44 protein-coding genes (1 of these 44 running past the window's edge) are annotated in these 57,671 nt (G+C 72.4%); 22 read left to right on the plus strand and 22 right to left on the minus strand.

Annotation, left to right across the window (positions count from 1 at the left end; genetic code table 11):
- Positions 1-25: 25 nt before the first annotated feature.
- Positions 26-2,191, minus strand: a complete 2,166-nt coding sequence (locus tag ACFW22_RS09165) for a phage holin family protein (protein ID WP_386400874.1) — start codon at positions 2,189-2,191, stop codon at positions 26-28.
- A 124-nt stretch (positions 2,192-2,315) separates the two neighbouring features.
- Positions 2,316-2,720 (minus strand): hypothetical protein, encoded by a 405-nt coding sequence (locus ACFW22_RS09170; RefSeq protein WP_384881026.1) that lies wholly within the window; start codon positions 2,718-2,720, stop codon positions 2,316-2,318.
- Positions 2,721-2,857: 137 nt separating this feature from the next.
- Between ACFW22_RS09170 and ACFW22_RS09175 the strand changes: the two genes are divergently transcribed.
- Complete coding sequence (locus tag ACFW22_RS09175; protein WP_386400876.1) at positions 2,858-3,637, plus strand: MBL fold metallo-hydrolase; 780 nt, start codon at positions 2,858-2,860, stop codon at positions 3,635-3,637.
- Entirely contained in the window at positions 3,634-4,296 is a 663-nt protein-coding gene (locus tag ACFW22_RS09180) for a DedA family protein (protein ID WP_386400879.1), read from the plus strand. Before ACFW22_RS09175 ends, ACFW22_RS09180 begins: the two co-directional genes overlap by 4 nt.
- On the opposite strand, the gene ACFW22_RS09185 is transcribed toward ACFW22_RS09180, so the two are convergent.
- Both ACFW22_RS09185 and ACFW22_RS09190 read right to left on the minus strand, forming a co-directional pair.
- Positions 4,276-5,307 (minus strand): MBL fold metallo-hydrolase, encoded by a 1,032-nt coding sequence (locus ACFW22_RS09185; protein ID WP_386400882.1) that lies wholly within the window; start codon positions 5,305-5,307, stop codon positions 4,276-4,278. The genes ACFW22_RS09180 and ACFW22_RS09185 overlap by 21 nt on opposite strands.
- Positions 5,308-5,419: 112 nt before the next feature.
- Entirely contained in the window at positions 5,420-6,652 is a 1,233-nt protein-coding gene (locus ACFW22_RS09190; RefSeq protein ID WP_386400884.1) for an aminotransferase class I/II-fold pyridoxal phosphate-dependent enzyme, read from the minus strand.
- A 550-nt stretch (positions 6,653-7,202) separates the two neighbouring features.
- On the opposite strand from ACFW22_RS09190, the gene ACFW22_RS09195 reads away from it, so the two are divergent.
- Positions 7,203-8,039 carry a class I SAM-dependent methyltransferase gene (locus ACFW22_RS09195; protein WP_386400886.1) on the plus strand — a complete coding sequence of 279 codons (837 nt, stop codon included), beginning with the start codon at positions 7,203-7,205 and terminating at the stop codon, positions 8,037-8,039.
- 244 nt (positions 8,040-8,283) lie between these two features.
- A complete protein-coding gene (locus ACFW22_RS09200) occupies positions 8,284-8,616 on the plus strand; it encodes a DUF6204 family protein (protein ID WP_386400888.1) in 333 nt (110 codons plus the stop codon).
- Between the two features lie 216 nt (positions 8,617-8,832).
- Here the strand turns inward: ACFW22_RS09200 and ACFW22_RS09205 are convergent, their stop codons facing one another.
- On the minus strand, positions 8,833-9,183 hold the full coding sequence (locus tag ACFW22_RS09205) for a hypothetical protein (protein ID WP_386400890.1): 351 nt from the start codon (positions 9,181-9,183) through the stop codon (positions 8,833-8,835).
- Positions 9,180-9,431 carry a DUF1049 domain-containing protein gene (locus ACFW22_RS09210; protein ID WP_386400892.1) on the minus strand — a complete coding sequence of 84 codons (252 nt, stop codon included), beginning with the start codon at positions 9,429-9,431 and terminating at the stop codon, positions 9,180-9,182. Before ACFW22_RS09210 ends, ACFW22_RS09205 begins: the two co-directional genes overlap by 4 nt.
- A 212-nt stretch (positions 9,432-9,643) precedes the next feature.
- Here ACFW22_RS09210 and ACFW22_RS09215 point away from each other — a divergent pair, with 212 nt between their 5' ends.
- Together ACFW22_RS09215 and ACFW22_RS09220 are read left to right on the plus strand one after the other, a co-directional pair.
- A complete protein-coding gene (locus tag ACFW22_RS09215; protein WP_386400894.1) occupies positions 9,644-10,411 on the plus strand; it encodes a GntR family transcriptional regulator in 768 nt (255 codons plus the stop codon).
- Positions 10,412-10,598: 187 nt separating this feature from the next.
- Positions 10,599-11,687 carry an adenosine deaminase gene (locus ACFW22_RS09220; protein ID WP_386400896.1) on the plus strand — a complete coding sequence of 363 codons (1,089 nt, stop codon included), beginning with the start codon at positions 10,599-10,601 and terminating at the stop codon, positions 11,685-11,687.
- Positions 11,688-11,788: 101 nt separating this feature from the next.
- Here the strand turns inward: ACFW22_RS09220 and ACFW22_RS09225 are convergent, their stop codons facing one another.
- From ACFW22_RS09225 to ACFW22_RS09240, 4 genes are read right to left on the minus strand one after another with little or no spacing between them, the layout of a single operon-like run.
- Positions 11,789-12,724 (minus strand): LD-carboxypeptidase, encoded by a 936-nt coding sequence (locus tag ACFW22_RS09225; protein ID WP_386400898.1) that lies wholly within the window; start codon positions 12,722-12,724, stop codon positions 11,789-11,791.
- On the minus strand, positions 12,721-14,718 hold the full coding sequence (locus ACFW22_RS09230; protein WP_386401130.1) for a prolyl oligopeptidase family serine peptidase: 1,998 nt from the start codon (positions 14,716-14,718) through the stop codon (positions 12,721-12,723). Before ACFW22_RS09230 ends, ACFW22_RS09225 begins: the two co-directional genes overlap by 4 nt.
- Positions 14,719-14,746: 28 nt before the next feature.
- Positions 14,747-16,081 (minus strand): M20/M25/M40 family metallo-hydrolase, encoded by a 1,335-nt coding sequence (locus ACFW22_RS09235; RefSeq protein ID WP_386400900.1) that lies wholly within the window; start codon positions 16,079-16,081, stop codon positions 14,747-14,749.
- Positions 16,074-16,907, minus strand: a complete 834-nt coding sequence (locus tag ACFW22_RS09240; RefSeq protein WP_386400902.1) for a M55 family metallopeptidase — start codon at positions 16,905-16,907, stop codon at positions 16,074-16,076. Before ACFW22_RS09240 ends, ACFW22_RS09235 begins: the two co-directional genes overlap by 8 nt.
- 215 nt (positions 16,908-17,122) lie before the next feature.
- Between ACFW22_RS09240 and ACFW22_RS09245 the strand changes: the two genes are divergently transcribed.
- Positions 17,123-18,337, plus strand: a complete 1,215-nt coding sequence (locus ACFW22_RS09245) for a hypothetical protein (RefSeq protein WP_386400904.1) — start codon at positions 17,123-17,125, stop codon at positions 18,335-18,337.
- Between the two features lie 337 nt (positions 18,338-18,674).
- On the opposite strand, the gene ACFW22_RS09250 is transcribed toward ACFW22_RS09245, so the two are convergent.
- Complete coding sequence (locus tag ACFW22_RS09250; RefSeq protein WP_351190252.1) at positions 18,675-19,118, minus strand: SRPBCC family protein; 444 nt, start codon at positions 19,116-19,118, stop codon at positions 18,675-18,677.
- A 145-nt stretch (positions 19,119-19,263) separates the two neighbouring features.
- On the opposite strand from ACFW22_RS09250, the gene ACFW22_RS09255 reads away from it, so the two are divergent.
- Positions 19,264-20,337, plus strand: a complete 1,074-nt coding sequence (locus ACFW22_RS09255; protein ID WP_386400907.1) for an Rv2578c family radical SAM protein — start codon at positions 19,264-19,266, stop codon at positions 20,335-20,337.
- A gap of 82 nt (positions 20,338-20,419) precedes the next feature.
- Positions 20,420-22,042, plus strand: coding sequence for an alpha/beta hydrolase (locus tag ACFW22_RS09260; protein WP_386400909.1), 1,623 nt, complete (start codon positions 20,420-20,422; stop codon positions 22,040-22,042).
- A gap of 50 nt (positions 22,043-22,092) precedes the next feature.
- Here the strand turns inward: ACFW22_RS09260 and ACFW22_RS09265 are convergent, their stop codons facing one another.
- The gene (locus ACFW22_RS09265) at positions 22,093-22,695 is read right to left on the minus strand and encodes a HEAT repeat domain-containing protein (protein ID WP_386400911.1); all 603 of its coding nucleotides are present in this window, start codon (positions 22,693-22,695) and stop codon (positions 22,093-22,095) included.
- A gap of 298 nt (positions 22,696-22,993) precedes the next feature.
- Between ACFW22_RS09265 and ACFW22_RS09270 the strand changes: the two genes are divergently transcribed.
- From ACFW22_RS09270 to pssA, 9 genes are all read left to right on the plus strand, one after another.
- Positions 22,994-24,775, plus strand: coding sequence for a 3-hydroxyacyl-CoA dehydrogenase family protein (locus ACFW22_RS09270; protein ID WP_386400913.1), 1,782 nt, complete (start codon positions 22,994-22,996; stop codon positions 24,773-24,775).
- A gap of 115 nt (positions 24,776-24,890) precedes the next feature.
- Entirely contained in the window at positions 24,891-25,757 is an 867-nt protein-coding gene (locus ACFW22_RS09275; protein ID WP_386400915.1) for a TetR family transcriptional regulator, read from the plus strand.
- Between the two features lie 430 nt (positions 25,758-26,187).
- Positions 26,188-27,525: a crotonyl-CoA carboxylase/reductase gene (ccrA, locus tag ACFW22_RS09280; protein ID WP_386400917.1), complete on the plus strand. Its 1,338-nt coding sequence runs from the start codon at positions 26,188-26,190 to the stop codon at positions 27,523-27,525.
- 10 nt (positions 27,526-27,535) lie between these two features.
- Entirely contained in the window at positions 27,536-29,572 is a 2,037-nt protein-coding gene (locus tag ACFW22_RS09285; protein WP_386400919.1) for a protein meaA, read from the plus strand.
- Complete coding sequence (locus ACFW22_RS09290; protein WP_386400921.1) at positions 29,569-30,534, plus strand: HpcH/HpaI aldolase/citrate lyase family protein; 966 nt, start codon at positions 29,569-29,571, stop codon at positions 30,532-30,534. The genes ACFW22_RS09285 and ACFW22_RS09290 overlap by 4 nt, the downstream gene beginning before the upstream one ends.
- Positions 30,535-30,539: 5 nt before the next feature.
- Entirely contained in the window at positions 30,540-31,052 is a 513-nt protein-coding gene (locus ACFW22_RS09295) for a MaoC family dehydratase (protein ID WP_384886638.1), read from the plus strand.
- 3 nt (positions 31,053-31,055) lie between these two features.
- Entirely contained in the window at positions 31,056-32,261 is a 1,206-nt protein-coding gene (locus ACFW22_RS09300; RefSeq protein ID WP_384886640.1) for an acyl-CoA dehydrogenase family protein, read from the plus strand.
- Between the two features lie 168 nt (positions 32,262-32,429).
- Positions 32,430-33,086, plus strand: a complete 657-nt coding sequence (locus ACFW22_RS09305; protein ID WP_386400924.1) for a phosphatidylserine decarboxylase — start codon at positions 32,430-32,432, stop codon at positions 33,084-33,086.
- Positions 33,079-33,945 carry a CDP-diacylglycerol--serine O-phosphatidyltransferase gene (pssA, locus tag ACFW22_RS09310; protein ID WP_386401132.1) on the plus strand — a complete coding sequence of 289 codons (867 nt, stop codon included), beginning with the start codon at positions 33,079-33,081 and terminating at the stop codon, positions 33,943-33,945. The genes ACFW22_RS09305 and pssA overlap by 8 nt, the downstream gene beginning before the upstream one ends.
- Before the next feature lie 59 nt (positions 33,946-34,004).
- Here pssA and ACFW22_RS09315 read toward each other — a convergent pair whose 3' ends face one another.
- The 3 genes from ACFW22_RS09315 to ACFW22_RS09325 are packed head-to-tail and all read right to left on the minus strand — an operon-like array spanning position 34,005 to position 46,053.
- Positions 34,005-41,411 carry a MupA/Atu3671 family FMN-dependent luciferase-like monooxygenase gene (locus tag ACFW22_RS09315; protein ID WP_386400926.1) on the minus strand — a complete coding sequence of 2,469 codons (7,407 nt, stop codon included), beginning with the start codon at positions 41,409-41,411 and terminating at the stop codon, positions 34,005-34,007.
- Positions 41,408-44,767, minus strand: coding sequence for a type I polyketide synthase (locus ACFW22_RS09320; RefSeq protein WP_386400928.1), 3,360 nt, complete (start codon positions 44,765-44,767; stop codon positions 41,408-41,410). The genes ACFW22_RS09315 and ACFW22_RS09320 overlap by 4 nt, the downstream gene beginning before the upstream one ends.
- The gene (locus ACFW22_RS09325; RefSeq protein WP_386400930.1) at positions 44,764-46,053 is read right to left on the minus strand and encodes an MFS transporter; all 1,290 of its coding nucleotides are present in this window, start codon (positions 46,051-46,053) and stop codon (positions 44,764-44,766) included. Before ACFW22_RS09325 ends, ACFW22_RS09320 begins: the two co-directional genes overlap by 4 nt.
- 296 nt (positions 46,054-46,349) lie before the next feature.
- Here ACFW22_RS09325 and ACFW22_RS09330 point away from each other — a divergent pair, with 296 nt between their 5' ends.
- A complete protein-coding gene (locus tag ACFW22_RS09330; RefSeq protein WP_386400932.1) occupies positions 46,350-46,571 on the plus strand; it encodes a LuxR C-terminal-related transcriptional regulator in 222 nt (73 codons plus the stop codon).
- Positions 46,572-46,647: 76 nt separating this feature from the next.
- Here ACFW22_RS09330 and ACFW22_RS09335 read toward each other — a convergent pair whose 3' ends face one another.
- The 6 genes from ACFW22_RS09335 to ACFW22_RS09360 form a co-directional block, all read right to left on the minus strand.
- On the minus strand, positions 46,648-47,649 hold the full coding sequence (locus ACFW22_RS09335; protein WP_386400934.1) for a GNAT family N-acetyltransferase: 1,002 nt from the start codon (positions 47,647-47,649) through the stop codon (positions 46,648-46,650).
- 132 nt (positions 47,650-47,781) lie between these two features.
- A complete protein-coding gene (locus tag ACFW22_RS09340) occupies positions 47,782-49,047 on the minus strand; it encodes an ABC transporter substrate-binding protein (RefSeq protein WP_386400936.1) in 1,266 nt (421 codons plus the stop codon).
- Positions 49,044-50,141 (minus strand): branched-chain amino acid ABC transporter permease, encoded by a 1,098-nt coding sequence (locus ACFW22_RS09345; protein ID WP_386400938.1) that lies wholly within the window; start codon positions 50,139-50,141, stop codon positions 49,044-49,046. Before ACFW22_RS09345 ends, ACFW22_RS09340 begins: the two co-directional genes overlap by 4 nt.
- A complete protein-coding gene (locus ACFW22_RS09350) occupies positions 50,134-51,024 on the minus strand; it encodes a branched-chain amino acid ABC transporter permease (protein ID WP_386400940.1) in 891 nt (296 codons plus the stop codon). Before ACFW22_RS09350 ends, ACFW22_RS09345 begins: the two co-directional genes overlap by 8 nt.
- Entirely contained in the window at positions 51,021-51,863 is an 843-nt protein-coding gene (locus ACFW22_RS09355; protein ID WP_386400942.1) for an ABC transporter ATP-binding protein, read from the minus strand. Before ACFW22_RS09355 ends, ACFW22_RS09350 begins: the two co-directional genes overlap by 4 nt.
- Positions 51,860-52,678 carry an ABC transporter ATP-binding protein gene (locus ACFW22_RS09360; protein ID WP_386400945.1) on the minus strand — a complete coding sequence of 273 codons (819 nt, stop codon included), beginning with the start codon at positions 52,676-52,678 and terminating at the stop codon, positions 51,860-51,862. The genes ACFW22_RS09355 and ACFW22_RS09360 overlap by 4 nt, the downstream gene beginning before the upstream one ends.
- Before the next feature lie 195 nt (positions 52,679-52,873).
- Here ACFW22_RS09360 and ACFW22_RS09365 point away from each other — a divergent pair, with 195 nt between their 5' ends.
- Positions 52,874-54,073, plus strand: coding sequence for a PucR family transcriptional regulator (locus ACFW22_RS09365; RefSeq protein WP_386400947.1), 1,200 nt, complete (start codon positions 52,874-52,876; stop codon positions 54,071-54,073).
- Between the two features lie 214 nt (positions 54,074-54,287).
- Here ACFW22_RS09365 and ACFW22_RS09370 read toward each other — a convergent pair whose 3' ends face one another.
- Positions 54,288-55,439: a glycerate kinase gene (locus tag ACFW22_RS09370; protein WP_386400949.1), complete on the minus strand. Its 1,152-nt coding sequence runs from the start codon at positions 55,437-55,439 to the stop codon at positions 54,288-54,290.
- A gap of 112 nt (positions 55,440-55,551) precedes the next feature.
- Between ACFW22_RS09370 and ACFW22_RS09375 the strand changes: the two genes are divergently transcribed.
- Together ACFW22_RS09375 and ACFW22_RS09380 are read left to right on the plus strand one after the other, a co-directional pair.
- On the plus strand, positions 55,552-57,210 hold the full coding sequence (locus ACFW22_RS09375; RefSeq protein ID WP_386400951.1) for a BCCT family transporter: 1,659 nt from the start codon (positions 55,552-55,554) through the stop codon (positions 57,208-57,210).
- A 54-nt stretch (positions 57,211-57,264) separates the two neighbouring features.
- Positions 57,265-57,671: the beginning of an ADP-ribosylglycohydrolase family protein gene (locus ACFW22_RS09380; RefSeq protein WP_386400953.1), read on the plus strand. 661 nt of this gene lie beyond the right edge of the window; 407 of the gene's 1,068 nt are visible here — the first part of the coding sequence; its start codon is at positions 57,265-57,267; the stop codon falls past the right edge of the window.

A 57,671-nucleotide genomic window follows, 5' to 3' on the forward strand; every position in this document is an offset into this window, starting at 1 on the left:
GCCCCGTGGCGGGCGGAGGTCGGGTTCAGTGGCTGTCGTCCCGCGCGAACCGTTCGTCGGCCGGAAGGACCGACGGCGGGTCCGTGGCGGGTGGCGCCTCCGCCGGGCCCCGCGGGGGCGTCGGGTCGAGCGGCACCTGTGGCCCCGAGGACTCGCGCAGCCACCGCCGCAGCACCCGGTGCACCTGCTCGGCCCCCACCAGCTCCTCTCCCGACTCCACCGGCGGCGAAAGGTCCGGCGGCGAGAGCAGGAAGGCGTGCGACTGCTCCCCGCCGAGGCCACCGTGCGAGCCGATCTGCTCCTCGAAGGCGTGCACGCTTCCGGTCTCCGGGTCGCACATCGAATTGACCATGATGTCCGCGACGTGCGGAAAGCCGTCCGTGCGTCGCACCGCCCGGGCCGCTCCCGGTCCGAAGGCGGCGAGCGGCCCGTCGTCCGCGAGGGCGGCGACCGGTACCTCCGCCCCGCCGCGGGCGAGCACCACCGAGCCGTGCTCGGCACTCGCCACGAGCACGAAGCCGATGCCCGGATGGTTCGCGAGGGTGCGAAGCAGCGCGGGATGGCGGCGGTCGATCTCCTCGCGGGTCATCCGGTGCGGCACGTCGGGGAAGGAGACGAGCCCCAGGTTGCCCGAGGCGAGGACGACGGGTTCGGAGGACCGGGCGGGCAGCTCCCCCGCCGCTTCCCCGCCCTCGTCCACGGGTCGGTGGAGGGCGCTGCGCAGTGCGTCCCTGGCCGCGTCCCGCGCCTCCGAGCCGCTGCGGGTGCGTCGTACGCGGCGTGACACGGGGAGCCCGCACCCGGCCCGGACGAGGTCCTTGAGCGTCAGTCCGTACGCCGACTCGAAGGTCTCGCCGGGGCTCTGCCCGTGGTCGGAGAGGAGCACGATCCGGTAGGGGCGGGGGGCGTGCTCGGCGACCGTGGCGATGAGCCCGATCGCACGGTCGAGGCGCTTCAGCACCTGGTCGACGTCCCGGCCGTGCGGGCCCGAATGATGGGCCACTTCGTCGTACGCGACCAGGTCGGCGTACACGGCGGTGCGGCCGGCCAGCACGTCTCCCATCACGGCGGAGACCACGACGTCCCGCTCGACCACCGTCGCGAAGGCGCGGACGAAGGGGTACGTGCCCCCGCGGGAGACCCTCGGGGTCTCCCTGCGCAGCAGCGCCCGCGTGGACTGTCCCATCTCGCGCAGGCATTCGGCGACGAGCGATCCGGCGGTGCGGACGGCATTGGCCGGATCGGAGAAGTAGGCGAAGTAGCCGGCCCGGGAGCGGTTGCGGCGACCGCGACGGGCGGCCATGGAGAGGACGAGGGCGAGCTGGTCGGCGCCGCCGCTGAAGAGGTTGCCCCGGGACGCCCCGTCGAACGTGAGGAGGCCGCCGTCCCCGGTGCGCTGCACGGCGCGGCGCTGGAGTTCCACGGCGCTCGCCGGGCGGTTCGACACCATGAGCCGACCGGTGTCCTTCTCGTACCAACGGAAGGCGGGCACGTCCTCGTTGGATCCGTGCAGGATGCCGAGTTGGCTCGCGCCGGTCTGGCTGGACCAGTCGGTGCGCCAGGGAGTGAGCAGGTGGCCGCTGCCGAGCCATCCGGCGACGGTCGGCATGAGGTCGTTGTCGACGGCGGTGCGGAGCACGTGGTGGCCGACGCCGTCGAGCTGGAGGAAGACCGTGCCGGGCACGGCATGGGCCGTGTCGCCCGGATCGCGCGGGCGGGTGCGGCCGGTGAGCCGGTAGAGCCGGCGCCGGTAGGCGTCGTCGTCGCGGACGGCGAGGGCGGTGGCGGTGGCGGAGGCGACGGCGGACATGACCGCGGCGACCACGACGGCGGTCTCGGGGTCGGCGGCACCGCGCCCGTCGGGGATCAGCCGGAGCGCGACGAGCAGCAGGGAACCGTTGAGGAAGAAGACGAGCAGACCGAGCACGAGGGCCGGAACGAGGAGGAGGGCCCGGACGATCAGCGGCCACACGAGTGCGCCGAGCAGGCCGAACGCACCGGCGGCCCAGGCGGCGGTGAGCGCCGTGCGGGTGAGGCTGTCGCCGTCGGGGGACTGGAGCTGGACGTCGGGCAGCAGCCCGGCGAGGAGGAGCAGGGTGAGCGTGGACGCCGCCCAGACCACGACCACCCGTGCCAGTGCCCTGCCCGCGGACCGCCAACGGTCGGCGCCACCCCATCGCCCGTCACCCACGCCCGCGTCACCTTTCGCCCGTTTCCTTCCTCAAGCGTGGCACAACGCCCGTGGCGGGGGCAGGAAACGGGCGACCGCGAACGGCCCGAGCGTGTCAGGACGGCGCGCTCCGGCGGGGCCGGCTTCAGGAGCCGTCGTACCCGGCGGTCGGCATCGAGAGGCGCCGGTGCACCCCGGCCTTGGCCGCCGCGTCGTACGTCGGCTCGACCCGGCAGGCGGTCTCGACGCGGATTCCGCGCCGCTCGCACTCGGCGCGGAATCCGGACACGGACGTCACCGCACGGGCGAGGACCCTCTCGTTGGCGGCGACGAAGAGGTCGACCGCCCCGGCCTCGACGTCCGCCCACAGCGCCTCGTGGTCGGGCCGGATGCCGTAGCACAGCAACTGACGGGTGAGCACGTACCCCTTGTCGTCGGCCCAGCGGGCGCACGCTGCGTGCTGACCGCGGGTGTCGACGAGGAAGGGGTCGCTGTCCAGCTCTTCGAGCGGGGTGAGGCTGGCGATCGCCGCCACCCGAACGTCGTCCATGGACCGACCCTACTGGGGATCCGCACGGCCGAACATCCTCCGGAGCACGCTCCGGACATTTACCCTCGTTACGGAGGTGCGGAACGGTCGTGGACGTCGGGCACCACGGTCCGGAGCACCCGAGAGCGGAAGGCGGCATGCCGGTGGAGGTCACCTGGTGGGGCCATGCGACCTGCACGGTCGAGGACTCCGGGGTCCGCTTCCTGACCGACCCGTTGTTCGCGCGGCGGCTCGCCCATCTGCGCCGGCGGCGCGGTGCGGTGCCGCCCCCCGAGGCCGCCCGCGCCGAGGCCGTCCTCGTCTCGCACCTGCACGCCGACCACCTCCACCTCCCCTCGCTGGCCCGGCTCGCACCGGGCACGCAGGTCCTCGTGCCGCACGGTGCACGGGCCGCCGTACCGGGCCTGCGCCGGCTCGACGGGTACGGGCTGCGGCTGACCGAGATGGGGCCCGGTGACGAGGTGACGGTCGAGGGCGTGACGGTGCGGGCCGTCCCGGCGCTCCACGACGGGCGGCGCCTGCCGGTGGGGCCGCACCGTGCCCCCGCGCTCGGATACGTCGTGGCGGGCGAGGCGCGCACGTACTTCGCCGGGGACACCGGGCTCTTCGACGACATGGCCGAAGCGGTGGGCCCGGTGGACGTGGCGCTGCTGCCGGTCGGCGGTTGGGGGCCCTATCTCGGGCAGGGGCACCTGGACGCGGGGCGGGCGGCCGAGGCGCTCGCCGCGCTCTCCCCGGCGGCGGCGGTGCCCGTGCACTACGGCACGTACTGGCCGATCGGGCTCGACGGGGTCCGGCCGCACGAGTTCCACGCGCCGGGCGACGAGTTCGTCCGCCACGCGGCCCAGCTCGCGCCGAAGGTGGCGGTTCACCTCCTGGACCACGGCGGCCGGGCGCGCCCGGAGGTCGCACGGTGATCGGTGGGCTCGCCGGGGTGGCGGCGGCGGTGCGCGAGCTGCCGCCGGAGTCGACGCAGCAGGCGGTCGGGTACCCCTCGTTGTTCCTGCTGGTGGCGCTCGGGGCGCTGGTGCCGGTGGTGCCGACGGGCGCGATCGTCAGTTCGGCGGCGGTCGTCGCCTTCCACCAGTCGTCGCCGTTCTCGCTCCTCTTCGTCTTCCTGGTCTCGGCGCTCGCCGCGCTGCTCGGCGACACCGGGCTGTACTGGCTGGGGCAGCGCGGCGTCCGTTCCCGAAATGGCTCGCGGTGGCTGTCCGGGCTGCGGTCCCGGGCGACGCCCGATCGGCTCGTACACGCGCAGGAGAGGCTCGACACGCACCAGGTGTCGGTGCTCGTGCTGTCCCGTCTCGTGCCGGCGGGGCGGATCCCGGTGATGTTGGCGTGCCTCCTTGCGGAGATGCCCCTGCGCCGTTTCGTCCGGGGCGACGCGGCGGCGTGCCTGGCGTGGGCGGCGACGTACCAGCTGATCGGGATCCTGGGCGGTTCGCTCTTCCCGGAGCCCTGGCAGGGGGTCGTCGCGGCGGTGGGGCTGACGGTCCTGATCAGCGCGGCGCCCGCGCTGTGGCGGCGGGTCCACGGCACGCCGCGCGGGGCGGCGTCAGGGCACGAGCACCCGTGAGCCGCCGACCGGCAGGTCCCACAGGTCCTCGCGGGCAAGCCCCGCCTCCTCCCAGGCGGTCCTGACCCGGGTGAGGGGTTCGAGGACCGGCTCGGAGGAGAGGACGAAGGTGGCCCAGTGCATGGGCGCCATCCGTCGTGCGCCCAGGTCCCGGTGGGCGCGGACCGCTTCCTCGGGGTCGGTGTGGACGTCGCTGAGCCACCACCGCGGGTCGTAGGCGCCGATGGGGAGCAGCGCCAGGTCGATGCCCGGGTGGCGGCGGCCGATCTCGGCGAACCAGTGGCCGTACCCGGTGTCCCCGGCGAAGTGGATCCGCCGTCCGGACCGGTCGGACAACACCCAACCGCCCCACAGGGAGCGACAGGTGTCCAGGAGGGTGCGCTTGGACCAGTGGTGTGCGGGCACGAAGTCGAAGCGCACCCCGTCGAGTTCGGCGGCCTCCCACCAGTCGAGCTCGGTCACGCGGTCGAACCGGCGGCGGGTGAACCAACGACCGAGTCCGGCCGGCACGAAGACCGGGGTGTGCCGGGGCAGCCGCTTCACGGTGGGGCCGTCGAGGTGGTCGAAGTGGTTGTGGCTGATGACGACGGCGTCCACGGGCGGCAGGTCCTCCCAGCGGACTCCGACGGGGGTCAGTCGGGCGGGCGTACCGAAGATGCGGCGGGACCAGACCGGATCGGTGAGGACGGTGAGACCACCGATCCGGATGACCCAGCTGGCGTGTCCCACCCAGGTGACGGCGAGGGTGTCGGGCCCGGCGGGCGGCAGCGGTCCGGGTTCGAAGGGCAGCAGGGGGATGTCGCGGAGTCCCTCGGGGCGAGGGCGGACGGCTCCCTCGCGGGCGAGGCGGGCGAGGGCCCGAACCCCGGGGAGCGGTGCGGTCAGCCGGTCGGCGAAGCTCCTGGGCCAGTCCCTCCGGAGCCGACCGACGGGCTGGAGGGCGGGAGCCGCCCGATCGGGGTGGTGCGGGGGCTGCCCGGTCCGGGCGGGGGGCGCGGTCCGTTCGGTCATCTGCGGACTCCGTTCCGCTCGTGTCGTGCTCGGTGCTGCCCGGGACGGTGGTGGGTCATCGGCGCCCGGCCGCGGCCGTGCCCACCGGGCCGGTGGGCCCCGGCCTCCACGGTCATCGGAGTTCCTCCAGGGCCGCCCCGAAGGCCTCCAATGCGCGCGCCACATGGGGGAGTTCCACGGGGTCCCGCGCCGCGAGGGTCTGGGCCCGCTCCTCGCCGGTGGCACCCAGGAACATGCCGGTGCCGAACCTGACGCGCAGCGCGCCCAGTTCGTCGCCGAACCGGTAACCGCCGGTTGCCGGGGCACCGAGCCGTTCGCCGAGGTACCCCTCCAGTTCCAGGGAGTCGGTGACGCCGCGGGCCGCGAGACCGGTGCGCAGCGGGCCGAGGTCGGCGTAGAGGTGGCGACCGGCCTGTGGGGGTCGGGCGAGGGCTCCGGCGGCCAGGACGGCCCGGTGGGCGGCACCGGCGAGGCGCCCGTGGGTGGCGGCGGCACGCCGGGCCCGCACGGTGACCTCCTCGGGTTCGTCGAGCGCGTGGGCCACCGCGGGGGCCACGGGGCCGGGGACGACGGCGCCGAGGGCGGTGAGCACGTCGAGGACACGGGCCCTGGGGTCGGTCCAGCGGTCGGCGCGGGACGGGTCGGTGGGCGGGAAGCGCGCCACGGCGCAGGGCCAGGCGGCAGGGGTGAGGGCACCGCCGAGGTCGGCGAGGACGGTGACCTCGGCGGGGCGCATCTCCGCGGGACTGAGCAGCACGGTGTCGTGCGGATGGTGGAGGGTGTCGCGCCAGGTCTCGTCGCTGACGACGTGGAGGCCTTCGGAAACGGCCGCCTCGCAGGCCTCGCGGACGAGTTCGGGCGGGGCGACGGTGGCGGTGGGGTCGTCGGCGATGGAGAGCAGCAGCACTCGGGGGTCGCCGCCCTCGGCCCGGACGCGCCGCACGGTCTCCAGGAGGGCGTAGGGGTCGGGTACGCCGCCGGCTTCGGCGGGGGTGGGCACGTGGTACGCCGGACGCCCGAGGAGGCGGGCCTGGGGGGTCCACCAGGCGGGGCAGGGACGGGGCAGGAGGAGGTCACCGCCGTGGGCGGCGAGCAGGGCGAGGAGCAGGGCGGGAGCACCGGGGGCGGCGACCACGTCCTCGGGGTGGGTGCGCAGGCCGCGACGCCACCAGTAGCCGGCCGCGGACTCGCGGAGGACGGGGCCGCCGCCGGGCGGCTCGGGGGCGGACCGTTCCGCGGCGGCGGCGAGGAGGCCGGCGAGTCCGGGCAGTACGGGGAGGCCGGTGTCGGGTGCGGGAGGTCCGTAGCGCACGGGACCGCGGCCTTCTTGAGCCGTCTGCCGCATGACCCGTACCTCCTGAGCGCAGGGGGGCGCCGGACGGACACCCCCGTGCCCTTTATACGAAGTTTCGCCCCTTTCCGCGCTTCCAGGCGACGGCGACCGGGTGAGGCGGTCGAGCGGACCCGGCTTCCGCGCCCCGGCACGGGGCGCGCTGAGCAGCGACGGAGCCCCGCGCCGGGGAGCGCGACGGAGGACCGGCGACGGCTCCGCTCGGCTCGACCAGGGCCGTCCGGGTGAGGGCCCCGTCGGGGGCTCACCCCCTCGGGGGACGGCCCGCAAAGGCGCCTTCGAGGATGCCTACGAGAACGACGACGCGCCGACGCCGGCCCGGGGTTGCTCCGGACCGCGGCGCCATGGGTACTGGCGGGCAACGCCCGGGGCGCGACCGGACGGGATGGTGGCGCAGGAGGAGACGGGCGGCAGGCTGCTGGACGAGTTGCGCTACCGATACCAGCCCCCCCTCACCCAGTGACCACATGGCAAGACGCTCGTCTCAACATGCAGTCAACGTGCGTACCCTGGAAGAACGCACCGATTCAAGGGAGTTGCTTCCATGACGCACGCCTCCGAACCGTCCGCGCCCCACCGGACCGCCCTCTACACCCACGGCCATCACGAGTCGGTGCTGCGTTCGCACCGCTGGCGGACCGCAAGCAATTCCGCCGCCTACCTCCTGCCCTCGCTGCGTCCCGGCATGGACCTGCTGGACGTGGGCTGCGGGCCGGGAACCATCACGGCGGACCTGGCCGCGCTGGTCGCGCCCGGTCGGGTGACCGCCGTCGACGCGGCCACGGGGGTGCTGGAGCAGGCCCGCGCGGTGGCCACCGAACGCGGCGCGGAGAACATCGAGTTCGCCGTGGCGGACGTCCATTCCCTGGATTTCCCCGACGACTCCTTCGACGTCGTCCACGCCCACCAGGTGCTGCAACACGTCGGCGATCCGGTCCGGGCGCTCCGCGAGATGCGACGGGTGTGCAGGCCCGGCGGGATCGTGGCGGCCCGCGACAGCGACTACGGGGCCTTCGCCTGGTTCCCCGAGCACCCCTCGTTGGACGAGTGGTTGGACTTGTACCACCGGGTGGCCGGCGCCAACGGCGGCGAACCGGACGCGGGACGGCGACTGCTCTCCTGGGCCCGGCGGGCCGGCTTCGACGACATCACGACCACGGCCGCCGCCTGGTGCTTCGCCACCCCCGAGGAGCGGGAGTGGTGGAGCGGCCTGTGGGCGGACCGGACCACCTCCTCCGACTACGCCGCCCAGGCCGTCTCCGGGGGGCACGCGACGGCAGCCGAGTTGGCCTCGCTCGCGGAGGCCTGGCGGGAGTGGGGCCGTCAGGACGACGCCTGGTTCATGGTCCCGCACGGCGAGATCCTCTGCCGGGTGCCCTGAGCCGCATCACCACGGGGCCGCCCGGCCTCCCGGTCGGGCCCGCGCAGCACCGCCGGTCCGGCCCGGGCGGGCGGGCCGGACGAGACGGGGCGGGGCGGGGCGGGGCGGGGCGGGGCGGGCAGGACGAGACGGGGCAGCCGGGGGCGCCCGGATATTCCCTACGGCGGCGGTGCCCACCGCCGTAGGGTGGAGGGCCGGCCCGTCGCCCTGGCGGCCGGGAACGACAGCACGGGGAGTACGAAGCATGGGCACGCAGCACACCTACCGGGTCATCGTGCGCGGCACGTTCGACGGCCTGTCGGAGGAGAGCCGGTCCCGGCTGCTCGCCGAAGTGGACGCGCACGGACTGACCGCGATGCAGTTCACGGAAGAGGGCTCGCTCGCCTACGACCGGACGTTGAAGCACTTCTCGTACCGGCTGGTCGTCGTCTCGGACGCCGAGGACGGTGACGAGATGGCGGGGGCGATCGCGGAAGACCGGGTGGAAACGGCGCTCAAGGAATTGGGCCACGGCCACAAGGGGCTGCGATCGACCGTGACGGACCTCGACACCATGAAGATCAACTACAAGCACTGACCGGTCCGCCCGGGCCTTCCGTTCGCCGGGCGTGCGGCGGCACCGCCCCGTACGGGCCACGACGGCACGGCTCGACGGACGGCTCCGAACCGCGCACGACGGACCCGCGAAAGCGCGGCGCGCCCGCGCCCCGGCCCCGGCCCCGGCCCCGGGTGCCGTAGGAGCCGCCGCCCCTCCCCGTTCCGCGTCGCCGCCCTCCGTCGCCGCGGCCCTCCCTCAACGGCGGGCCGTGCGGACCCTGGGCGGGCAGCTCTCGCCCCGGCGCACGACGCCGATCATGACGGTGGTGCGCCGGTCGAGGGCCGTCCCCGGCTCCGGGTACTGCGTGCAGACCTGCCAGCGCGGCGGCCAGAGCACCCGCCGGTCACGCCCGCTCACGTCGTGGACGTCAAGCCGGGTCCGCCGGTCCAGGCCGGTGAGGACCCGCCACAGCCCCCGGTCGAGGAAGTCCGGCATCGGTCGGGTCCCGCTCCCGTCATCGGGCGCAGCGGGCTCCTCCGTAGAGGTGGCGGCAACGGCCGCGAGCGCCAGGAGCGCACCGACGCCCACGACGGCGCCCCGCCTCACTTCCGCCTCCGAGCGGCGAAGTAGTAGCCACAGGCGGCGCCGAGGAGGGCGGTCGCGAGCAGCGCCACGTAGAGCGGCAGGGTCACTTCGGGGATCAGCAGCCGGATCTTGACCTCCCGGGTGTTCTCGAAGATGAAGACCAGGGTGATGATCGCGACCACCAGCATGGCGATCCGTCCGGGGGTGAAGGCCCCGCCGAACCGGGACGTACCCCCGTCCGATGCCCGCGGCTTCTCCTTGGGACTCATGCCCGACCCCTCTCCTCGGTGGTGCCGTCGGTCGCAGCCGTGGGACCAGAATGGGACGGGTGGGCCCTCACCGTGACGGTGAGGAGAGCCGTACGGGTGACTTGTCAGACAACATAGCTCGATACCGTGGTGCGAACACCGACGGAACGGAGTCGGGGCGAGACTCCGGAGAAGCCCCGGGCGGGAGCCCGGGAACGAGACGAGGAGGGGCCGTGGCGGTCAGCGGGCAGCGACGACGGCCGGTCGTGGCGCTCTACGAGCGGATCGCGGACGCCGTCCACGACGGCACGTACCCACCGGGTTCCACGCTCCCCTCCGAACCGAAGCTCGCCGCCGAACTCGGCGTCAGCCGACCGGCCCTGCGCGAGGCACTGCTGCTGCTGCAGGAGGACGGCCTACTCACGGTGCGGCGCGGGGTGGGCAGGACCGTGAACGACCGCCCCCCGCGGCGGGGCTTCGAGCAGGTCCAGCCCTTGGAGGCCCTGATCGGCACGGGCACCCCACTGCGGGTCCGGGCGCTCCTCAGGACCGTCGAGGAGCCGACCGACTTCACCACCCAGCACCTCCTCGCCCCCGCCCGCGCCGAGCTGAGGTTCTGGGAGTCCGTACTGACCGGAGAAGGAGCGGTGGCCGCGCTGAGCCACGAGTGGGCGGCACCGGACGCACTGCTCCAGCGGGCGCACCCGGAGTTCGCCCGGGCGCTGCGGGAGGCGGAGGCACGGACGGAGCGGGACTCCGGCAGCGCGGTCTCGATGCTCGCGGTCCTGGTCGGCGCTTCCCGCGAAACGGCCCTGAGCGCACACAGCGGCATCACGGCGACGCTGCTCGGCCGCCGGCGCGGGGAACAACTGGGCCGCCCCGCGGACACCCCCGCCGTCCTGGCCACCCAGGTCGTGCGCGTCGGGGAGGTCCCGGTACTGGCCGCGAAGCACATGCTGCCCACCGGCACTCCGGCGCTGCCGGTCCTCCAGTCGCACTGAGCACCGGGGCGCGCGCCTCGTCCACCGGCCCGGCCGCCCGGCCCGCCGGTATGGCGGTTCACCGGTCTGGCCGCCCCGCGTTCCGGTGGCCCACCGGACTGGCGGTCCCGCGGGACGGATACCCCGCCCGGCGCCCTGTTGGAGCCGTCACAGCGGCCCGCGCTGCCGTGGCGTACACTTCCCCGCCATGCACTTGTCTGACAACCTCGCCACGCCGGCCGCCACCTCCGTCTCCGACTGGATCCGCCGGGCCCCCAAGGCCGTCCTCCACGATCACCTCGACGGCGGGCTGCGCCCCGCGACCATCGTCGAGCTGGCACGGGAGTGCGGCTACACCGCGCTGCCGACCGAGGACCCGGCCGAGCTCGCGGTCTGGTTCAGGGACGCCGCCGACTCCGGCTCGCTGGAGCGGTACCTGGAGACCTTCGCCCACACCTGCGCGGTCATGCAGACCCGCGAGGCGCTGATGCGCATCGCGGCCGAGTGCGCCGAGGACCTCGCAGCGGACGGCGTCGTCTACGCCGAGATCCGCTACGCCCCCGAGCAGCACCTGGAGGGCGGGCTGACCCTCGACGAGGTCGTCGACGCGGTCAACGAGGGCTTCCGCGAGGGAGAGCGTCGCGCCGGCGGTCACATCACCGTGCGCACCCTGCTCACCGGCATGCGCCACACCGACCGCTCCCTGGAGATCGCGCGGCTCACCGTTGCCCACCGGGACAACGGCGTGGCCGGCTTCGACATCGCGGGAGGCGAGATAGGCAACCCGCCGGCCCGTCACCTCGCCGCCTTCCAGCACCTCAAGCAGGAGAACTGCCACTTCACGATCCACGCCGGCGAGGCCGTCGGCGCGGAGTCGATCCACGAGGCCGTGCAGGTCTGCGGCACCGAGCGGATCGGCCACGGCGTGCGGATCACGGACGACATCGCCGAGGACGGCACGCTGGGCCGGCTCGCCTCGTACGTCCGGGACAACCGCATCGCGCTGGAGGTCTGCCCGACCTCGAACCTGCAGACGGGCGCCGCGAAGGACTACGCCTCGCACCCGATCGACGAACTGCGCCGGCTCGGCTTCCGGATCACCCTCAACACGGACAACCGGCTGGTGTCCGGCACCACCATGAGCGAGGAGTTCCAGCACATGGTGGACGCCTTCGGGTACGGCCCGGAGGTCTTCGAAGAGTTCACCGTCGCCGCCCTGGAGGCCGCCTTCCTGCCTCTGCCCGAGCGGCAGCGGCTCGTCGAGGAGGTTGTCCGCCCGGGCTACGCGGCGCTGTAGGCCCCGGACCGGACGCCCTGGCCCGGTCGCGCGGACCGGGTGGCACGGGCCGGGCGGGGCGCGTCCCGGTCGGTGTCGCCCGCCCGGTGTCACCCGGTCCGTCAGCGCAGGCCAGGCACCTCCAGGGTGAGCCTGCCCGTGCTCGCGTCGAGTGCGGCGGGCACGCCGAGCGGCACGGTGAGCGCGGCCGTGCCGTGTCCGAAGCCGAACTCCTCCACGACCGGCACCCCCAGGTCGCCGAGGCGGTCGACGAGCACCGCCCTCACCTCCTCGTAGGGGCCGCACTCCGCCCAGGAACCGAGGGCGATGCCCGCCACCCCGTCGAACCATCCGGAGCGCAGCAACTGGGTGAGGATGCGGTCGAGGCGGTACGGCTCCTCCCCCACGTCCTCGAGGAGCAACAGCCCGCCCCGTGCCGAGCGCCGCCCGTGCGGGGTGGCGAGGTCAGAGGCGAGGAGGCTGGTGCAGCCGCCGAGCGTCACCCCCCGGGCGCGGCCCGGCACCAGGGCCCGTGCCGTCTCCAGGCCGAGCGTCCGGACCGCATCGGGCTCGAAGAGGGTGGCCCGCAACGACTCCTGGGCCCGCGCGTCCGACGGGAACCCGGCAGCGGCGACCATCGGTCCGTGCAGAGTGGAGAAGCCCGCACGGAGGGCGAAGGCCTCGTGCAGGACGGTCGCGTCGCTGTAGCCGACGAAGGCTTTGGGCCCGGTCGTCCGCACCGCCGCCCAGTCCACCAGGTCCACCATCCGCTGGGCCCCGAATCCGCCGCGGGCGCAGAACACGGCGGAGATCGAGGGGTCGCACCAGGCCTCGGTCAGGTCGCGGGCGCGCAACCGGTCGGCCCCCGCGAGGTGGCCGAGTGCGGGATGTGCCGCCAGGACGTGCGGGGCGACGACCGGCTCCAGGTCCCACCCGCGCAGGACGTCGAGTCCGGCCGTGAGGCGCTCCTCGGACACGGGCCCGCTGGGAGCGACGACCGCGACCCGTGCCCCGGGGCTGAGCCGCTCGGCCCGGGCCAGGGGCTCCGTCCGGGTCACGTGCGGTACTCCAGGTCGACGGTGTCGGCGCGCACGATGCCGAAGGCCCTGGTGTACAGCGCGAGCTCCGCCTCCAGGCACCGGGTCATCGTGTCGGCCCGGCGGAATCCGTGCCCCTCCCCCTCGAAGGCGATGTAGGCGTGCGGGACGCCCGTGCCGGCGGTCCGGGCGAGGAAGCGCTCCGCCTGTGCGGGTGGGCAGATGACGTCGTCGAGGCCTTGGAGCAACAGGAACGGGGCCGTGATGCGGTCGACGTGCTCGATCGGAGAACGTTCCTTGTAACGGGCGGGCACCTGGTCGAGCGGTCCGACCAGTCCGTGGAGGTACTGGGACTCGAAGTCGTGGGTCTCGTCGGTGGCCCAGCCCCGCAGGTCCAGGATGGGGTAGATGATCGTGCCGCAGGCGTACGCGTCGGTGCGGGTGAGGGAGGAGGCGGCCGTCCAACCGCCCGCGCTGCCACCGCGCACCGCGATGCGTGCGGGGTCGGCGGTGCCTTCGGCCGCGAGCGTCGCCGCGACGGCCGCACAGTCCTCGACGTCGACGACCCCCCACTGTCCGCACAGGCGCTCCCGGTACTCCCGGCCGTATCCGGTCGAGCCGCCGTAGTTGACCTCGGCGACGCCGATGCCCCGGGAGGTGAAGTACGCGATCTCCAGGTCGAGAACGAGCGGGGCGCGGCCGGTGGGACCTCCGTGCGCCCAGATGACGTACGGAGGCAGCTCTCCCCGGGGCCCGGTGCGCTCCGGGTGCCGGGGCGGGTACAGCTGTGCGTGGACCTCCCGGCCGTCGGGCCCGGTGAAGGTCCGGATCCTGGGCTCCGGGAGGTACGCGGGGTCGACCGCATCGGTGTGCACGGCGCCGACCACGCGGCTGCGACCGGTGCGGGTGTCGAGTTCGACGAGTTCATAGGAACTCTGCGGTCCGGCGGCGACGCCGACCACGCGGGTGCCGTGTACCGCGAGGGTGGCCGCCCATTCGGTCTTGGAACCGGGGGCGTCCACGAGGGCGCGGCGCTCCGGGTCGAGGATGCCCAGACGAGTGCTCCCCCGGCCGTGCACGACGGCGATCAAACCGTTCTCCAGGGGCGCGAACCAGCGGAGGCCGATCTTCCAGAGCGGTCCCCCGAACTCCTCGGCGCGGGGGCAGAGCGCTTGTGGTTCGGCGGAGCTGCCCTCGTCATCGAGGTCTGCGCGGTAGAGGTTCCACCATCCGGTGCGGTCGCTGACGAACAGCAACCGACCGGCGGCGTCCCAGTCGACCTGAGCGATCGACTCGGTGGGTCCGCCGACGACGGTGCGGGCTCCGCGGAAGGTGCCGTCGGAGGTCACTTCGGCGAGCTGCACCTCGGTGCCGTCCCAGGGCATGCGGGGGTGGTCCCAAGCGATCCAGGCCGCTCGTCGCCCGTCCGGTGAGGGCCGGGGGCCCGTCACGAACCGGTGGCGTCCGTCCGAGAGTTCACGGACGGCACCGCGGTCCCCGGCCGCCGACCCGTCGAGCGGCACCGCGGCGAGGACCCGACGCACGTCGGTCGGGGCGGGACCGGTGAACTCCTCCAGGACGCACCACACCTCGTCCCGGTCCGGGCTGATCACCGGGTCCACCCAGCGCGATCCGCCGCCGACCGCGGAGACCGGGGTGAGCGGACGCGGCCCGGCGCAGGGAACGGCATCGGGTTCGTACGCGTAGAGCCGCTGGTCGGGGAAGTGGCTGAACACCACGAGCGGCCCGCCCGTGGGACGGGTGACCGCGGCCCAGGGCTGCCCGCCGTACTCGATCACCCGGCTGCGGACGTTCCAGGGGGCGGCGAGGACGCTCTCCTCGGTTCCGTCGGCACGCCGCCGGAGGAGGGCGCGCCGGCCGCCTTCGGCGGAGCGGGGGGCGGTCCACCACAGCTCGTCGCCGACGGCACCGAGGTACTCGGGACGCCCGTCGTGGGCGGCAACGAGCTCGGCATCGACGGGTGACGGCCAACTGCCGTACGCGCCCGAGGTCATGGTCATGTGGACTCCCCCTGTCATGGGTCTAGGCGGACTTCAGGTAGTGGTCGAGGACCCGGACGCCGAAGTGCAGGGCATCGACGGGGACCCGCTCGTCGACGCCGTGGAAGAGCGCCCCGTAGTCGAGGTCGGGAGGAAGCCTCAGCGGCGAGAAGCCGTAACCGGTGATGCCGAGCCGGGAGAACTGCTTGGCGTCGGTGCCGCCGGACATGGTGAACGGCACGACGTGCCCCGTGGGGTCGAAGCGCTCGACGGCAGCCCTGAGCTTCGCGAAGGTCGGCGAGTCGACCGGTGCCTCGAGGGGCACCTCTCGGTGGTGGAACTCCCATTCCACGTCGGGTCCGGTGAGCAGGTCCATGGTGGTGGCGAACTCCTCCTCGCCGCCCGGCACCACACGTCCGTCGACATGGGCGACGGCTTGTCCCGGAATGACGTTCACCTTGTAACCGGCCTTCAGCATCGTCGGGTTGGCGCTGTTGCGGACGGTCGACTCGACGAGCGCGGCGGCGGGCCCCAGCCGGTCGAGGAGGAAGTCGACGTCGAGGTCGGGGGCGCTCGTGTCGACGTCGATGCCGTACAGGGCGGCGAGTTCGGTGAGGGAGGCGCGGACCGTGGTGGTGAGGCGGACCGGCCAGGTGTGTGCGCCGATCCGGGCGACGGCGGCGGCCAGGCGGGTGACGGCGTTGGACGTGTTCGCCTTGGAGCCGTGGCCGGCCCGGCCGTGGGCGGTGAGGGTGAGCCAGGCGGTGCCCCGCTCGCCCGCCGCGATCGGGTAGAGCGTGGTGCCGGCCTGTGGGTGGAAGCTGAACGCCCCCGACTCGCTGATGCCCTCCGTGCACCCTTCGAAGAGGGCCGGGTGCCGGTCGGCGAGGAAGCCGGAACCGTCCTCGGCACTGGCTTCCTCGTCGGCGGTGTAGGCGAGGACGATGTCGCGGCGCGGGCGGATGCCCTGCCGGGCCCAGGAGCGGACCACCGCCAGGACCATCGCGTCCATGTTCTTCATGTCGACGGCGCCGCGCCCCCACACGACCCCGTCACGGACCTCGCCGGAGAAGGGCGGCACCGTCCACTCGGCAGGATCGGCGGGCACCACGTCCAGGTGGCCGTGGACCAGGAGCGCTTCGGCCGAGGGGTCGGTGCCGGGAATGCGCGCCACGACGTTGGTGCGGCCCGGAGTCCGCTCCAGGAGCAGGGGCTCGATGCCGGCGCCGGCGAGGCGTTCGGCCACGTACTCGGCCGCCGGTCGTTCCCGGCAGTCACCACCGCCCCGGTTGGTGGTGTCGATGCGGATCAGCTCGGAGGTGAAGGTGACCACCTCGTCGAGCGCCGTCGCGTCCGGTTCCCGGACCTCCTCAACCATACTGTTCCTCCACCGCGGCCGAGACGATGGTCGTGACCGCCTTGAACGTGCGGATTGCCTCGTACATCGTCCCGCTGTCGTACGCGACGCGACGTTCACCGCTCCGCGCCACGCCGGGAACCACCGTGGCGGCGGCACCCAGGTGCTCGGCGTCGAACTCCAGCTCCACGGTGAACGGACCGCCCCTGACCGGCTCGTGCCGTACCGCGAGCGCGGTGGCGGTCTTCGCCGCGGCACGGATGTCCGCGGCCGTTCTCGCCGGGGTGCGACAGACCGCGGCGTACCGCGAGACGTGGTCCTTGACCGCGACCTTCAGCGCCTCCGGTGCATAGCCGAGGGCGTCCTCGCAGGTGAGGTCGTCCCCGGTGACGAGCACCACGGGCACGCCGTACTCGGCGACCACACGGGCGTTGAGGAGCCCCTCGCTCGCCCGCTCGCCGTCGAGCCAGACCCCGGTGATGGAGTTGGCGAGGTACGTGTGTGCGAGGACGCCCTCGGTCCCGGCGCCGGTGTGGTAGCCGACGAACGCGATGCCGTCGACGTCCCCGTGCTGCACGCCCTCGACCATCGAGAGGGACTTGTGCCGCCCGGTGAGCATCTGGGCGCGCTCGTCGAGCTGCTCCAGGAGCAGGTTCCGCATGGACCAGTGCGCCTCGTTGATGAGGACCTCGTCGGCGCCACCGTCGAGGAAGCCGAGCACCGCGGCGTTCACGTCGGACGTGAACATCGCGCGACACCGCTCCCACTGGGGCGTGCCGGGCAGCACGTCGGCGGGCCAGGTCACACCAGTGGCGCCCTCCATGTCGGCGCTGATGAGGATCTTCATGCTTGGCACCGTACGCGCCGTCGAGTCGCCCTACCAGCCCTGTGGATAACCGTCGTTGGCATGGACCGCCGATGCCCTCCGGACGGCGGTACGGATCGCCCTGCTGGTTCCGGATGCCCGGGCCCGCCGATCTTCGAATCGGGCGAAAATTCCCCAAGAGGTGCGTATAGGCTGTCGGCCGCAGTCGTCGTACCCCAGCATCCGGAGAGCCCTCGGTGACCACCGCCTTCCCCCCTTCCTCACCCATCCCCGCCGAGGCCCCTCCGGTCACCGGCCCCGGGCACGCCGGGCCCGTGATGACGGAGGAGCCGGAGTTCTGGGTGCCGGCGGCACCCGGGTCCGAGGGGGCACCGGGGGCTTCCGCGCCCCCGAGCGAGCCCGGCGTCCCGGGGAACGCGGACCGGACCGAGGGCACGGGCGACCCCGGTCCGGAACACGACCCCGTCGTCGTCCGTGACGCCCGGGACTTCGGCACGTACGCGCGCACCGGCGGCTGGAGCTTCGCGCTGAAGGTGGCCCGGAGCGTCCGGCCCGGCGGACAGCCCGCCGAGGGGACGGCCCGGACGAAGGTCTCGGCGAAGGCCTTCGCCGAGCTCGCCGGCTGCTCCCCGGAGCGGGTGATGCGGTACTACCGGGCCTGGGACGCGGCGGCCGACGACGGTCTCGTCCCGCAGTTCGAAGTACTGCTCCCGGGCGAGGAGGTCGAACTGCCCGACGCGGACGTCTGGCTCTCCTACTACGCCTCCCGCAACGGTGCGGCTTCCGTACGCGGCCGGGCGATCAGCGCCGCCGCAGAAGCGGAGGGCATCCGACCGACGAAGGCCCTGGAGGTCGCGGAGAACCCGACGGCGCTGCGGGCGGCGATCCTCGCCGACCCCGGCACGGCGGAGGCCGCCCGCGGGGCACTGCTCGACCGGATGAAGGAGGATCCGTCCCTCCAGACCGAGATGGCCCGGGCCTTCGCCCGCACCGACGGCCTGAAGAAGGCGGTGGCGAGCGAGGCCAGGGCCGCCGACCGCATCGGGTACGTCCGGCAGATCGTGGAGAACGGCCAGATCAAGACGCCCGCCGGGCACACCGTGGCGGCGCCGGCCGAGCTGCGGGCCGAGGCCGAGCGACACCTGTCCCTCCTCGACGAACTGGACGACTCGGAGGAGACGGGCGAGTGGGCCGGCGAGGCCTACGACGCGGTGAAGGAGCTGGTGGCCAAGGCGGTCGAAGAAGACCCGGCACTGCGCGTCCAGGAGCGGCGGACCAGGTTCTACAACAGCCTGCAGAAGGCGACGAAGGTGTTCGAGGAACTGACCTTGGACGAGGTGCTGGAAGAGGACACCTACGAGGACGACATGCTCCAGCGCCTCGAAGCCCTCCGGGAAGCGATCGGCAGCTGCATCAGCGCGCTGCGGAAGGCCACGAACGCCTCCTCTTGAGGTCGCCCGGCGTCGGCCCTGGCGGCCGGGCCGGGGCCTCCACGCCCCCTCGGCGCGCTCCGGGCTCGCGATCGCATCCGCGTACCGCCCCGCCGCGCCGGCCGCGCCGGCCTCCGCCTTGCACACGAAGGGGGAGCAAGTCGGGCGGCAGGGGGCCGGTTGTGCAGCAGTTGCCGAACGGCCCGACGGGGCAGCGCGCTCGGGTCGCCCCTCAGCCCGTCCGCGAAAGGGCCGTACCCCCGGTACGCAGGAACTCCGGTAGCCAGGAACTCCGGTGCCCGGGAAATCCGGTACGGGGGCGCGGGCGATCCACTCGAATCGGTGAACGCTCCGGGCGTTACTTCTCGACCTCGTCCGCCAGCTTGGCGAGGAGGGCGTCGTAGATGCGCCCCAGCCCCTTGGGCGCGAAGGTCTTCTCGAAGAAGCCCCCGATGCCGCCGGCCCCGTTCCACACGGTGGTGACGACGGCCCGGGACTTGCCCTCGCCGGCGGGGGTCACGGTCCAGGTGGTGACCATGGAGGAGTTGCGGTCCTTCTCGACGAGCTGCCCGTCGGTGGGCTCAGTGACCTCCAGGAGGCAGTCGCGGACGCGCTTGCTGGTGGCCTGGAGCTTCCAGTGGACGAGCGTGCCCTCGCCGTCACCGCCCTCGCGGACCTCGTACTCGCTGAAGTGCTCGGGGAGCACCTTCGCGCGCGTGCCGCTGTAGTCGGCCAGCGCGTCGAACACCGTCTCCGCGTCCGCGGCGATGATCCGTTCCGTGGTGGCCTCGACCTGCGCCATTGACTTCCTCCAGCTTGTGGTTCCTCGGGGTGTGGCCCAAGCGAACCACGTGCGCCCCGGGGGGCGAAATCCGGGTTGCAGCGATCAATGGAACAGATGTTCTATTCTGCATGACGGGCAGAGGCGAACCACGAGGAGGGCGTCCATGCACCGGGACCACCTGGGCGACGCCCCCATCCCCGCCGACGTGGCCCCGTTCGCCGCGGAAGCGGTCACCACCCGTACCTTCGACGCCCAGGAGTTCCGGGGGATCACCTTCCACGAGGTCCGGGCCCGCTCGATCCTCAGCCGGGTGCCGGGCGCTTCCCGCATGCCGTTCGAATGGACGGCGAACCCGTACCAGGGCTGCACGCACGCCTGCGTGTACTGCTTCGCGCGCGGGACACACGGCCGCATGGACCTCGACACCGGACGCGGCTTCGATTCCCAGATCCTCGTCAAGACCAACGCCCCGGAGGTGCTCGCCCGCCAGCTCGCCTCCGCCCGCTGGGAGGGCGCACACATCGCCGTGGGCACCAACGTCGACTGCTACCAGCGGGCCGAGGAACGGTACCGGCTGATGCCCGGCATCCTCACCGCCCTGCGCGACCGGGCCAATCCGTTCTCGATCCTCACGAAGGGCACGCTGGTCCTGCGCGACCTTGAGCTTTTGGTCCAGGCCTCTCGGGTCACCGAGGTCGGCATCTCCGTGTCGATCGGATTCACCGACCGGGACCTCTGGCGGACGGTCGAACCGGGCGCCCCCTCGCCGCAGCTGCGCCTCGACGTCGTCCGCGCCCTCGGCGAACACGGGATCGCCTGCGGGGTCCTGATGGCTCCCGTGGTGCCCTTCCTCGGCGACCGGCCGGAGCAGCTGCGGGCGACGGTCCGCGCGATCGCCGAGGCCGGGGCGAGCTCGGTCACCCCGCTCGTGCTGCACCTTCGGCCGGGTGCCCGCGAGTGGTTCACGGCCTGGCTGCGGAACCACCATCCGGACCTGGTGCCGCAGTACGAGCAGATGTACGCCGAGGGGGCGTACGCGCCGATCCGGTACCAGCGCCGGATCACGCGTCAGGTGCACGACCTCGCGGCCGAGTTCGGCATCGGACCCGGTCGACGGAGCGACGCACACCGGATCTCCCTGCCCGAACCCCCTTCCCGCGCGGCCGCAGCCGAACGGCTCGGCCCGCCCCGACGCCCTCTCCCTCCATTCCGCCGATCATCGGATCGGAGCATCTGACACGCCGTCGACTCCCCCTCCGTTCGGGTCAACTCTCGCCGAAACGGGTCCCCTCCGCCCCGGTTCGGGACACAAAGGCCCCATGACCCCACGCGCAGGAATGCTGATCGCCGCAGGAGCGCTGGTCGCCGGGACGGTCACCGTCCTGCCCGCCGCCCCCGCCGACGCAGGTGAACCGACCCCCCGACCGCTCCCCCGGCTCACCTGGACCGACTGCGGCACCAAGACCTACCCCCGGCTCCAGTGCGGCACGCTGAAGGTGCCGCTCAACCACGACGACCCGGCCGGGCGGCTGATCACGCTCGCCCTCACCCGGGTTCCGCACACCTCGAAGACCTTCCAGGGGCCGCTGCTCGTGAACCCGGGCGGGCCCGGCGGGAGCGGCCGGAGCATGGCCGGCTACGTGGCGGCTTCGCTGCCCCCGAAGGTGGCGGCCACGTACGACGTGATCGGCTTCGATCCCCGTGGGGTCGGAAAGAGCGAACCCGCCCTGGACTGCGCACCCGACCACTTCGCCCCCGTACGGGCGGACTCGGTGCCGACCGGAGCGGCGGCGGAGCGCGCGGCGGTCGCACGGGCGCAGGCCTTCGCGAAGGCCTGCGGCGACAAGTACGGGGACGTGCTGCCGTACATCGACACCGTGAGCACCGCCCGGGACCTGGACGCGATCCGCGACGCGCTCGACGCCCCGAAGATCAACTACCTCGGCTACTCGTACGGCACGTACCTCGGCTCCGTGTACGCACGCCTGTATCCGGACCGGGTCCGACGGATGGCACTCGACTCCGTCGTCAATCCGCACGGCGTCTGGTACGAGGACAACATCGCGCAGGACTTCGCCTTCGACGACCGCCACAAGGACTTCATGGCCTGGGTGGCCCGACAGGACGCCGTCTACGGCCTGGGCACCGACCCGGCGGCCGTCGAGGCCGCCTGGTACCGGATGCGCGACGCGCTGCGCACGACGCCGGCCGGCGGGAAGGTCGGCCCCGGCGAGCTGGAGGACACCTTCCTCCCGGGCGGTTACTACGACGGCTACTGGCCCCGCCTCGCGACCGCCTTCGCCGCGTACGTCAACGACGACGACCCGGCACCGCTGACGGAGGCCTACGAGCGGTACGGAGAGGCCGACTCCGCCACCGACAACGGCTACTCGGTGTACACCAGCGTGCTGTGCCGGGACGCGGCCTGGCCCCGCGACTGGAACGTGTGGCGCAAGGACAACTGGGACGTGCACGCGAAGGCACCGTTCTCCACCTGGAACAACGCCTGGTACAACGCGCCCTGCGCCTTCTGGCCGGTCGACCCCCTGAGCCCGCCGGACGTCACCAACGACCAGCTGCCCCCCGTCCTCATCCTCCAGGCGACGAACGACGCGGCGACGCCGTACGAGGGCGGGGTCGCCCTGCACCGGCTGATGCGCGGTTCCAGCCTGGTCGTCGAGGAGGGCGGCGGGAACCACGGGGTCACCCTGGCCGGGAACGACTGCCTGGACGACCACCTGGCCGCCTACCTCGCCACCGGCGAGGTCCCGCGCGGCGGGGGCGCGACCGAGGTGGACGCGGTGTGCGCCGCACTGCCGGAGCCGGAGCCCGTGCCCCCGGTGCGGGCGGTGGTGCCGGAGGCCACGGTCGACCGGGCCGGCTCCTCGCGGTCGGAGGCGTTCGGCACGGCCCTCCACGGCCTCCTCGGTCACGTGCGCTGACCCCACCCCTCGCCCCCGGCGCCCGACCCGTGCGAACGGGGCGGGCGCCGTCAGCGGTCGGGGACCAGGCGCGCGAGTGAACGTCGGGCGGCGACACCGAGCCGGGGGTGCGGCAGTGCGGCCTCCAAGGCGGTGCGGGCACGGGCGTCGCCGAGCGAGCCGAGGCCCTCGACACAGGCGAGACCGACCCGCCAGTGGGGGTCGGCGACCGGAAGTCGCCTGTTCAGGACGGTGATCAGCGCGGGCACGGACTCGGGGGCGCGGAGTTCGACGAGCAGCCGGACCGGCAGCAGGGCGTAGGCGACCCGGAGTTCGTTGGTGGCGAGGGCGGCAGCGGCGCGGGCGGTGCGGGGGTCACCGAGTCGCACCAGGGCGTGGGCGGCGGTGACGCAGCGCTCCGGGTCGCGGTGGTTGAGCAGCAGGACCAGGGGTTCGAAGGCACGGGGGTCGCCGGCGACCCCAAGGGAGTAGGCGGCGATCTCCCGGGCCCAGAGCGGCTGTCCGGCGGCGGTGAGTGCGCGGTGCAGTTCTTCCGGATCGCTCGTTCCCACGAGCTCTTCGAATGCCGTCGGAACTTCTCCGACACCCTTCTCGATCTCGTCCCGCAATCGATCGATCATCGAGCAGAATTCTGGATCCGCGGCGTTATCCATGAATCCGAGCCTATCCGCGATCCAGATCACACTTTCCCAACTTCCCGGGACTGGCGCGCTCGTTACCGGCCGGTTAGTCTCAGGTGAGCGGGCACCACCCGCACTTCTCACAACGGCCTGGTGACGCAGCCGTTGTGTTTGCTCGTCGGTTCGGCAGTTTCGACGTGGCTCCGGGACAGGGTCCGTCTTCTTCATTTCAGGGCACGGCCCTCTTTTCTCCGGGCATCGCCCTCGTGCCTTCCCGCGCCTTTCGTGCGCGCACTGCCCTCAGTCGTCACTCTTCCTCTGGAGTCCCCTGATGGACACCCCTCTCTCCACCATCGCCGTCGTCGGTCTCGGCACGATGGGCACCGGCATCGCCGACGTCCTCGCCCGGGCCGGCCGCGAGGTCATCGGCATCGACACCAGCGACATCGCCGCGACCCGGGCCGTCGCCGCCCTGGAGGCCTCCACCGCCCGCGCGGTGGCCCGCGAGCGGATCACCGAGGAGGAGCGGCAGGACACGCTGGCCCGGTTCCGCACCTTCTCCGACCTGCAGGCGGCGGCCGAGGCCGACCTCGTGATCGAGGTCGTGCCCGAGTCCTACGAGGCGAAGCAGGAGGTCTTCCGCGCGCTCGACGGGATCGTCCGGCCGGACGCGATCCTGGCCACCGGCACCAACGCGCTCTCCGTGACCCGACTCGCCGCCGACTCGGCGCACCCCGAGCGGGTGCTCGGTCTGCACTTCTTCGCCCCGGTGCAGGCCATGAAGCTGGTCGAGGTGGTCTCGTCGGTGCTGACCGACCCGCGGGCCGTCGACGCCGTGACCCGGCTCGCCCAGGAGCTCGGCAAGGAGCCGGTGGCGGTCGGTGACCGGGCGGGCTTCATCGCCGACGGGCTGCTCTTCGGTTACCTGAACCAGGCCGCCGCCATGTACGAGGCCAAGTACGCCTCCCGCGAGGACATCGACGCGGCGATGAAGCTGGGCTGCGGTCTGCCGATGGGCCCGCTGGCGCTGCTGGACCTGATCGGCATCGACACCGCCCGTACGGTCCTGGAGGCCATGTACGCGGCCTCGCACGACCGGCTGCACGCCCCGGCCCCGATCCTCAAGCAGCTCAGCGAGGCCGGACTGACGGGCCGCAAGACGGGCCGCGGCTTCTACACGTACGAGGCGCCGGGCTCCGCCGAGGTGGTGCGCGACGCGCTGACCCCGCTCGCCTCGGCCGGGGCCGGAGCGGGCCGCGAGGTCCGCTCGGTGGGCGTCGCCGGCTCGGGCACCATGGCGTCCGGGATCGCCGAGGTCTTCGCCAAGGCCGGGTACGCGGTCGTGCTCGCCGCGCGCTCCCAGGAGAAGGCGGACACCGCCAAGGCCCGGATCGCCAAGTCCCTGGCCCGCTCGGTCGACAAGGGCCGGATGACGGGCGAGGCCCGCGACGAGACGCTGGCCCTGATCACTCCTGCGGGGTCGCTCGACGCGTTCGCCGAGGTGGACCTGGCCGTCGAGGCCGTCGCCGAGGACCTGGAGGTCAAGCAGGAACTGTTCGCCCGGCTCGACAAGATCTGCAAGCCGGGCGCGGTGCTGGCCACCACGACCTCCTCGCTGCCGGTGATCGCCTGCGCCCGTGCCACCACGCGCCCGCAGGACGTCATCGGCATGCACTTCTTCAACCCGGCGCCGGCCATGAAGCTGGTCGAGATCGTCCGGACGGTCCTGACCGGGGACGACGTCCACGCCACCGTCCGCGAGGTCACCGCGAAGATCCGCAAGCACCCGGTGGACTGCGGCGACCGGGCCGGCTTCATCGTGAACGCGCTGCTCTTCCCGTACCTGAACAACGCCGTCAAGATGGTCCAGGAGCACTACGCGACCCTGGACGACATCGACGCGGCCATGAAGCTCGGCGGCGGCTACCCGATGGGGCCGTTCGAACTGCTCGACGTGGTCGGCCTGGACGTGTCGCTCGCGATCGAGCAGGTGCTGCACCGCGAGTTCCGTGACCCGGGCCTCGCCCCGGCACCGCTCCTGGAACACCTGGTGGCGGCGGGGTGCCTGGGGCGCAAGACGGGGCGCGGCTTCCGCGAATATGCCCGACGCTGAGTCCCGCAACGCCGGCTGGGGCGGTCTGCTGAGTCCCCCGGGCACCACCGGTGCCCCGGGGGCCTCCCCGCCCCCACCTGGGCACACTCCTGCTCCGATGCAGTACGTTCGGACCATGCCCAAGGCCGCGAAGACACCCCGTGCCACGTCCCCGTCCGACGCTCCGGAGAGCGCGGCGGGCACTCGTGCCGCCGCTCAGCGGCTCAAGATGCGCCGGGAACTCGCCTCCGCCGCGATGGAGCTCTTCGCGACCAAGGGGTACGAAGCCACGACCGTGGACGAGATCGCGGCCACGGCCGGGGTCGCCCGGCGGACCTTCTTCCGTCACTTCCGCTCCAAGGAAGAGGCGATCTTCCCCGATCACGACGACACCCTCGTGCGGGCGGAGGCCGTGCTGAACGCCGCGCCGCCGCACGAGCACCCGCTCGACACGGTGTGCCGGGGCATCAAGGAAGTCATGAAGATGTACGCGGGGTCCCCCGCGGTCTCCGTGGAGCGCTACCGGCTCACCCGCGAGGTCCCCACCCTGCGGGAGCGGGAGATCGCCTCGGTGGCCCGCTACGAGCGGCTCTTCACCCGCTATCTCCTCGGGCACTTCGACGAGCGGGACCACCACGACGGCAACGACGATCCGCTGCTCGCCGAGGTGGCGGCCTCGGCCGTCGTCACCGCGCACAACCACGTGCTGCGCCGTTGGCTGCGGGCGGGCGGCCAGGGCGACGTGGAGGCGCAGCTCGACCACGCCTTCGCCATCGTCCGGGAGACCTTCGGCACGGGCATAGGGGCGGGGCGCCCCTCCCCCGCCCCTTCCGCACCGGGCGTCCCCAGCGCCCCGAGCGGGTCGCAGACCCCTTCCCCGGCCGGAGCGGAGCCCGCCGTCCGCGCTTCCGCGACGGGTGACGTGATGGTCGCCGTGGCGCGCACGGACGCTCCGCTGGACGAGGTCATGCGCACGATCCAAGAGGCCCTGAAGCAGGCCTGAGGACCTCTCCCGCCAGAGGGCCGCCCCCGGTTTCCGGGGGCGGCCCTCTGGCGTTCCCGCAGCTCACGGGCCATTTCGATCGATCATCGCTCATCCGTGAGGGGGAGATGGCATCTGAGTGAAATTGTTGGCACGCAGTGCCTTGCCAGGTGACACGGCGTGCCATACGTTGATGTTGTCCGGGCGGCCGACGCGTGGGGATCACCCCTCGCACGCCGGCTGTCCCCACCGACCGCCCCGGCTCTTCGAGCAGCGGGATCCCCGGTCAGTGCGCCCGGACGCCTGCGTCACAGGCAACCCCGCGCTCCACCACACAGCGCCGCCACCGCACCACCGAGCCGAACCGACGGCACACCTCCACAGCAGCAGCACTTTCCGCCGTAACCCCCAGGCGTCCCTCCCCCGGGACGCTCACCGCCGGAGGCAACCCGTGAAGGAAATCCTGGACGCGATCCAGTCGCCGGACTCCACGTCCGCCGACTTCGCGAACATCAAGCTCCCCGAGTCGTACCGGGCCGTCACCGTCCACAAGGACGAGGCGGAGATGTTCGCCGGGCTCGCCAGCCGCGACAAGGACCCGCGCAAGTCGCTCCACCTCGACCAGGTCCCGCTCCCCGAGCTCGGCCCGGGCGAGGCCCTGGTGGCCGTCATGGCGAGCTCCGTCAACTACAACTCGGTCTGGACCTCGATCTTCGAGCCGGTCTCGACCTTCGGCTTCCTGGAGCGGTACGGCCGGCTCTCCGAGCTCACCAAGCGCCACGACCTGCCGTACCACGTGATCGGTTCCGACCTCGCGGGCGTGGTCCTGCGCACCGGCCCCGGCGTCAACGCCTGGAACCCCGGCGACGAGGTCGTCGCCCACTGCCTCTCGGTCGAGCTGGAGTCCTCGGACGGCCACAACGACACGATGCTCGACCCCGAGCAGCGGATCTGGGGCTTCGAGACCAACTTCGGCGGCCTCGCCGAGGTCGCCCTCGTCAAGTCCAACCAGCTGATGCCGAAGCCCGAGCACCTGAGCTGGGAGGAGGCGGCGGCCCCCGGGCTGGTGAACTCCACCGCCTACCGCCAGCTGGTCTCCCGCAACGGCGCCGGCATGAAGCAGGGCGACAACGTCCTCATCTGGGGCGCCTCCGGCGGACTCGGTTCCTACGCCACCCAGTTCGCCCTGGCCGGCGGCGCGAACCCGATCTGCGTCGTCTCCTCCCCCGAGAAGGCCGCCATCTGCCGGTCCATGGGCGCCGAGGCGGTCATCGACCGCAACGCCGAGGGCTACAAGTTCTGGAAGGACGAGCAGACCCAGGACCCGCGCGAGTGGAAGCGCTTCGGCTCCAAGATCCGCGAGCTGACCGGCGGCGAGGACATCGACATCGTCTTCGAGCACCCGGGCCGCGAGACCTTCGGCGCCTCCGTGTACGTCACCCGCAAGGGCGGCACCATCACCACCTGCGCCTCGACCTCGGGCTACATGCACCAGTACGACAACCGCTACCTGTGGATGTCGCTGAAGCGCATCATCGGCTCGCACTTCGCCAACTACCGCGAGGCGTGGGAGGCCAACCGCCTGATCGCCAAGGGCAAGATCCACCCCACCCTCTCCAAGACGTACACCCTGGAAGAGACCGGCCAGGCCGCCTACGACGTCCACCGCAACCTCCACCAGGGCAAGGTCGGCGTCCTCGCGCTCGCGCCGCAGGAGGGCCTGGGCGTCAAGAACCCCGAGCTCCGGGCCCAGCACATCGACGCCATCAACCGCTTCCGGAACGTCTGAGGTCCCGAAGATGACTGAGCGCCAGAAGGACCGGCCGTGGCTCATGCGGACGTACGCCGGTCACTCGACCGCCGAAGCGTCCAACGAGCTGTACCGGCGCAACCTCGCCAAGGGTCAGACCGGCCTCTCGGTCGCGTTCGACCTGCCGACGCAGACCGGGTACGACCCCGACCACATCCTCGCCCGCGGCGAGGTCGGCCGGGTCGGCGTCCCCGTCTCGCACCTCGGTGACATGCGCCGGCTGTTCCAGGACATCCCCCTGGAGCAGATGAACACCTCGATGACCATCAATGCCACGGCCATGTGGCTTCTGGCGCTCTACCAGGTGGCCGCCGAGGAGCAGGGCGCGGACATCACCAAGCTCCAGGGCACCACCCAGAACGACATCGTGAAGGAGTACCTGTCGCGCGGGACGCACGTCTTCCCGCCCGGCCCCTCGCTCCGCCTCACGACGGACATGATCGCGTACACGGTCAACCACATCCCGAAGTGGAACCCGATCAACATCTGCAGCTACCACCTGCAGGAGGCCGGGGCCACTCCGGTCCAGGAGATCGCGTACGCCATGGCCACCGCCATCGCGGTCCTCGACTCGGTCCGCGACTCCGGCCAGGTGCCCGAGGACCGCTTCGGAGAGGTCGTCGCCCGCATCTCCTTCTTCGTGAACGCGGGCGTCCGCTTCATCGAGGAGATGTGCAAGATGCGCGCCTTCGGCCGCATCTGGGAGAAGATCACGCTGGAGCGGTACGGCATCGAGAACCCCAAGCAGCGCCGGTTCCGCTACGGCGTGCAGGTCAACTCGCTCGGCCTGACCGAGGCACAGCCGGAGAACAACGTCCAGCGGATCGTCCTGGAGATGCTGGCCGTCACCCTCTCCAAGGACGCCCGGGCGCGCGCCGTGCAGCTGCCCGCCTGGAACGAGGCACTCGGCCTCCCCCGGCCCTGGGACCAGCAGTGGTCGCTCCGCATCCAGCAGGTGCTCGCCCACGAGTCCGACCTGCTGGAGTACGAGGACATCTTCGCCGGCTCGCACGTCGTCGAGGCCAAGGTGGACGCCCTGGTCGAGGAGTGCCTGGCCGAGATCGACCGGATCCAGGAGATGGGCGGCGCGATGGCCGCCGTCGAGTCCGGCTACCTGAAGTCGCAGCTGGTCTCCTCGCACGCCGAGCGACGCGCCCGGATCGAAGCCGGCGAGGAGAAGATCGTCGGCGTCAACATCTTCCAGTCGACCGAGGAGAACCCCCTCACCGCCGACCTCGACACCGCGATCATGACGGTCGACCCGGCGGTCGAGGCCCGGGTCGTCGGCTCGCTGAAGACCTGGCGCGACAACCGCTACCAGCCGCCGTTCAACCACCCGCGCCCCTGCAAGGCCCTGGAGCGCCTCAAGGAAGCCGCCCAGGGCACCGAGAACCTCATGGAGGCCACCCTGGAGTGCGCCCGCGCCGGGGTCACCACCGGCGAGTGGGCCGGGGCCCTGCGCGAGGTGTTCGGCGAGTTCCGCGCGCCGACGGGCGTTTCCTCCGCCCCGGTCGCCGTGACGGCCGAGGCGGGCACGCCGCTCGCCCTGGTCCGGGACAAGGTGGCCCGGACCGCCGAGGAGCTGAACTGCGGCCGGCTGCGCCTCCTCGTCGGCAAGCCCGGCCTGGACGGGCACTCCAACGGGGCCGAGCAGATCGCCGTGCGCGCACGTGACGCCGGCTTCGAGGTGGTCTACCAGGGCATCCGGTTGACCCCCGAGCAGATCGTCGGCGCCGCCCTCGCGGAGGACGTGCACTGCGTGGGCCTGTCCATCCTGTCCGGCTCGCACGCCGAGCTGGTCCCGGACGTCCTCGACCGCCTCCGCGAGGCGGGGGCCCCCGACATCCCGGTCATCGTCGGCGGAATCATCCCGAACGCCGACGCCGCAGAACTGAAGCGTGCGGGCGTGGCCGCCGTCTTCACGCCGAAGGACTTCGGTATTACGGAGATCATCGGCCGTATCGTCGACGAGATCCGCAAAGCTCACCAGCTCAGCCCCTTTGAATGCACGGAGGTCCTCGCATGACCAGCCCTGTGAACCGGCTCCGCCCCCGCCGCTCCTGCCTGGCGGTCCCCGGCTCCAACCCGCGCTTCCTGGAGAAGGCCCAGGGCCTCGCCGCCGACCAGGTCTTCCTGGACCTGGAGGACGCGTGCGCCCCGCTGGCCAAGCCCGAGGCCCGGCACACCATCGTGAAGTTCCTGAACGAGGGCGACTGGACCGGCAAGACCCGCGTGGTCCGCGTCAACGACTGGACGACCCACTGGACGTACCGCGACGTCGTCACCGTCGTCGAGGGCGCCGGCCAGAACCTCGACTGCATCATGCTGCCGAAGGTGCAGGACGCGCAGCAGATCGTCGCGCTCGACCTGCTGCTCACCCAGATCGAGAAGACCATGGGCTTCGAGGTCGGCAAGATCGGCATCGAGGCGCAGATCGAGAACGCCCAGGGCCTGAACAACGTCAACGCGATCGCGCAGGCCTCCCAGCGCGTCGAGACGATCATCTTCGGCCCGGCCGACTTCATGGCCTCCATCAACATGAAGTCGCTGGTCGTGGGCGAGCAGCCGCCCGGCTACCCGGCCGACGCCTACCACCACATCCTGATGAGCATCCTGATGGCGGCCCGCGCCAACAACCTCCAGGCGATCGACGGCCCCTACCTGCAGATCCGCAACCAGGAGGGCTACCGTGCGGTGGCCCGGCGCGCCGCCGCCCTGGGCTTCGACGGCAAGTGGGTGCTGCACCCGGACCAGGTGGCCGCCGCGAACGAGATCTTCTCGCCCTCGCAGGAGGACTACGACCACGCCGAGCTCATCCTCGACGCGTACGACTACTACACCTCCGAGGCCGGCGGGAAGAAGGGCTCCGCGATGCTCGGCGACGAGATGATCGACGAGGCCTCCCGCAAGATGGCCCTGGTCATCTCCGGCAAGGGCCGCGCCGCCGGCATGCAGCGCACCAGCAAGTTCGAGATCCCGGAGGCCTGAGTCCCATGCAGTTCGGCCGCACCTACGAAGAGTTCGAAGTCGGCGCCGTCTACAAGCACTGGCCCGGAAAGACGGTCACCGAGTACGACGACCACCTCTTCTGCCTGCTGACGATGAACCACCACCCGCTGCACATGGACGTGAACTACGCGGAGAACACGACCGACTTCAAGCGGAACGTGGTCGTCGGGAACTACATCTACTCGCTGCTGCTCGGCATGTCCGTGCCGGACGTCTCCGGCAAGGCCATCGCCAACCTGGAGATCGAGTCGCTGCGGCACGTGGCCCCCACCTTCCACGGCGACACGATCTACGGCGAGACCACGGTCCTCGACAAGACCCCGTCGAAGTCGAAGACGGACCGCGGCATCGTCTACGTCGAGACCAAGGGCTACAAGCAGGACGGCACGCTCGTCTGCGTCTTCCGCCGCAAGGTGATGGTCCCGACCGCCGAGTACATCGACGCGCGCGGCGGCGAGCAGCCCGGCCGCCCCGAGCTGAACGAACAGGGGAAGTAAGTCATGGCGCGACTCGCCCAGACCCACGGTCTGACCGATGTCCAGCAGGAGATCCTCGCCACCGTGCGGGACTTCGTCGACAAGGAGATCATCCCGGTCGCGACGGAGCTGGAGCACCGCGACGAGTACCCGCAGCAGATCGTCGACGGGCTGAAGGAGCTCGGCGTCTTCGGCCTGATGATCCCCGAGGAGTACGGGGGCCTCGGCGAGTCACTGCTCACCTACGCACTGTGCGTGGAGGAGATCGCCCGCGGCTGGATGTCGGTCTCCGGCATCATCAACACGCACTTCATCGTGGCGTACATGCTCAAGCAGCACGGCACCCAGGAGCAGAAGGACCACTTCCTTCCGCGCATGGCGGCCGGTGAGACGCGCGGCGCGTTCTCGATGTCGGAGCCGGGCCTCGGCTCGGACGTGTCGGCGATCACCTCCAAGGCGGTCAAGGACGGCGACGAGTACGTCCTCAACGGCCAGAAGATGTGGCTGACGAACGGCGGCACGTCAACGCTGGTGGCCGTTCTCGTCCGTAGTGACGAAGGACACCCCGAGGGCACCGCCCCGCACAAGTCGATGACCACCTTCCTGGTCGAGAAGGAGCCCGGCTTCGGAGAGGTCCGCCCGGGCCTCACCATCCCGGGGAAGATCGACAAGATGGGTTACAAGGGCGTCGACACCACCGAACTCATCATGGACGGACTGCGCATTCCGGCCAATCGGGTACTCGGCGGGGTCACCGGCCGAGGGTTTTACCAAATGATGGACGGCGTGGAGGTCGGCCGCGTGAACGTGGCGGCGCGTGGTTGCGGCGTCGCCCAGCGTGCTTTCGAGCTCGGCGTCTCCTATGCCCAGCAACGCCACACTTTCGGCAAGGCGATCGCCCAGCACCAGGCGATTCAGTTCAAGCTGGCCGAGATGGCTACCAAGGTCGAGGCCGCCCATGCCATGATGGTGAATGCAGCACGCAAAAAGGACTCCGGGGAACGAAACGACCTCGAGGCAGGGATGGCGAAGTACCTCGCCTCCGAATACTGCAAAGAGGTCGTCGAGGACGCCTTCCGCATTCACGGCGGGTACGGCTTCTCCAAGGAGTACGAGATCGAGCGCCTCTACCGCGAGGCACCGATGCTGCTCATCGGCGAAGGTACCGCCGAGATCCAGAAAATGATCATTGGTCGTCGGCTCCTCGAGGAGTACCGGTTCCAGGGCTGATTGTTGCTTTTGAGTCGGTTTGGCCGCGAAGAAGATCACACCGCGTGTTCATCTTCCGGCCGCCGACTCAGTTCCTGGCTTGCCCAGTTGCGCCCCGCAACCGATAGCATCGCCGGAAAGCCGCCGTCCCCGTTGCCCGTGCGGCATCATCCGCTACGAAGGTCATCCATGCCCCACAGCCAAACCTCTGCACACCGCGACAGCCTCCAGGGCGTACGCATCGCACGCGGAGCATCGCCGTGGCTTCTGCCGACCGTCGCCACCGCGGCGCTGAGCCTTGCGCGCGCGCGCAAGTCGAAGCGTGCCGCGGCCATCGCCGTGCCGACCACCGCGCTCGCGGCCGGCATGCTGTGGTTCTTCCGCGACCCCGAGCGCGAGATCGCTCAGGGCCGGGTCATCTCCCCCGCCGACGGCGTGGTGCAGAGCATCATGCCGTGGAAGGACGGACGCACCCGGGTCGCCATCTTCATGAGCCCGCTGAACGTCCACGTCAACCGTGCCCCGCTCGCCGGCACCGTGACGTCCGTGGAGCACGTCCCGGGCGGGTTCGTGCCGGCGTTCAACAAGGAGAGCGAGAACAACGAGCGCGTTGTCTGGCACTTCGACACCGAGCTCGGCGACATCGAGATGGTGCAGATCGCGGGCGCCGTCGCCCGGCGGATCGTGCCGTACATCCCGCAGGGGACGAAGGTCGAGCAGGGTGACCGCATCGGTCTCATCCGCTTCGGCTCGCGCGTCGACATCTACCTCCCCGAGGGTGTCGACGTCGCCGTCGAGGTCGGCCAGGTCACCACGGCGGGGGTGACTCGCATTGACCGTGATTGATCCCGACACACGGGCCGCCGACTGGGCCGCCGACGCCGATGCGAAGGCGGCCGAAGAGGCCGAGGAGATGCCGCTGTCGTTGAGGCTGTCCATAGCGGACGCCCTCACGCTCGGTAACGCCACCTGCGGCTTCATGGCGGTGTACTTCACCACCACCGGCATCCTCATCCCCCACCTGACGGGCAGCAGCGAGACCGGCATGGCGCGCAACAGCGCCGCCACCGCCGTGATACTGATGCTGTGCGCAGCGATCTTCGACCTCTTCGACGGCATCGTGGCGCGCAAGCTCCGCAGCTCGCCGATGGGCGCCGAACTCGACAACCTCTCGGACCTGATCAGCTTCGGCCTGGCCCCGGCCTACTTCGTGCTCGTGTACGGAATGGTCGCGGACGACGCGCAGCAGAAGGTCTCGGCCGTGGCCGCGATCGTGGTGCTGCTCGCCGTGGTGCTGAGGCTCGCGAGGTTCTCGTGCGTGACGATGAAGGACGGCATGTTCCAGGGCATGCCGAGCCCCTTCGGCGCGCTGACGGTGGTCTCCATCGTGCTGCTCGAGCTGCCGTTCATCCCGACCCTGCTCGCGATCATCGGTACGGCATGGCTGATGGTGAGCCGGGTCGAGTACCCGAAGCCGCGGGGTGTCCTCGCGGTCGCGATGCTCAGCTGGATCGTCGGTGCGATGGCGATGCTGGCGGCTTGGGCGTTCGACGCTCCCGGCGGCGCGTTCCTGCTCCAGACCGGCTGTGCACTCCAGGTCGTGCTGGGCGCCGTGATCCCCCTCTTCGCGACGGCCCGCCGGGTGAACGCCTTCCGTGACAACCGGCGGGAGAACCGGGAGGCACGGGCGGCACAGCTGCCGTAGCGGACGGCGTGTGGAAGGGCCCCGGGAGGCGATCGTCCTCCCGGGGCCCTTGTCCGTTCTCAGGACCGTGACCGTCCCCCTCGGTCGCGGAGGGCCTGCCGGACCTCCTTCGCCAGCAGCTCGGCGTAGTCGCGCACCCAGCCCTCCACCGTCGTGACGTCCCACAGGTCGGCCGTGTACTCGACGAACCCCGTCAGCACGTCCCCGGCGGGGATGAGCCCGAAGCTGAGCTCCCGGCGGGAGGCGGCGGGGGCGAGGTCTTCGACGGACACGGTCACGCCCGGCAGCTCGATGTCCGTCTCCAGGGAGTTCTGGTAGGCGAAGCCGACCGGGAGCCGGTCGGGCACCTCCACCCCGAGCTGCTCGCGGAAGGCCGCCACGAGTTCCCGGCGCTCGACGGTGTGGTCGATGCCCTGGGCCGAGGCGAGTGCCACCTGGTCCACCAGGGCCGCGAAGGAGTCGGCCGCGCCGACCCGGACCCGCAGCGCCATCGGGACGACCGTGCAGGCCACGAGCGATTCGAACTCCTCGCTCTCGCGGTTGGCGTAGGACACGTCCAGGAGGACGTCTCCCTGTCCGGACAGGTCGGCGAGGAGTCGGCCCAGGGCCGCCGCGGTGACCGCGTACGGGGTGGTGCCACGGCGTCTGGCCAGTGCCTCCACGTCCTTGCGCACGTCGGCGGGCACGGTGAACACATGGACGGCGCCCTTCCCGCTGGGCGCTCCCGGCCGCGGCCGGTCCAGCGGCAGTTCCAGGCGGAAGGGGGCGTCGCCGAGCTCGCGCACCCAGTAATCCGCCCTACGGGCCTTGTCCGTCTTGCGGCTGCCGTCGGTGTCGCGGGTGCGGTCCCGCTGCCAGCGGGCGTAGGCGGTGGGCTGCGGCGATGCCGTCCCCAGGGGGTCGGGTACGCCTTCGACGGCCGCGCCGTAGAGCGCGGCCAGCTCCTTCAACAGGATGCTGACCGCCCACCCGTCGCAGGTGGAGTGGTGCAGGACGGTCAACAGCACCCACGTCGTGTCCTCGGTGCGCATCAGGCGGAACACCGGGGCGACCCCCCGGGACAGGTCGAAGGGCGTCTCCGTGGCCTCCGTGCTGATCCGCTCCACCTCCGTCTCGCGTGCCTCACGGGTCCACGCGGTGAGGTCGTCGACCGGCAGGTCCACGGGGCGGGCCCGCAGCACTTCCTGTTGCCACTCCTCGCCCGCGCCGGTGTAGCGGGTGCGCAGCGACTCGTGCCGCTCCACGAGCCGGGTCAGCGCGGTGCGCAGCGCGGCTACGTCGAGGGAACCGGAGAAGGTCAGCCGCATGACCACGTTGAACACCTGGGGCAGCGGGTGCCGGTGGTGCATGACCGCGAAGCCGGCCTGCTGGGACGTGGCCGGAGCCCGGTCCTCCACGGTCCCGGCGTCGGCCGGATCCGCAGGATTCGCGGGATCGCGGTGGGTGGCCGTGCCCTCCAGGTGGGCGACCATGGCCCGCAGTGTCGGCTCGCGGTAGAAACGCGCCATCGGGTATTCGATCCCGTATTCCGCGCGGACCCGGTTCATCAGCCGGATCGCGGTGATCGAGTGTCCACCGAGGTCGAAGAACGAGGCGTCGGGCTCGATGGCGTCGGTGTTCGTGCCGAGCTGGGCGGCCCAGACGGCCCGTAGCCGTTCCTCGGCGCCCTCCCCGTCCGCCCCGGCGGCGGAGCCCTGCGGGGCCGGGGCCGCCGGGGGAACGGAGCTGGTGGCGCCCGGTGCGGCGGTGCCCGGTGCGGCGGTGACGATCCCGGGGTCGGGCAGGGCCGAGCGGTCCAGTTTGCCGTTGACCCCGATCGGGAGTCGTGCCAGGACCGCCCATGCCCGCGGTACGAGATATTCCGGCAGTTTCGCGGCCAGTTCGTCGGTCATGAGGTCGGCGAAGGCCTGCCGGTCGGCGGCGGCTTCCCCGATCGGGTCGGCGGGGACGACGAACGCGGCCAGGTACGCCTCGCCCCGGCCGTCCCGACGGGCGAGCACCACCGCGTCGCGCACGCCGTCGAGACCGCCGAGGGCGTGGGAGACCTCTTCCGGTTCGACCCGGTACCCCCGGACCTTCACCTGGTCGTCGATCCGTCCCCGGAACTCCAGGCTCCCCTCCGGCGTCCACCGCACGAGGTCGCCCGTCCGGTACATCCGGTCCCCCGGGGCGCCGGCGGGGTCCGGCGGGAAGCGCTCCTCGCTCGTCCCGGGCCGGTGCAGATAACCGCGGGCCACGCCCGCGCCGCCCACGTGGAGCTCTCCCACGGCGCCGACCGGGACGGCTTCGCCCGACGGGTCCAGCACCCGCAGCCGGACGTTGTCGACGGGGCGGCCGATCGCGATCTCCGCGCCGTCGGGGGTGACGGTCTCGGCGGTGCACAGCACGGTGGCCTCGGTGGGGCCGTACACGTTGAGCACCTCGTAGGGCGTGTCCGGGCGCGGGCGGACGCGCATCACGTCGCCCCCCATCAGCAGGTGGCGCAGCGGTGGCTGGTCGTCCGCCGGGAGTTCCAGCACCGCCTCGCCCAGGGCCGTCGGCAGGACGGAGAAGGTGACCCGCTCGGCCGCGTACCAGCGCGCCAGGGCCAGCGGGTCCTTGCGTACGGTGTCGTCGGCGATGGTGAGGGAGGCGCCGGCGGTCAGGGCCGGCCAGATCTCCAGGACCGCGGCGTCGAAGCTCTGGCTGCAGACGAGTGCGCTGCGGTCGGCGGCCGTGAATCCGAAGCGGCGCCGGTGCCACTGGCACAGGTTGACGACGCTGCGGTGTGCCACCGCGACGCCCTTGGGGGCGCCGGTACTGCCGGAGGTGTGGATGACGTAGCAGAGCGACGTCGGGTCCGGGGTCCCGGGAACGGCGGTGCCCTGTGGGCGGTCGTCGGGGGTCACGACAGCCAGGCCCGGGGGCAGCGTCAGGGCGGCGGCCCCGGAGCGGGTGGTCACCAGGGTCCGGGCCCCGCACTCGGCGATCACCGCCTCGGCCCGGGCCCGGCCCAGGGACGGGTCCAGTGGCACATAAGCGCGGCCGGACTTCATCGCGGCGAGCATGGCCACGACGAGATCCGCCGAGCGCGGCAGCCACAGGACGACCGTCTCGTCGGTGCGGGCGGGCCCGCTCCGCTCGCGGATCGCGGTGGCGAGCCGCTCGGCCCGCTCCTCCAGCTCGCGGTAGGTCAGCTCCGTGCCGCCGTCGATCACCGCAGTGCGGTCAGGTGCGGTCGCGGCCCGGCGGGCGACCAGCGCGTGCACGGTGGTGTCCTCCAGCGCCCGCGCCGGTCCGCGCTGCCACGCCTCCGGTACGGCGTCTCCGTCCGTCACCGGAGCGGTGAGGCGGGACAGCGGGGTCTGCTGGTCGTCGGCGGCCGCTTCGAGGAGTTCCCGGAACGTTCCGAAGAACCGCTCGACGGTGTCGGCGTCGAACAGGTCGGTGTTGTACTCCAGATGGCAACGGATGCCCTGCGGCTGGTCCGTGAAGTAGACCGCGAGGTCCGTCAGGGCCTTGTCCGGCCCGGCGTCCAGGGGCGTGGCCGCCACCCCGGGCAGCTCGAAGCGGAACGGCTCGTCGCCCTCGAACTCGGCGAGTACCTGGAAGACGGGCGTGCGGTCGGTCACCCGCCGGGGCGCGAGCGCGCGCACCACTTCCTCGAACGCCACGTCCGCGTGGTCGTACGCGTCCAGGGTGACCGAACGCACCCGGCCGAGCAGGGCGGCGAACGTGGGATCGCCGGAGAGGTCGAAGCGCGGCGCGAGGGTGTTGACGAAGAACCCGAGCAGATCGGCCGCCTCCTGCGGCCTGTTCGTCATCGGCACGCCGATGACGACGTCCTCCTGCCCGGTGACCCGGTGCAGCATGGCCGCGTACCCGGCGAGCAGCGTCATGAACAGGGTGGAGCGGTGGGCGCGGCTCACTTCCCGTAGCCGCTCGGACAGCCCGGCGTCCAGGGTGTGGAACACCGCCCGGCCGTTCGACGTCATCGTCTCGGGCCGCGGCCGGTCACAGGGCAGATCCAGGACCGGCAGCTCGCCGTCGAGGGTCTTCAGCCAGAAGGCCAGGTCGTCGGCGGCCTTGGGGTCGTCGAGAGCCGCGAGCTGTTCGCGGGCGTGGTCGGCGTAGCTCCGGTCGATCACGGGGAGGGCGGCGGGGACGCCGTCGGTCTCCGCCCGGTACAGGGCGGACAGGTCGCGGGCCAGGACGGCGGCCGAGGCCGCGTCGACCACGATGTGGTGGAGGGACAGGACGAGCACGTGGCGCTCCTCGGCCAGTGCGACCAGCCGGGTGACGAAGAGCGGCCCGTTCTCCAGGTCGAAGAGGCGCGCGCTCTCGGCGTCCAGGACCCGGCGCACCGCGTCGTGCGGCCCCGTGCCGTCGACCACCGCGAAGTCCGGTTCGCCCGGGGTGCGCACGAGCTGCCGCGGCTCGTCGCCGACCTGGCGGAAGACGGTGCGCAGCCCTTCGTGCCGCGCCACGAGGCCGCGCAGCGCGGAGTGCAGGGCGGGTACGTCGAGGGGGCCGTCGAGGCGGATGGCCTTGGTCTCGTTGTAGGCGGTGCGGCCCGGCAGCAGGCGCTCCAGGACCCAGATGCGCGTCTGGCCGGGCGAGAGCGGGGCGACGTCGCTGAATCCTGCTTCGGTCCCGGTCCCGGTCCCGGTTTCGGCGGTGGTTCCGGCTCCGGTTCTGACGGTGACGGGAGCGGCGGCGGGACGGGGGGACTCCGCGTACCGGCGGCGCAACGCGTCGAGGTGGGTGAGACCGGCGCGCAGCGCGTCCGGCGCCACCCCGAAGTCGACGAGGGAGACGATCTCGTCGGCGCCGGCCGAGGTCACCTCGTCGACGACGCGGGAGACGCTGTCCGCCGATCCGATCAACGCGCGCTGGTCGCAGTAGCGGTCGTAGGCACGGTGGAACACCGCGTGCAGGTCGTCCTCGCTGAGCCCGGACAGGTCGGTCTTGTGGCCGAGGCTGTTGGTGACGCCGCCGAACAGCGAGAGGGAGGACCGCATGTAGCGCGACAGCGGCTCGTACGCCTCGGCCCGCGCGGTGGCGTGGTCGGCGGTCAGGTAGGTGTGCAGCAGCACGGCCACCCGACCGGTGTCCGGGTCCAGGCCGTGCTCGGCGCGCGTACGGCGGTACAGCGCGATGTTGTCACGCAGCTGCTCGACGCTCTGGGTCATCAGATTGGTGATCACGCCCAGGCCGTTGCGGGCCGCGAGCTCGTACGAGGCGGGGTTGCCGACCACCGCCGTGTACAGGGGCGGGGTGTCCTGGACGGGCCGGGGGAAGAGCCTGATGTCGTCCTCGCCGTCCCCGGTGGTGCGTCGCACGGCTTCGCCCCGCCAGAGCCGGCGCACCTCGTCCAGCTGGTCGTACATCAAGTCCCGGTGCCGGCCGAACCGGTCGGGGAAGAAGGCGAAATCACGGGCGTGCCACCCGCTCGCGACGCCGAGCCCGATCCGTCCGCCGGAGAGGTTGTCGACCATCGACCACTCCTCCGCGACCCGGATCGGGTCGTGGAGGGGGAGGACGACGGAGCCCGCGTTGAGTCGGATGCGCTCGGTCTCGCGGGAGAGCGCGGCGGCGAGCACGGCGGGGTTGGGGAAGAGGCCGCCGAAGGAGTGGAAGTGCCGCTCGGGCGTCCAGAGTGCGTGGAAGCCGTGCCGGTCGGCGAAGCGGGCCGTTTCCAGGACGAGTTCGTACGTGCCGTAGCGGGGGGCTTCGTCCTGCGGGTAGTCGCCGAAGAAGCAGATGCTGAAGTCGGGGGTGCGAGGGGTGCCGCCCGCCCGTGGGGACGTGGCCGGGCGGGTCACGACGGAGTTCCGGACCCTGGCGGACACGGTCGGTGACGTCGCCGCCACCGCGGGGACCTCCACCCGAGCCGGCCCCGGGACCGGTGCCGAGGTGTGTGCCGGGACCGGCGCCGGCCGCGCCGGCCCGCCCGGGAAGAATCCGGCCCCGCGCAGCTCGCGCAGTGAGTCCTTCACCGCGTCCGTGATGAACTCGATGTCGCCGTCGGTGTGGGCGGTGGACAGGAAGAAGTTGCGCCATTCCCACACGTGCACGCCGCGCAGCATGAGGTGGTGGTACAGGAGCTCCATGTCGACGCGGTGCTCGAAGCGGAACTGGGAGCCGAAGTGGCTCATCCGCAGCGGGAACTCCTCCGCCTCGAAGAAGGCGTTGAGCGCGGCCGCCATCTCTCCGGTGCGGGCGTTGAGCCGCTCCTGGAGGGTGGGGCTGTGATCCTTGAGGTGGGTCAGGACGGCGCGCGCCGCCACCATCGACACCGGGTGCTGGATGTACGTACCGCCGAAGAACGTGGTGTCGGCGGGCGGGTAACTGTCGTCGCCGTAGCTCCAGTAGCCGCCGTCGACGCCGTCCATGATGTCGGCGCGACCGGCGATGGCCCCGATCGGGAAGCCGCCGCCGAGGAGCTTGCCGTAGGTCGCGAGGTCTGGGGTGACTCCGTAGAGCTCCTGGGCGCCGCGCAGAGCGGGGCGGAAGCCGGTCAGCATCTCGTCGAACATCAGCACGATGCCGTGGCGCCGGGTCAGCTCGCGCAGCTCGCGGACGAAACCGACCGGCTGGAGGGCGGGGTGCCGGCTCTGTACGGGCTCGATCACGACCACGGCGATGTCGGCCGCGTGCCGCTCGATCACGTCCAGGCTCGCCCGGCTTCCGTAGTCCAGGACCAGCAGGTCCGCGACGGCGCTGTGCGGGATGCCGCTGGAGACGGGCACGGTGACCCGATCGCTTCCGGACCCCGAGGAGCGGCCGAGGACGCCGTCGGCATGGCCGTGGTAGGCACCGTTGAAGACGACCATCTTGGTGCGGCCGGTGGCGGCGCGGGCGAGGCGGATCGCACCGGAGTTGGCCTCGGTCCCCGAGTTGGCGAAGGCCACCCGCTCCATGCCGGTCAGTTGGGCCAGCAGCTCGGCCGCTTCGCCGGTTTCGACGGCGCGCGGACCGAGCTGGACGCCGCGGGAGAGGTGCTCGCGGACCGCCTCGGTCACGAACGCCGGTTCGTGACCGAAGAGGAGCACGCCGAAGCCCATGGTGATGTCGACGTAGCGGTTGCCGTCGACGTCCTCCAGCGAGGAGCCGCTCGCCCGCCGCCCGGCGATCGGGTACAGCATTTCCTTCGTGCCGCCGCGGAAGCCGACGACGGCACGGCTGTCGGCCAGCACCCGTCGGTAGCGCTGGGCGGTCTCCTTCGACGTCGGGGTCTTGGCCGTGTACCGGCGGACGAGGTCGTCGAGGTGGTCCTGCTGCGACCGGGGAGAGGCGCCCTGGACCATGCCGGAGGAGCGTGTGACGCTCACCCGGGGTCCGTGCACGCGCGCCTCGGCCGGCTTCAGGGGTTCCGGCGCCCGGGGCTCCGGGGCCGCCAGCTGCTGCGTGATGCGCCGGGAGAGTTCGGCCATGGCCGCCAGGTCCTGGTCGAGGGCCGCCGAGGCGGCGTCGAGGGCGCTCAAGGGGACACCGTGCCGTTCGACCCGGCCGTCAGGGCGGTGGTCTGGAGGGACAGCAACTGCGACAACTGGGACATCATCTGCAGCTGTATCTGCGATATCTGGTGCAGCTTGTGGGCCAGGTCCTCCAGTTCGCCGCGCGTGGCGTACTCCGGTGCGGCGGGGGCCACGGGCCCGGGTACGACCGTGCCCTCCGGTCCTGGAACGACGGCCCGGGGTGCGGCGGTCGCGGATGCGAACGGCGCCGGGGCCGGGACCGCTGGCCGAAGCCGTTCCGGTGCGCCCTTTGTCGCCGTCCCCGAGGCGGGGGCCGGCGGCGGCGGTCCGGTCATCCGGCTGACGATGAGCTCCGCGAGCTGCTGCGGGGTGCCCGTCTCCTCGAACAGCTCCCTCATTCCCACCTTGACGTGGTGCTCCTGCTCCAACTGGCGCAGCACGCTGATCATCTGCAGCGAGTCCGCGCCGAGGTCGAAGAACGACGTCTCGCCGGTGATCGCCTCCGGGTCACAACTGAGATACCTGGCGGTCAGCTCCACGATGTTCCGGACGACGTGCTGGACTGCTGCCTCGTGCTGTGCCACTACGGCTTCCTCTCTCGCTGGTGCTGCTGACCGGACGGTCGACGGCGCCGGGCCCGTCCAGTGGTCCTTGTGCTGGAATCGGTAGCCGGGCAGGGGGATCCTGCGCCCCCCGGTGCCCTCCACGAGCGCCTGCCAGCGGATGTCCGCCCCGGCGCAGTACAGGTCGCCCACCGCCGACCACAGCGCCGCGATGCCGGCCCCGCGGCGCAGCGACGGCACCGGACGGGCCCCGGGCAGAACGCGGCGCGCCAGGCCGCAGAGCGTGGTGTGCGGGCCGATCTCGACGAGCGCGGCGGGCTCCCGCTCGCCGAGCCCGTGCAGCGCCCGGTCGAAGCGCACCGGTTCGCGCGTCTGCCGCACGAGGTAGGCGGCGTCCGGCGTCCAGCCCGGCGGGTGGGTCGCCCCGTCGAGCCCGCTGACGAAGGGGACCGTGACCGGACGGAACGCCACCTTCTCCAGGACGGTCCGCAAGGGTTCCACCACCGGGTCCATCAGGGCGGTGTGGAAGGCGCGGGTCACGGCCAGCCGTTCACCGTGCAGGCCGCGTTCCGCCAGCAGCGCGCACAGCTTCTCCACGGCTGCGACGGGCCCCGCCAGCACCTGGCTCCGTTCGCCGTTGGTGACGGCGAGCTCCAGTCCCGGTATCCCGGCGGCCAGCGCCTGGGCGGTCGGTCGGTCGACCGGTACCGCGACCATCCCGCCCGGGGCGCAGTGCCGTTGCATCAGCCGGCCGCGCTCGGCGGTCAGCCACAGTCCGTCCTCGGAGGACAGGGCTCCGGCGGCGCACAGGGCCGCGTACTCGCCCACGCTGTGCCCGGCGACGGCATCCGGCGCGACGCCGGCGTCGCGCCACAGCCGGACGAGCGCGCACTGCAGCGCGAACAGGGCGGGCTGCGCGGTGTCGGTGGGCCATGCGGCCTCGGACCGCGATGCGGTGCCAGCACCGGCACTGGCACCGCCACCGGCGCCGAGGAGCCCGTCGAGCAGCGAGCCGCCGTACAGCTCGCGGTACTGGCGCTCACAGGTGTCGAGCACCTCGCGCACGACGGGGAAGCGTTCGTACAGCGGCCGGGCCATGCCGGGGTACGGGGCCGCCTGCCCGGTGAACATGAACGCGGAGCCCGCCGTGGGATCACGGGGCAGCGTCCCCGTCGTCACCGCCGCCGGGCCCGGCGCGGGGGCACGGGCCGCCAACCAGGTGTCGAGGGCGTCGGCGAGGGCGTCGGGAGTCGCGCCCCGGGCCGCCAGCCGGTGCCGTCCGTGGGCACGGCCGAGCGCGGTGGTGGTGACGAGGTCCGCGAGGTACGTCCCGGGGCGCTGGCGCAGGTGGTCGCGGAAGGCGCGGGCATGGGCGGTCAGCGCCTCCTCGTCGCTGCCGGACAGCACCAGCACCCCCGGCGCGGCGGCCCGGCCGCTGCGCGGTGCGGGCTCGGGCGCCTCCTCGAGAATCAGGTGCACATTGGTGCCGCCCACCCCCAGCGAGGTGACTCCCGCGCGGCGAGGAGTCTCGCCCCGTGGCCACGGGCGGGGTGACTCGGGGATGTAGAAGGGGCTGCCGGCCAGCGTGAGGAGCGGATTGGGTCGGCTGAAGTTCGCCATCGGCGGGATGACACCGTGCTTGAGGACGAGCAGCGTCTTGATCAGCCCCGCCAGGCCCGAGCCCACGTCGAGATGGCCGATGTTGGCCTTCGTCGAACCGAGCGCGCAGTAGCCGGCCCGGTCGGTGTCCTCGCGGAAGGCGGCCACGGCGCCGTCGAACTCGATCGGGTCACCCTTGCGGGTGCCCGTCCCGTGGGTTTCGAGGTAGCCGATGGTCTCCGCGCCGACGCCCGACCGCTCCAGGGCCCGGCGGATGGCCGCCCGCTGGCCCGTCGCGCTGGGGGCGGCGTAGGCCTTCTTGTCCGCACCGTCGTTGGTGACGCCCCAGCCCCGGATGACGCCGTGCACCGTGTCCCCGTCGGCGACGGCCCGGTCCAGCCTCTTGAGCACGACGGCCGCGACGCCCGTGCCGCCCACGGTGCCGTCGGCGTCCGCGTCGAACGCCCGCACCCGCCCGCTCCTGGAGAGGATCGAGCCCTTGACGTAGTCGTAGCCCAGCACCTGGGGCACGTGCACGGCCGTGGCGCCGGCGAGGGCGATGTCGCAGTCGTCGAGGAGCAGCGCCTGCGCGGCCTGCTGTACGGCCACCAGGGAGCTGGAACAGCCGGTCTGCACGCTGATGGCCGGTCCGGTGAGCCCGAGCCGGAAGGACACCCGCGTCGCGGTGAAGTCGGTGTAGTTGCCGATCATGACCTGCATCCTGGACAGCCAGTCGTCGGCGACCTCGCTCCGCAGGACGTTGTTCAGCAGGTAGTGCTCCATGGAGTACAGGTGGTACCCGGTGGTGGCGTAGACGCCCACGCGCGAGCCGTCGCGCTCCCCGGGGTATCCGGCGTTTTCCAGCGCGTGCTGGGCGCACTCCAGGAACATCCTGTGCTGTGGGTCGGTGAGCTGTGCCTCGCGGGCGCTCATCCCGAAGTGCCGCGCGTCGAATCCGGCGATGTCCTCCAGCAGTCCGCTGGCCGCGACGAACTCCGGTGCCCGGTACCGGTCCGCGGGGACGCCCGCGGCGGCGAGTTCCGAGTCGGTGAAGCGGGTGATGCTGTCCGTGCCGTCGTGGATGATCCGCCAGAACTCCTCGGGCGTGTCCGCCCCCGGGTAGCGGAAGTCCAGGCCGATGACGGCAATCCGGGTGTCGGCGGGGAGGGCGGGGGATGAGGAGGGGGCGGGGAGGTTCATGAACGGCTTCCTTCCGCTGGGGAGTTGCCCCGGTCCGGCTCGGGCCCCTCGCCCGCCCCCGTGTCCTTCCGCCCCGCCGAGGGGGTGTCGCGCCGCACGAAGAGGGTGGCGAGCAGGCCGGTGCACAGGGCGATCGCGAGACCGTGGAAGACGGCCACGACGGGCAAGGGTGCGAGGTACTCCAGCAGGGCCGCGCTGACGATCATCCCCAGGCCGAAGCCGGCGTTCTCGGCGGAGGCCGACAGTCCGAAGAGGCGACCGCGCTGCTCGTCGGGGGCGGCCTGCAGCCGGGTGACGTACACGATCTCCGTGAACCCGTCGGCCATCCCGGCGATCAGGGCGACCAGCACGGCGAGGACCGTGGGCAGGCCGGTGAAGACCACGATGAAGGCCGCCGACATCACGATCGAGCCGAGCGCGAAGGCCCGCTCTCCTGGGCTGCGTCCGTGTCCACCACTGCCCATGACGCGACCGAACAGTTGCTGGGCGACGATGGTGCCGATGGCCCAGGTCGCCCAGAACTGACTGATGAACGTCGCCGGATGGTCCGGGTCCAGGCCGCCGGAGTAGATGGGCAGGGCCACGTTGTGGGAGGAGGAGCCCAGCCCGTCGATCGCGCGGATCACGATCATCACCGCGAGCAGCGGAGCCGTCCGCAGCAGCGTCCGGTACGCCCACCGGCCGCCGTCGGACTTCTCGGCCGCACCGGTCCCGTCCCGCTCGTCCTCGGCGGCCCGGGTACGGACGGGCAGCAGGAAGAGGATCGACGCGGAGACCACGAAGGTGGCCGCGTCGAGGGCGAACGCCGTGGAGTAGCCGAACTGGGCCACGACCACGCCCGACGAAGCGAACCCCACGATCATGGCGAGCGAACGACCGGTCACCAGAAGGCCGTTGGCCCGGGCGCGGTGATCGGCCCCGACGATCTCCGGGACGCTGCTGCGCAGCGCCACCTGGGACAGGGTCGAGCAGAATCCGCTGACCGCCGCCAGGGCGAAGAGCAGCGCGACCCGCCCGCCGTCGGGGGCGAGCAGCAGCACCAGCAGCGCCGCGGCCTGGGCGAGGTCGGCGCCGACCATCAGGCGCTTGCGGTCGTGCAGCGAGACGAGGCGGCCGCTGACGAATCCCGAGACGACGTTGGTTCCCAGGCGCACCGCCATGAAGAGACCCGTGGTCAGCGCGCTGCCCGTCACGTGGTAGACAAAGACGTTCAGCGCCACCATGTTCAGGAAGCTGCCGTACGCCGAGATCGCGTTGCCGACGACGAGCAGACGGAAGTGCCCCACGCGCGTTCCCCCTCCAACCGGGCCTTCGGGCGCCTCCGCGGACGACGGCGACAGCCCCTACACTCGCTCGGTTCGAAGGTGGCCTGGAGCCCCGCGAATTGGTGACTTGACCTCTGATCAACCTTGCGGCATAGGGATGTTGGGAGTGCGGGGCGACTGCCTACTCGCGTCCGGTAATGCTGTGATGAGATCCTGTCGCGTGTAACGCACAGGAAGCGTGCACGTGCAGAGGGGCGGAAACCGTGGGCCACCCACACCTGTCGGCTCCACCGCCCCCGTTCTCATGGAGAGAAGAGATGTCCGGCCACAGAGTCCAGAGCGGGCCACCCAGCCTGTCGCCCCGTGAGCTCGAGGTGTTGGCCCACATAGGCGCCGGCCTGACCCATCACCAGATCGCCAGGCGCCTGGGCATCAGCGTGCACACCGTCGACACGTACACCCGCCGCATCCGGGCCAAGCGCACCGCGCCGACCCTGGCCGATCTGGTGCGTCTCAGCGTCACCCAGGACGGCGTCTGATCCGCGCCCGCGTGGGCGCTGTCGCGCTCCACGGAGCCGCCCGGTAACCGCACACGCGTGATGTGACACCGGAGTACTAGCCGAGACGCTTGTAGTAGAGCGTGGTGGCGCGCAGCACGCCGGCCGGATCGGCGGCGAAGTCGGGGATCGTGCCCGCGGCCGTCCAGCCCGCACCGCGGTAGAGGCGCTCGGCGGGACTGTCGGTCTGGGTGTCCAGGACGAGCAGGCCGAGGCCGGTCGCGGCGGCGTGGGCCTCGGCCGTGGCGAGCAGGCGGGAGCCGAGGCCGCGGCCGCGCGCGGAACGGTGGACGAGGAGCCGGGCGATCTCCCCGCGGTGGCGGCCGTTGGCGGTGCCGGTGCGGACGAGCGTCACGACGCCGGCCAGGCTCCCCCCTGCGGTGCGGGCCACCCAGACGTCCCGTACGCCCCGTGCGGTCTCCTCGGCGACCCGGAGCCACCAAGCGGTCGCCTCGGCGGTCTCCAGGGGAGCCAGGAAGCCGACGGAGGCCCCGCCCTCCACGGCGTCCACCAGGAGTGCGGCGAGGCCTGTCGGAGCATGTGCCCGCACGGCGTCCGGGGAGAGCCTCTCGACGACGTCGAGCGGCCGTTCCAGGCAGAGCAGGTCGGGGCGCTCGTCCCAGCTGGGGACGGTCTCGAAGCCGAGGGCGCGGTAGAGGGCGAGCGGTTCCTCCCGCCAGGACCAGACGGTGAGGCGCACCGCGGGCGCCCCGGAGGCCTCGGCCCGGCGGAGCGCCTCGGCCATGAGCCGCTTCGCCAGTCCCTTCCGCCGGGCCCCGGGCGCGACCCAGAGCCGCTTGATCTCGGGTGCACGGCCCTCGTGGGGCGCCTTGAGCACGACACAGCCGGCCGGCTCCCGTACACCGGCCGGGACGGCGAGCAGGACCGTGTCGGCGGAGAACGCGACGGCCGGGTCCTCGACCTCACGGCGGTATGCGGCCGGGAGCTCGGCGACGGTCGTCACGGCCGCCCCCTTCTCCTCCTGGTTGGCCAGGTGGTAGGCGCCGAGCAGGTCGGCGAGGCGGGGGTGGGAACGGTTCTCCTCGATGTGCGTGTGCATGGGCCCGAGCTTCACACGACCGTGTTTCCGGTGCGTGACGTGCCGTGCCGTGCCGCACCGGCCCGGAGCACGGTGTGCACCCGGGACCGGTGTGCTACGGGCTTCCGTTCCTCCCCTGGTGGGGCCCGGGGGTCAGGGGGCGTAGGTCTTGGCGGCTTCGGAGACGAAGGGCTGCCGGACCGTGCGCATCCCGCCCGGGACGGAAGCGTCCGGTTGGAGGATGACGGACTCGCGGGACGAGGGTGCCGTCGGGTCGCCGAGGTCATGGACCATGCCGAAGCCGACGTCGTGGGCGTTCATCGACAGGAGGGCCCTGTCGACGCCCTCGCGGGTCAGGTCCTTGGCGAGGCAGGCCTTCTTGAGGGCCTCGCCGAAGACGCTCACGGCGGTCCAACCGGCGACGATGCCGTTGTCGAGGCCGTCGGCCGGGTAAGCGGCCCGGTAGTCGGCGACGAGCTTCTCGGCGGTCGGGGTGTCGGCACCGATGGGGAGGCTGGGCGAGGCGAACCAGTACATCTCCTGCAGGGCGGGGCCGGCCTGGGTGCCGAGGAGCTGTGGGGCGAAGGCCGAGTTGTTGCCGACGACCGGGACCTTGAGGCCGGTGGCGGCGGCGACGCCGACGAGGGAGGCGGCCTGGCGGGGCCCCGCGCTGATGACGACGGCTTTGACCCCGGCCTGCTTGAGCGCGGCGACCTGCGCCGACATGTCGTTGTCGGTGGGCTTGATCTTCTGCTCGACGACGGTCAGCCCCGCCTTGTCGGCCGCGTACTTCGCACCCTTCAGCGCGTTCTCCCCGTAGTCCCCCTCGAAGTAGACGTGCCCGAGTTTGTCCCCCGCTTTGAGCCCCTTCTCGGTCAGCAGGAAGTCGACGGCGTTGATCGTCTCCACGTCGTACGTCGAACCCAGGACCCGGATGTACGGGGAACCGAGCAACGAGGCCGACCAGGCCTGCGGCAGCACCAGGCCCTTGTCCTGGCCGTCGACCCGCTGCTTGACGGCCGCGACGAACGGGGAGCCGATGAACTGGGCGTAGCCGAGGACCTTCGGCTCCAGTTCCGTGTAGGCGGCGAGTGCCTTCTGGGGGTCGTAGCCGTGGTCCCGCACGGTGAGTTCCAGGCGGCGGCCGCAGATCCCGCCGGCGGCGTTGACCTGCTTCACGTACAACTGCTGGGCCTGGGTGACGCTCTTGCCGAGGGTGGCGTACACACCCGTCATGTCGGTGAGCGCACCGAGCGAGATCGTCTCGTCGGTGACGCCCTCGCCGGTCCTCACCCCTCCCGCGCCGGTCTGCTCGCCGTCTCCGTTCTTCGCCTTCGCACTGCATCCGGCGGCGGTGAGCGCGACCAACGCGGCGAGTGCGGCGGCCAGGCCCCGCACGGCGGGTCGTCCGTGGTTCATCGTGCCTCCCCTGAGGGTTGGGTGGGGGTGGGGGTCTTCGGTGTCCGGGCGGCGAGGCGGACCAGGCCGCCGGGGAGGAACAGCACCACTGCCACGACGGCGGCGCCGTACAGGTAGCGGGCGGCCTCCCCCGGTGCGATTCCGCCCGTCCCGGGAGCCGAGACCAGGGGGAGCGCGTCGCTGTAGCGGGTGAGGAGCTGCGGCAGGAGGGAGACGAAGACGGCTCCGGCGACCGCGCCGGAGACCGAACCGAGACCGCCGATGACGATCATGGCCAGGTATTCGAGGGAGAGCGCCATCCCGAAGTACTCCGGCACCGTGCGCTGGAACACCAGGGCGAGCAGGACGCCCGCGAGGCCCGCGTACACGGAGGACAGGACGAAGACGGCGGCGCGGTGGCGGGCCACGGGGATGCCCATGACCCCGGCGGCGATCCGGTGGTCCCGAAGGGCGTTCATGGCGCGGCCGGGACGGCCCCGGAGCACTCCCCTGGCGAACAGCACCCCGCCCAGGAGCAGTGCGAGGCCCAGGTACCAGAGCTTCTCGACGGCGCCGAAGGGCACCTGGGCGACGAGGAGTTCGCCGTCGTCGAAGGTGAGGCCGAAGAGGGAGAGGGGCGGGACGGCACGGCCGTTGTAACCGCCGGTCAGGTCGTGGGCGTTGAAGAGCAGGTGCTGGCCGATGAAGATCAGGGCGAGGGTGGCTATGCCGAGGTACGCACCCTGCAGCCGGCCCGCGATGGGGCTGAAGACCCCGCCCGCGAGGCCTGCGAGGGCCACCGCGAGGACGGCGGCGAGCCACCCGGGCAGGCCGAGGCCGACCAGGCCGTCGGAGCCGTCCCCGGCGAAGGCGCAGTAGCCGTAGGCTCCCACGGCGAGGAAGAAGGCGTGCCCCATGGAGAGCTGGCCGGTGGAGCCGGTGAGCAGGTTGATGCCGAGGGCGCCGAGGGCGGCGGCCATCGCGAACAGGCCGGCCTGGAGCCAGAACCGGTCCAGGTAGAAGGGGAGGGCGACGAGGACGACGCCGACGGCGGTCCCCCCGTACACCGCGGGGTTGCGGACCCAGGGGGCGCGCCGGGCGAGGGCTTCAGACACGGGCGGACTCCTTCGTGCCGAAGAGGCCGGCCGGACGGATCAGGAGCACCACGACCATCACCAGGTACGGGGCGAGGTCGCCGATGCCCCGACCGAGGAACGCCAGGTCCCCCTGGTACCCGGTGGCGAGGGACTCGGTGACGCCGACGAGGAGTCCTCCGACGAGGGCGCCCGTCGTGGAGTCGAGGCCGCCGAGGATGGCGGCCGGGAACGCCTTCAGCGCGGCCAGCGAAGTGGCCCGTTCCAGACCGGGCGTCGGGAAGACGGTGAGGAAGAGCGCGGCGACGGCGGCGAGCCCACCGGCGACCGCCCAGGCACCGAGCGAGACCCGTCCGAGCCGGATCCCCATGAGGGCGGCGGTCTCCTGCTTCTCGGCGACGGCCCGCATGGCCACGCCCCAGGAGGTGTGTCGGAAGGCGAGGAGGAAGGAGGTGATGAGGAGGGCCGCCGCGAGGAGGGCGGCGATCCGGGTCTCGGCGATCGTCACCGGGCCGAGGGTGACCACGGCGTTCCCCCACGGGTCGCCGAGGGCGAGGATGTCGGTGCCGATCCGGCGGGTCAGCTCGGTGGCGAGCAGGATGTCGACGCCGATGGTGACGATGGCGAGGACGCTGTGGTCGCCGCCCCGGTGGCGGCGCATCACGAGGAACTCGACGGCTGCGCCGACCAGTGCCGCGCCCGCGATGCCGGCGAGCAGGGCGGGCCAGAAGCCGATCTCCTCGTGGAGGACGGCGGTGACGTACCCACCGGCCAGGAGGAGGGAGGCATGGGCGAAGTTGACGACCTCGGTGGCCCGGAAGATGACCACGAAGCCGAGGGCGATGAGGGCGTAGATCGAGCCCAGGGAGACACCGTTGATCAGGAACTCGGCGAAGGTGCTCACGCGGCGGTCTCCCCTCCCAGGTAGGCGCGGACGACCGCGGGGTCGTTCTGGACGTCGGCGGGTGCGCCGTCGGCGATGCGGCGACCGAACTCGAGGACCGTGACGGAGTCGGCGAGCCGCATCACCAGGCCCATGTCGTGCTCGACGAGGAGCACCGAGATGCCGAGGCCGTCGCGGACCCCCGCGATGACGGAGGCGGTGCGGCGCCGTTCGTCCGCGGTCATGCCGGCGACCGGTTCGTCGAGCAGCAGGAGCTCCGGCTCCATGCAGAGGGCGCGGGCGAGTTCGGCGAGCTTCTGCTGCCCGTACGGCAAGGAACCGGCAGGGCGGGCGAGTTGCCGTTCCAGGCCGACGAAGGCGGCGATCTCCCGGACCCTGGCACGGTGACGGGCCTCCTCGCGGGCGGCCGAGGGCAGCCGGAGGCCGGCGGCGAGGAAACCGGTGCGGGTGAGCCGGTGACGGCCCAGCATCAGGCTGTCCTCGACGGTGGCGCGGGGCGGCAGGGCCAGGTTCTGGAAGATCCGGCCGACGCCGAGGTCTGCGATGCGGTGCGGGGGCAGCGCGGTCAGTTCGTGCGGGCCGAGGCGCACGGAACCGGAGGTGGCCCGGTACACCCCGGAGAGGACGTTGAAGCAGGTGGACTTGCCGGCGCCGTTGGGGCCGATGAGGGCGTGGACGGTGCCGGGCCGAACGGTGAAGTCGACGCCGTCGAGGGCGGTGAGCCCGGCGAACCGGACGGTGAGGCCGCGGACTTCGAGGGCCGGTGGGGTGCGGGGCGGTGCGGTGCCGGTCGTGCGGGTGTCGGCGGTCGGAGCAGCGTGCTCCGCACTGTCGCTCATCGGGTTTCCTCCCAGCGGGACAGGACCGGGTGGGCGGTGGTGGCTCCGGCCGCGTCGGCGGCGGCTGCCTCGTCGACGACGCCCAGATAGCGGCGGCGCACCTCGTCGGAGGCGGCGAGTTCGGCGGCGGGCCCGGCGAGGGTGACCTCGCCGACCTCCAGGACGTACGCGAGGGAGGCCAGCCCCAGGGCGAGTGCCGCGTTCTGTTCGACCAGGAGCACGGCCGTTCCCTGGGCGTTGATCTCACGGACGGCGTCGGCGATCCGGGCCGCCATCAACGGGGCCAGACCGAGGGAGGGTTCGTCCAGGAGGAGCAGGCCGGGCGCGGCCATCAGGGCCCGGCCGACGGCGAGCATCTGTTGTTCGCCGCCGGAGAGGAGTCCCGCCGGTTGGCGGGCCCGCTGGGCGAGCACCGGGAAGAGCTCGTGCACCCGGCGCAGCGCGGCGGCCTTCGCGGCCCTTCCGCCACGGCTGCCGAGGGCGCCCGCGCGCAGGTTGTCCTCGACCGTCATCCGGGCGAAGACCTGGCGCCCCTCGGGCACCTGGGAGACGCCGGCGGCGACCACCCGGTCCGGCGGCAGCCCGTCGAGCGGCCGGCCGTCACGGGTCACCGTGCCGGAGACCACGGCGCCGCCGTGGAACCGCAGGGTGCGCGAGACCGCCCGCAGCAGGGTGGACTTGCCGGCTCCGTTGCCGCCCAGGACGGTGACGACGGCACCCTCCGGAACGGTCAGCGACACCCGCCGCAGCGCGTGCACGGGTCCGTATCCCGCCGTCAGGTCCGTCACCTGAAGGGCGGGGGCGGTACCTCCCATGGCTCCCCTTTCCCCGGCCGCCGTGGTCACCCGGCCGTTCGGTGGCGCTCACCCCAGCACCGCGACGGATCCGCGTCCACGTCCCGCGGCCGAAACGCTGCCGGTGACCAGCGGGCGCGGCGGACGGCTGTGCATGCGCACAACGCTGCGCGTCAGGGCTGTGCGAAGGGGGTGGGGACGGTGTTGGCTCCGGTCATGGGACGGCGCAGAAGACGGACCGTTGACGACTGGAAGGTGCTGGCGGAGGCCTGTACGGCGCTCCTGGAACGGGTGCCGGAGCTGGTCGACGAGCACCTGCGGGAACTCCACGCCTATGAGCCCGCCTACGGGCGGATCCTGCCGTACGACCAGCACTGGCAGGAGGCTCGGGAGGCCATCCGGATCGGGATCGAGATGATCTCCGCGCCCCGGAACTCACCCCGGCGGGACCTGGAGCACGCGGACGAGATGGGGCGGCGGCGGGCCGCGCAGGGGATGCCGCTCGAACTGGTCGTGCATGCCTACCGGCATGCCGGGCACCTGGTGTGGGACGCGCTGATCGAGGGCGCGGGCTCGGACGCGGCCCGGCTGGCGGTGCTGATGCAGTCCGCGACGATCGTGTGGTCGGCGGTGGACGCACAGGCGGACACGGCGTCGGAGGCGTACCGCTCGGCGGAGCTGGAGCTGCGCCGCCGCACGGACGAACAGCTCCAGGCCCTGCTGGACGCGCTGCTCCACGGGCAGCGGTCGCCCGAGCTGGTGGCGCGGGCGGCGGCGGGCCTGGACCTGCCGGAACAGGGACGGTACGCGGTGGTGGTGCTGCGCTACGACCGGCGGGAGGAGCGGGAGCCCTTCCACCGGCAGGTGCAGGGCGAGGGCGTGCGGTTCCTGTGGCGGATGGGCGCGGACTGCGAGCTGGGCGTGGCGGCACTGGCCGGTGACACCGGGCTCGACGCGCTTTCGGAGCTCCTTGACGGACGGTGCCCCGGGCCCGGTGGCATCAGTCCGGTGGTGGTGGGTCTGGCCGAGGTGGGTCGGGCGCGGCGGCTCGCGGAGCTCGCGCTGCGGACGTGCCCGCCGGGCAGCCGGGAGATCGTCCGTCTGGACCGGAGGATGACGGGCGCCCTGGTGGTGGGGCAGCCGGAGGTGGCGGACCTGCTGGTCTCGGACGTCCTGGGCGGCCTGCTGGAGCTGGATCCGGCGGACCGGGCGGTGCTCCTGGAAACGCTGGACGCGTGGCTGGACTGCGAGGGGTCGGCGGGGCGGGCGGCGGGACGGCTGTACTGCCACCGGAACACGGTCTTCAACCGGCTGCGGCGGCTGGAGCAGCTGACGTCCCGGTCGCTGTCCCGACCGCGGGACCTGACGGAGATGACCCTGGCGCTGGAAGCGTTCCGCTTGGCGGCGGCGGGGTAGGGCGCGGGGCGCCGTTCCTGCGGGCCGGCTCCGTCGGCCGGTGCGCACCGACCGTCCCGCCCGGAGCCGTGTGCCGGCGGGGGCCGCCGACCCCGCCGTCGTGCGGACCGTCGGCCCGGAGGGGCGTCCCTCCCCGGACGGCGCCCCGGGAGGACGGGCCGGGACGGCGGACGGGTGCCACGCCGCTCGGGAGGGGTGGCACGGGCGCCGTCCGCTACGCCAGGAAGTCCCCGGCGAGGTTCGCCGCCACCTCTTCCAGGAGCGGGCCGGCGTTGGCGATGGACTTCGCCGGGTCGGGCTCCAGCGCCGTGAGGGGGTAGGCACGACGGATGCCGGCCGCTCCGAGGGTTTCGGGGGCCAGGGCCAGGCGGCCGCAGACCGCGACGACCTCCTTGCCCGCGGCGCGGGCGGCGGCGGCGACGCCGGCCGGGGCCTTGCCGTGCAGGGTCTGCTCGTCGAGGGAGCCCTCGCCGGTGATGACGAGGGTGGCGCGCTCCAGGGCGGGGGCGAAGCCGAGCACCTCCAGCATCAGCTCGATGCCGGGGCGGAAGCTCGCGCCGAGGATGAGGGCTCCGTAGCCGATGCCGCCCGCACCGCCCGCACCGGGGGCGACGGCCGCCTCGGCGGCGCGGGGGCCGATGGCCTTCTCCAGGACGGTGGCGAAGCGGGCGAGGGCCGCGTCCAGGGTGCGGACGTCTTCGGGGGTGGCGCCCTTCTGCGGTCCGTAGACGGCGGGGGCGCCCTTGGGGCCGGTCAGCGGATTGTCCACGTCGCTGGCGAGGATGAGGTCGACCGAGGCGAAACGGGGGTCGAGACCGCTGAGGTCGGCCGTGGCGAGGTCCGCGAGGGGTGCGCCGCCGGGGCCGACGGGTTCGCCGTCGGCGTCCAGGAAGCGGGCGCCGAGCGCGGCGAGCATGCCGGAGCCGCCGTCGGTGGTGGCGCTGCCCCCGACGCCGAAGACGAGGGTGGTCGCGCCGGCGTCCAAGGCGGCGCGGAGCAGTTCCCCGGAGCCGTACGTGGTCGCCGTCAGCGGGGCGAAGACGCCGGGCGGAAGCAGTTGGAGGCCCGAGGCCTCGGCCATTTCGACGACGGCGGTGGTGCCGCGCAGCGCGAAGGCCGCGGTGACCGGCTCTCCGAGCGGGCCCGTCACGCGGAGCTCCCGCCGCTCGAAGCCGGCTGCGACCGCCGCCGCAACGGTGCCGTCGCCGCCGTCCGCGACGGGCAACGTCTCCACCGTGAGGTCCGGGACGACTCGTCGCAGTCCCGCCGTGACCCGCTCCGCGACCTGCACGGCCGTGAGCGAGCCCTTGAACTTGTCAGCCGCCACGAGCACGCGAGCGGCCTGATGTGCTGCCCCGTTCGTCACCTTGCATCCCTTGCTTTCGAACGTGCAGTCGCGCCATGGGCGACCTTATCCGGACGTCCGGACGGCGTGCCACCCCCTGATAGGACGATATTCCGCACCATAGTGGGGTCGCATGAGTACGGAAAAGATCGAGCCGGACGGCAAGGTCATCGGGATCGGCGTCGCGGCCGTGGCAGCGGTCGTCGGCTGGGCGGCGCTGGGCGAGGACTCCTTCGACAGCGCCTCCTCCACCGCCCTGGACTGGGTGCTGTCCAATTTCGCCTGGCTGTTCGTGGTGGCCGCGGACGTCTTCCTGGTGCTGTGCGTGGTGATCGCACTGAGCCGGTTCGGCCGGATCAGGCTGGGCGAGGACGATGCGGAGCCGGAGTTCACGAACCTGGCGTGGATCGCCATGATGTTCAGCGCCGGGATGGGCATCGGTCTGATGTTCTACGGGGTCGGGGAGCCGTTGACGCACTTCCTGAACCCTCCTCCGACGAGCGGCGTTCCGGCGGGGACGGGTGCGGCGGCCAAGACGGCCATGGAGTACTCGTTCTTCCACTGGACGCTGACCCCGTGGTCCATCTACGGCATCGCGGGGCTGGCACTCGCGTACGCGAGCTTCCGCAAGGGGCGTGGGAACCGGCTGAGCTCAGCCTTCGTGCCGCTGATCGGAGAGCGCCGGGCGAATGCCTGGCCGGGCAAGGCGATCGACCTGCTCGCGGTGTTCGCCACGGTGTTCGGCACCGCGACGAGCCTGGGACTCGGTGCCCTGCAGGTCTCCGAGGGGCTGAACCTGACGATGGGGGTCAAGGACTCCACGGCCACCCAGCTGATCGTCATCCTGTCGCTGTCGGCGGCCTTCGTGGTGTCGGCCTTCTCCGGGCTCCACAAGGGCGTGAAGTGGCTGTCCACGCTGAACATCGTGCTCGCCGCCTGCCTGGCGGCCTTCGTCTTCCTCCTCGGCCCGACGGTGTACATCCTGGACACCATCCCGGCCTCCGTCGGCGGCTACCTGCACCAGCTGCTGCCGATGGCGAGCCGCACCGGCGCCTTCACCGACCGTGACTGGCTGGGCGCCTGGACGATCTTCTACTGGGCGTGGTGGCTGTCCTGGGCGCCGTTCGTCGGGACCTTCATCGCCCGGATCTCCCGGGGCCGGACGATCCGGGAGTTCCTGGTGGGCGTGCTGCTCGTCCCGTCCGGGGCGACGGTGGTGTGGTTCTGCGTGATGGGCGGGACCGCGATCCGACTGGAGTCGACGGGGGCCGCGGACCTCGCGACGGCGGTCGAGGAAGGGGCCGAGGCCTCGCTGTTCGCCATGCTGGAGGCCCTGCCGATCGGCACGGTCACCTCGGTCATCGCGATGATCCTGGTGATGACCTACTTCGTCACCAGCGCCGACTCGGCGTCGCTGGTGATGGGGTCGCTGACCAGCCGGGGCTCGCTCCACCCGCCGACCTGGCTCGTGGTGACCTGGGGCGTCCTGATGGCCTCCGTCGCGGCGGCGCTGCTGGTGGTGGGCGGCCTGAACTCGCTGCAGACCGCGACGATCCTGGTGGCGCTGCCGTTCGTGGTCGTGATGCTGGCACTGTGCTGGGCGCTGCTGAAGGAGCTTCGGGAGGACCCGGGTGCGGGACCGGCCCGGCACCACGCCCTGCACGGGATGCGGGACGCGGTGCGGGCCCTGGTCGGGGAGGCGATGACCGAACAGGGCGGGGACCGGCACCACAGGCTGCGGCGGGCGGCGAAGGCACGCAGCGACACGGAGCCCCCCGAGCGGGAGGGCTGACGTTCCACCGCTGCTCGACGCGCGGCGGGCCGTCGCATTCGGTACACCGGAAGCATGGGGCTCGTGCACGGAGAACTCGCGGACCGGATCCTGGGCGGCTGGACGGGCCGGATCGCCGGGAACATGCTCGGCAAGCCGGTGGAGCAGGGCGACCACTGGACCCGGGCGCGGATCGACGCGTACCTGCGGCTGACCGGGGCCCTTCCGCTGACGGACTACCTCCCGCCACCGCCTCCCGGGGCGGAGGGGTTCGCACTGCGGCCCGGGTGGGAGCGGTGCGTGCGGGGCGGGATCGACGGCAGTTGCCGGGACGACGACGTCGACTGGTCGATCCTGACCCTGCACCTGCTGGAGCGGCACGGCTCCTCCTTCACCACCGAGCAGGTCGGTGAGGAGTGGCTGCTGCGGTTGCCGTACCTCCAGACGTTCACGGCGGAGCGGGTCGCCTACCGGAACCTCGC

The sequence above is a fragment of the Streptomyces sp. NPDC058872 genome (assembly GCF_042743065.1).
GTDB lineage: Bacteria > Actinomycetota > Actinomycetes > Streptomycetales > Streptomycetaceae > Streptomyces.

Excerpts from the sequence above, each read along its gene's own strand:
- ACFW22_RS09170 (WP_384881026.1), bottom strand. The coding sequence starts at position 2,720 with ATGGACGACGTTCGGGTGGCGGCGATCGCCAGCCTCACCCCGCTCGAA.
- ACFW22_RS09175 (WP_386400876.1), top strand. The coding sequence starts at position 2,858 with ATGCCGGTGGAGGTCACCTGGTGGGGCCATGCGACCTGCACGGTCGAG.
- ACFW22_RS09185 (WP_386400882.1), bottom strand. The coding sequence starts at position 5,307 with ATGACCGAACGGACCGCGCCCCCCGCCCGGACCGGGCAGCCCCCGCAC.
- ACFW22_RS09190 (WP_386400884.1), bottom strand. The coding sequence starts at position 6,652 with ATGCGGCAGACGGCTCAAGAAGGCCGCGGTCCCGTGCGCTACGGACCT.
- ACFW22_RS09195 (WP_386400886.1), top strand. The coding sequence starts at position 7,203 with ATGACGCACGCCTCCGAACCGTCCGCGCCCCACCGGACCGCCCTCTAC.
- ACFW22_RS09200 (WP_386400888.1), top strand. The coding sequence starts at position 8,284 with ATGGGCACGCAGCACACCTACCGGGTCATCGTGCGCGGCACGTTCGAC.
- ACFW22_RS09210 (WP_386400892.1), bottom strand. The coding sequence starts at position 9,431 with ATGAGTCCCAAGGAGAAGCCGCGGGCATCGGACGGGGGTACGTCCCGG.
- ACFW22_RS09220 (WP_386400896.1), top strand. The coding sequence starts at position 10,599 with ATGCACTTGTCTGACAACCTCGCCACGCCGGCCGCCACCTCCGTCTCC.
- ACFW22_RS09230 (WP_386401130.1), bottom strand. The coding sequence starts at position 14,718 with ATGACCTCGGGCGCGTACGGCAGTTGGCCGTCACCCGTCGATGCCGAG.
- ACFW22_RS09235 (WP_386400900.1), bottom strand. The coding sequence starts at position 16,081 with ATGGTTGAGGAGGTCCGGGAACCGGACGCGACGGCGCTCGACGAGGTG.
- ACFW22_RS09240 (WP_386400902.1), bottom strand. The coding sequence starts at position 16,907 with ATGAAGATCCTCATCAGCGCCGACATGGAGGGCGCCACTGGTGTGACC.
- ACFW22_RS09250 (WP_351190252.1), bottom strand. The coding sequence starts at position 19,118 with ATGGCGCAGGTCGAGGCCACCACGGAACGGATCATCGCCGCGGACGCG.
- ACFW22_RS09255 (WP_386400907.1), top strand. The coding sequence starts at position 19,264 with ATGCACCGGGACCACCTGGGCGACGCCCCCATCCCCGCCGACGTGGCC.
- ACFW22_RS09260 (WP_386400909.1), top strand. The coding sequence starts at position 20,420 with ATGACCCCACGCGCAGGAATGCTGATCGCCGCAGGAGCGCTGGTCGCC.
- ACFW22_RS09265 (WP_386400911.1), bottom strand. The coding sequence starts at position 22,695 with ATGGATAACGCCGCGGATCCAGAATTCTGCTCGATGATCGATCGATTG.
- ACFW22_RS09270 (WP_386400913.1), top strand. The coding sequence starts at position 22,994 with ATGGACACCCCTCTCTCCACCATCGCCGTCGTCGGTCTCGGCACGATG.
- ACFW22_RS09275 (WP_386400915.1), top strand. The coding sequence starts at position 24,891 with ATGCCCAAGGCCGCGAAGACACCCCGTGCCACGTCCCCGTCCGACGCT.
- ACFW22_RS09285 (WP_386400919.1), top strand. The coding sequence starts at position 27,536 with ATGACTGAGCGCCAGAAGGACCGGCCGTGGCTCATGCGGACGTACGCC.
- ACFW22_RS09290 (WP_386400921.1), top strand. The coding sequence starts at position 29,569 with ATGACCAGCCCTGTGAACCGGCTCCGCCCCCGCCGCTCCTGCCTGGCG.
- ACFW22_RS09295 (WP_384886638.1), top strand. The coding sequence starts at position 30,540 with ATGCAGTTCGGCCGCACCTACGAAGAGTTCGAAGTCGGCGCCGTCTAC.
- ACFW22_RS09300 (WP_384886640.1), top strand. The coding sequence starts at position 31,056 with ATGGCGCGACTCGCCCAGACCCACGGTCTGACCGATGTCCAGCAGGAG.
- ACFW22_RS09305 (WP_386400924.1), top strand. The coding sequence starts at position 32,430 with ATGCCCCACAGCCAAACCTCTGCACACCGCGACAGCCTCCAGGGCGTA.
- ACFW22_RS09320 (WP_386400928.1), bottom strand. The coding sequence starts at position 44,767 with ATGAACCTCCCCGCCCCCTCCTCATCCCCCGCCCTCCCCGCCGACACC.
- ACFW22_RS09330 (WP_386400932.1), top strand. The coding sequence starts at position 46,350 with ATGTCCGGCCACAGAGTCCAGAGCGGGCCACCCAGCCTGTCGCCCCGT.
- ACFW22_RS09335 (WP_386400934.1), bottom strand. The coding sequence starts at position 47,649 with ATGCACACGCACATCGAGGAGAACCGTTCCCACCCCCGCCTCGCCGAC.
- ACFW22_RS09340 (WP_386400936.1), bottom strand. The coding sequence starts at position 49,047 with ATGAACCACGGACGACCCGCCGTGCGGGGCCTGGCCGCCGCACTCGCC.
- ACFW22_RS09355 (WP_386400942.1), bottom strand. The coding sequence starts at position 51,863 with ATGAGCGACAGTGCGGAGCACGCTGCTCCGACCGCCGACACCCGCACG.
- ACFW22_RS09360 (WP_386400945.1), bottom strand. The coding sequence starts at position 52,678 with ATGGGAGGTACCGCCCCCGCCCTTCAGGTGACGGACCTGACGGCGGGA.
- ACFW22_RS09365 (WP_386400947.1), top strand. The coding sequence starts at position 52,874 with ATGGGACGGCGCAGAAGACGGACCGTTGACGACTGGAAGGTGCTGGCG.
- ACFW22_RS09375 (WP_386400951.1), top strand. The coding sequence starts at position 55,552 with ATGAGTACGGAAAAGATCGAGCCGGACGGCAAGGTCATCGGGATCGGC.